At 36.6% G+C, this 57,671-nt stretch carries 59 protein-coding genes, 10 tRNA genes and 3 rRNA genes (2 of these 72 running past the window's edge); 61 read left to right on the top strand and 11 right to left on the bottom strand.

What is annotated here, in order from left to right:
- Nucleotides 1-808 carry the 5' portion of a mechanosensitive ion channel family protein gene (locus PECL_RS03500; protein WP_014215219.1) on the bottom strand. The gene continues 38 nt to the left of window position 1, outside the view, so the window shows 808 of its 846 coding nt (coding positions 1-808); its start codon is at nt 806-808; its stop codon lies off the left edge, out of view.
- Between the two features lie 115 nt (nt 809-923).
- Here PECL_RS03500 and PECL_RS03505 point away from each other — a divergent pair, with 115 nt between their 5' ends.
- From PECL_RS03505 to spxB, 3 genes are all read left to right on the top strand, one after another.
- Nucleotides 924-1,346 (top strand): DUF948 domain-containing protein, encoded by a 423-nt coding sequence (locus PECL_RS03505; protein ID WP_014215220.1) that lies wholly within the window; start codon nt 924-926, stop codon nt 1,344-1,346.
- 17 nt (nt 1,347-1,363) lie between these two features.
- The gene (locus tag PECL_RS03510; RefSeq protein ID WP_014215221.1) at nt 1,364-1,699 is read left to right on the top strand and encodes a hypothetical protein; all 336 of its coding nucleotides are present in this window, start codon (nt 1,364-1,366) and stop codon (nt 1,697-1,699) included.
- 178 nt (nt 1,700-1,877) lie between these two features.
- A complete protein-coding gene (gene spxB, locus PECL_RS03515; protein ID WP_014215222.1) occupies nt 1,878-3,629 on the top strand; it encodes a pyruvate oxidase in 1,752 nt (583 codons plus the stop codon).
- A 217-nt stretch (nt 3,630-3,846) separates the two neighbouring features.
- Here spxB and PECL_RS03520 read toward each other — a convergent pair whose 3' ends face one another.
- Entirely contained in the window at nt 3,847-4,941 is a 1,095-nt protein-coding gene (locus tag PECL_RS03520; RefSeq protein WP_014215223.1) for a M24 family metallopeptidase, read from the bottom strand.
- A 158-nt stretch (nt 4,942-5,099) separates the two neighbouring features.
- Between PECL_RS03520 and ccpA the strand changes: the two genes are divergently transcribed.
- Nucleotides 5,100-6,101 carry a catabolite control protein A gene (gene ccpA, locus PECL_RS03525; protein WP_014215224.1) on the top strand — a complete coding sequence of 334 codons (1,002 nt, stop codon included), beginning with the start codon at nt 5,100-5,102 and terminating at the stop codon, nt 6,099-6,101.
- 42 nt (nt 6,102-6,143) lie between these two features.
- On the opposite strand, the gene PECL_RS03530 is transcribed toward ccpA, so the two are convergent.
- Entirely contained in the window at nt 6,144-6,875 is a 732-nt protein-coding gene (locus tag PECL_RS03530; RefSeq protein ID WP_014215225.1) for an MIP/aquaporin family protein, read from the bottom strand.
- A gap of 266 nt (nt 6,876-7,141) precedes the next feature.
- Here PECL_RS03530 and PECL_RS03535 point away from each other — a divergent pair, with 266 nt between their 5' ends.
- The 3 genes from PECL_RS03535 to PECL_RS03545 all read left to right on the top strand — a co-directional run bounded on the left by PECL_RS03535 (nt 7,142) and on the right by PECL_RS03545 (nt 9,300).
- The gene (locus PECL_RS03535) at nt 7,142-7,837 is read left to right on the top strand and encodes a hypothetical protein (protein WP_014215226.1); all 696 of its coding nucleotides are present in this window, start codon (nt 7,142-7,144) and stop codon (nt 7,835-7,837) included.
- A 64-nt stretch (nt 7,838-7,901) separates the two neighbouring features.
- Nucleotides 7,902-8,420: a hypothetical protein gene (locus PECL_RS09715; protein WP_050899565.1), complete on the top strand. Its 519-nt coding sequence runs from the start codon at nt 7,902-7,904 to the stop codon at nt 8,418-8,420.
- A 1-nt stretch (nt 8,421) separates the two neighbouring features.
- A complete protein-coding gene (locus PECL_RS03545) occupies nt 8,422-9,300 on the top strand; it encodes an SPFH domain-containing protein (RefSeq protein WP_014215228.1) in 879 nt (292 codons plus the stop codon).
- Between the two features lie 64 nt (nt 9,301-9,364).
- Here PECL_RS03545 and trhA read toward each other — a convergent pair whose 3' ends face one another.
- A complete protein-coding gene (gene trhA / locus PECL_RS03550) occupies nt 9,365-10,024 on the bottom strand; it encodes a PAQR family membrane homeostasis protein TrhA (RefSeq protein ID WP_041534586.1) in 660 nt (219 codons plus the stop codon).
- A gap of 241 nt (nt 10,025-10,265) precedes the next feature.
- Between trhA and efp the strand changes: the two genes are divergently transcribed.
- From efp to PECL_RS03635, 17 genes are all read left to right on the top strand, one after another.
- Nucleotides 10,266-10,823: an elongation factor P gene (gene efp / locus PECL_RS03555; RefSeq protein ID WP_014215230.1), complete on the top strand. Its 558-nt coding sequence runs from the start codon at nt 10,266-10,268 to the stop codon at nt 10,821-10,823.
- A 108-nt stretch (nt 10,824-10,931) separates the two neighbouring features.
- Entirely contained in the window at nt 10,932-12,053 is a 1,122-nt protein-coding gene (locus PECL_RS10135) for a VanZ family protein (protein WP_014215231.1), read from the top strand.
- A 304-nt stretch (nt 12,054-12,357) separates the two neighbouring features.
- Nucleotides 12,358-13,095 carry a YebC/PmpR family DNA-binding transcriptional regulator gene (locus tag PECL_RS03565; RefSeq protein ID WP_014215232.1) on the top strand — a complete coding sequence of 246 codons (738 nt, stop codon included), beginning with the start codon at nt 12,358-12,360 and terminating at the stop codon, nt 13,093-13,095.
- An 81-nt stretch (nt 13,096-13,176) separates the two neighbouring features.
- Complete coding sequence (rbsK, locus tag PECL_RS03570) at nt 13,177-14,088, top strand: ribokinase (RefSeq protein WP_014215233.1); 912 nt, start codon at nt 13,177-13,179, stop codon at nt 14,086-14,088.
- A 115-nt stretch (nt 14,089-14,203) separates the two neighbouring features.
- Nucleotides 14,204-15,160, top strand: a complete 957-nt coding sequence (gene comGA / locus PECL_RS03575) for a competence type IV pilus ATPase ComGA (protein ID WP_014215234.1) — start codon at nt 14,204-14,206, stop codon at nt 15,158-15,160.
- On the top strand, nt 15,117-16,151 hold the full coding sequence (gene comGB, locus PECL_RS03580; protein WP_014215235.1) for a competence type IV pilus assembly protein ComGB: 1,035 nt from the start codon (nt 15,117-15,119) through the stop codon (nt 16,149-16,151). Before comGA ends, comGB begins: the two co-directional genes overlap by 44 nt.
- The gene (gene comGC, locus PECL_RS03585) at nt 16,148-16,447 is read left to right on the top strand and encodes a competence type IV pilus major pilin ComGC (protein ID WP_014215236.1); all 300 of its coding nucleotides are present in this window, start codon (nt 16,148-16,150) and stop codon (nt 16,445-16,447) included. Before comGB ends, comGC begins: the two co-directional genes overlap by 4 nt.
- 1 nt (nt 16,448) lies before the next feature.
- Nucleotides 16,449-16,880, top strand: a complete 432-nt coding sequence (gene comGD, locus PECL_RS03590; RefSeq protein ID WP_014215237.1) for a competence type IV pilus minor pilin ComGD — start codon at nt 16,449-16,451, stop codon at nt 16,878-16,880.
- Entirely contained in the window at nt 16,864-17,052 is a 189-nt protein-coding gene (locus PECL_RS03595) for a hypothetical protein (RefSeq protein WP_014215238.1), read from the top strand. Before comGD ends, PECL_RS03595 begins: the two co-directional genes overlap by 17 nt.
- Nucleotides 17,053-17,107: 55 nt before the next feature.
- Entirely contained in the window at nt 17,108-17,464 is a 357-nt protein-coding gene (locus PECL_RS03600; protein WP_014215239.1) for a ComGF family competence protein, read from the top strand.
- A complete protein-coding gene (locus tag PECL_RS03605; protein ID WP_041534588.1) occupies nt 17,439-17,768 on the top strand; it encodes a hypothetical protein in 330 nt (109 codons plus the stop codon). Before PECL_RS03600 ends, PECL_RS03605 begins: the two co-directional genes overlap by 26 nt.
- Nucleotides 17,769-17,780: 12 nt before the next feature.
- Nucleotides 17,781-18,782, top strand: coding sequence for a class I SAM-dependent methyltransferase (locus PECL_RS03610; protein WP_014215241.1), 1,002 nt, complete (start codon nt 17,781-17,783; stop codon nt 18,780-18,782).
- Between the two features lie 86 nt (nt 18,783-18,868).
- Complete coding sequence (locus tag PECL_RS03615) at nt 18,869-20,239, top strand: amino acid permease (protein WP_014215242.1); 1,371 nt, start codon at nt 18,869-18,871, stop codon at nt 20,237-20,239.
- Nucleotides 20,236-20,844 (top strand): metallophosphoesterase, encoded by a 609-nt coding sequence (locus PECL_RS03620; RefSeq protein WP_014215243.1) that lies wholly within the window; start codon nt 20,236-20,238, stop codon nt 20,842-20,844. The genes PECL_RS03615 and PECL_RS03620 overlap by 4 nt, the downstream gene beginning before the upstream one ends.
- Before the next feature lie 58 nt (nt 20,845-20,902).
- Nucleotides 20,903-21,427 carry a YutD family protein gene (locus tag PECL_RS03625; RefSeq protein ID WP_014215244.1) on the top strand — a complete coding sequence of 175 codons (525 nt, stop codon included), beginning with the start codon at nt 20,903-20,905 and terminating at the stop codon, nt 21,425-21,427.
- Nucleotides 21,427-22,200: a TIGR01457 family HAD-type hydrolase gene (locus PECL_RS03630; protein ID WP_014215245.1), complete on the top strand. Its 774-nt coding sequence runs from the start codon at nt 21,427-21,429 to the stop codon at nt 22,198-22,200. The genes PECL_RS03625 and PECL_RS03630 overlap by 1 nt, the downstream gene beginning before the upstream one ends.
- A gap of 3 nt (nt 22,201-22,203) precedes the next feature.
- Nucleotides 22,204-22,836, top strand: coding sequence for a TIGR01906 family membrane protein (locus PECL_RS03635; RefSeq protein ID WP_014215246.1), 633 nt, complete (start codon nt 22,204-22,206; stop codon nt 22,834-22,836).
- Here the strand turns inward: PECL_RS03635 and PECL_RS03640 are convergent.
- A complete protein-coding gene (locus PECL_RS03640; RefSeq protein WP_014215247.1) occupies nt 22,833-23,474 on the bottom strand; it encodes a VTT domain-containing protein in 642 nt (213 codons plus the stop codon). The two genes, PECL_RS03635 and PECL_RS03640, sit on opposite strands and share 4 nt — an antisense overlap.
- A 158-nt stretch (nt 23,475-23,632) precedes the next feature.
- On the opposite strand from PECL_RS03640, the gene PECL_RS03645 reads away from it, so the two are divergent.
- The 15 genes from PECL_RS03645 to PECL_RS03715 all read left to right on the top strand — a co-directional run bounded on the left by PECL_RS03645 (nt 23,633) and on the right by PECL_RS03715 (nt 30,854).
- A complete protein-coding gene (locus tag PECL_RS03645; RefSeq protein ID WP_014215248.1) occupies nt 23,633-24,016 on the top strand; it encodes a S1 RNA-binding domain-containing protein in 384 nt (127 codons plus the stop codon).
- A gap of 242 nt (nt 24,017-24,258) precedes the next feature.
- Nucleotides 24,259-25,837 (top strand): 16S ribosomal RNA (locus tag PECL_RS03650).
- Between the two features lie 230 nt (nt 25,838-26,067).
- Nucleotides 26,068-28,990: ribosomal RNA gene (locus PECL_RS03655) — 23S ribosomal RNA — on the top strand.
- A gap of 92 nt (nt 28,991-29,082) precedes the next feature.
- Nucleotides 29,083-29,199: ribosomal RNA gene (rrf, locus tag PECL_RS03660) — 5S ribosomal RNA — on the top strand.
- Together the 16S, 23S and 5S rRNA genes with 10 tRNA genes alongside form the textbook arrangement of a ribosomal RNA operon.
- Before the next feature lie 7 nt (nt 29,200-29,206).
- A tRNA-Asn gene (locus PECL_RS03665) sits at nt 29,207-29,279 on the top strand.
- Between the two features lie 10 nt (nt 29,280-29,289).
- Nucleotides 29,290-29,381, top strand: a tRNA-Ser gene (locus PECL_RS03670).
- Nucleotides 29,382-29,394: 13 nt separating this feature from the next.
- Nucleotides 29,395-29,466: transfer RNA gene (locus tag PECL_RS03675), tRNA-Glu, on the top strand.
- Between the two features lie 5 nt (nt 29,467-29,471).
- Nucleotides 29,472-29,544 (top strand) — tRNA-Val (locus PECL_RS03680).
- A 19-nt stretch (nt 29,545-29,563) separates the two neighbouring features.
- Nucleotides 29,564-29,638: transfer RNA gene (locus tag PECL_RS03685), tRNA-Asp, on the top strand.
- A 12-nt stretch (nt 29,639-29,650) separates the two neighbouring features.
- Nucleotides 29,651-29,723, top strand: a tRNA-Phe gene (locus tag PECL_RS03690).
- A gap of 38 nt (nt 29,724-29,761) precedes the next feature.
- Nucleotides 29,762-29,835 (top strand) — tRNA-Trp (locus tag PECL_RS03695).
- Between the two features lie 6 nt (nt 29,836-29,841).
- Nucleotides 29,842-29,914: transfer RNA gene (locus PECL_RS03700), tRNA-His, on the top strand.
- Between the two features lie 54 nt (nt 29,915-29,968).
- Nucleotides 29,969-30,052 (top strand) — tRNA-Leu (locus PECL_RS03705).
- 91 nt (nt 30,053-30,143) lie between these two features.
- Nucleotides 30,144-30,214 (top strand) — tRNA-Cys (locus tag PECL_RS03710).
- 79 nt (nt 30,215-30,293) lie between these two features.
- Complete coding sequence (locus tag PECL_RS03715; protein ID WP_014215249.1) at nt 30,294-30,854, top strand: YoaK family protein; 561 nt, start codon at nt 30,294-30,296, stop codon at nt 30,852-30,854.
- 504 nt (nt 30,855-31,358) lie between these two features.
- Here the strand turns inward: PECL_RS03715 and PECL_RS03720 are convergent.
- Nucleotides 31,359-31,853, bottom strand: coding sequence for a hypothetical protein (locus PECL_RS03720; protein WP_014215251.1), 495 nt, complete (start codon nt 31,851-31,853; stop codon nt 31,359-31,361).
- A gap of 115 nt (nt 31,854-31,968) precedes the next feature.
- Here PECL_RS03720 and PECL_RS03725 point away from each other — a divergent pair, with 115 nt between their 5' ends.
- The 5 genes from PECL_RS03725 to PECL_RS03745 all read left to right on the top strand — a co-directional run bounded on the left by PECL_RS03725 (nt 31,969) and on the right by PECL_RS03745 (nt 35,297).
- The gene (locus PECL_RS03725; protein ID WP_014215252.1) at nt 31,969-32,709 is read left to right on the top strand and encodes an MBL fold metallo-hydrolase; all 741 of its coding nucleotides are present in this window, start codon (nt 31,969-31,971) and stop codon (nt 32,707-32,709) included.
- Between the two features lie 239 nt (nt 32,710-32,948).
- Entirely contained in the window at nt 32,949-33,347 is a 399-nt protein-coding gene (gene spxA / locus PECL_RS03730; RefSeq protein WP_014215253.1) for a transcriptional regulator SpxA, read from the top strand.
- 89 nt (nt 33,348-33,436) lie between these two features.
- Nucleotides 33,437-34,144: an adaptor protein MecA gene (locus tag PECL_RS03735; RefSeq protein WP_014215254.1), complete on the top strand. Its 708-nt coding sequence runs from the start codon at nt 33,437-33,439 to the stop codon at nt 34,142-34,144.
- A 242-nt stretch (nt 34,145-34,386) separates the two neighbouring features.
- Complete coding sequence (locus tag PECL_RS03740; protein WP_081478602.1) at nt 34,387-35,013, top strand: competence protein CoiA family protein; 627 nt, start codon at nt 34,387-34,389, stop codon at nt 35,011-35,013.
- Nucleotides 35,010-35,297 carry a hypothetical protein gene (locus PECL_RS03745; protein WP_014215256.1) on the top strand — a complete coding sequence of 96 codons (288 nt, stop codon included), beginning with the start codon at nt 35,010-35,012 and terminating at the stop codon, nt 35,295-35,297. The genes PECL_RS03740 and PECL_RS03745 overlap by 4 nt, the downstream gene beginning before the upstream one ends.
- A 222-nt stretch (nt 35,298-35,519) precedes the next feature.
- Here the strand turns inward: PECL_RS03745 and PECL_RS03750 are convergent, their stop codons facing one another.
- A complete protein-coding gene (locus PECL_RS03750) occupies nt 35,520-36,128 on the bottom strand; it encodes a DsbA family protein (RefSeq protein ID WP_014215257.1) in 609 nt (202 codons plus the stop codon).
- A 154-nt stretch (nt 36,129-36,282) separates the two neighbouring features.
- Between PECL_RS03750 and PECL_RS03755 the strand changes: the two genes are divergently transcribed.
- The 4 genes from PECL_RS03755 to mgtE are packed head-to-tail and all read left to right on the top strand — an operon-like array spanning nt 36,283 to nt 39,949.
- Nucleotides 36,283-36,885: a GTP pyrophosphokinase gene (locus PECL_RS03755; protein WP_041534590.1), complete on the top strand. Its 603-nt coding sequence runs from the start codon at nt 36,283-36,285 to the stop codon at nt 36,883-36,885.
- A gap of 14 nt (nt 36,886-36,899) precedes the next feature.
- Nucleotides 36,900-37,706, top strand: a complete 807-nt coding sequence (locus PECL_RS03760) for an NAD kinase (protein ID WP_014215259.1) — start codon at nt 36,900-36,902, stop codon at nt 37,704-37,706.
- Nucleotides 37,696-38,595, top strand: a complete 900-nt coding sequence (locus tag PECL_RS03765; protein WP_041534591.1) for an RluA family pseudouridine synthase — start codon at nt 37,696-37,698, stop codon at nt 38,593-38,595. Before PECL_RS03760 ends, PECL_RS03765 begins: the two co-directional genes overlap by 11 nt.
- Before the next feature lies 1 nt (nt 38,596).
- On the top strand, nt 38,597-39,949 hold the full coding sequence (gene mgtE, locus PECL_RS03770) for a magnesium transporter (protein WP_014215261.1): 1,353 nt from the start codon (nt 38,597-38,599) through the stop codon (nt 39,947-39,949).
- A 108-nt stretch (nt 39,950-40,057) separates the two neighbouring features.
- Here mgtE and PECL_RS03775 read toward each other — a convergent pair whose 3' ends face one another.
- Entirely contained in the window at nt 40,058-41,350 is a 1,293-nt protein-coding gene (locus PECL_RS03775) for an adenylosuccinate synthase (RefSeq protein ID WP_041534592.1), read from the bottom strand.
- A 162-nt stretch (nt 41,351-41,512) separates the two neighbouring features.
- On the opposite strand from PECL_RS03775, the gene purB reads away from it, so the two are divergent.
- Entirely contained in the window at nt 41,513-42,817 is a 1,305-nt protein-coding gene (gene purB, locus PECL_RS03780) for an adenylosuccinate lyase (RefSeq protein ID WP_014215263.1), read from the top strand.
- 168 nt (nt 42,818-42,985) lie between these two features.
- Here the strand turns inward: purB and PECL_RS03785 are convergent, their stop codons facing one another.
- Together PECL_RS03785 and PECL_RS03790 are read right to left on the bottom strand one after the other, a co-directional pair.
- Entirely contained in the window at nt 42,986-43,621 is a 636-nt protein-coding gene (locus PECL_RS03785) for a copper homeostasis protein CutC (RefSeq protein WP_014215264.1), read from the bottom strand.
- 14 nt (nt 43,622-43,635) lie between these two features.
- Nucleotides 43,636-44,649, bottom strand: a complete 1,014-nt coding sequence (locus tag PECL_RS03790) for a lactonase family protein (RefSeq protein ID WP_014215265.1) — start codon at nt 44,647-44,649, stop codon at nt 43,636-43,638.
- 114 nt (nt 44,650-44,763) lie between these two features.
- Here PECL_RS03790 and PECL_RS03795 point away from each other — a divergent pair, with 114 nt between their 5' ends.
- The 4 genes from PECL_RS03795 (at nt 44,764) to PECL_RS03810 (ending at nt 49,219) form a co-directional block, all read left to right on the top strand.
- Entirely contained in the window at nt 44,764-45,114 is a 351-nt protein-coding gene (locus PECL_RS03795; protein ID WP_014215266.1) for a PTS glucitol/sorbitol transporter subunit IIA, read from the top strand.
- 14 nt (nt 45,115-45,128) lie between these two features.
- A complete protein-coding gene (locus tag PECL_RS03800) occupies nt 45,129-46,268 on the top strand; it encodes an AI-2E family transporter (RefSeq protein ID WP_014215267.1) in 1,140 nt (379 codons plus the stop codon).
- A gap of 147 nt (nt 46,269-46,415) precedes the next feature.
- The gene (locus PECL_RS03805) at nt 46,416-46,925 is read left to right on the top strand and encodes a tRNA (cytidine(34)-2'-O)-methyltransferase (RefSeq protein WP_014215268.1); all 510 of its coding nucleotides are present in this window, start codon (nt 46,416-46,418) and stop codon (nt 46,923-46,925) included.
- Between the two features lie 8 nt (nt 46,926-46,933).
- A complete protein-coding gene (locus PECL_RS03810; protein ID WP_014215269.1) occupies nt 46,934-49,219 on the top strand; it encodes a DNA translocase FtsK in 2,286 nt (761 codons plus the stop codon).
- Between the two features lie 79 nt (nt 49,220-49,298).
- Here the strand turns inward: PECL_RS03810 and PECL_RS09850 are convergent, their stop codons facing one another.
- Nucleotides 49,299-49,427 (bottom strand): DUF4044 domain-containing protein, encoded by a 129-nt coding sequence (locus PECL_RS09850; protein ID WP_081478603.1) that lies wholly within the window; start codon nt 49,425-49,427, stop codon nt 49,299-49,301.
- Nucleotides 49,428-49,663: 236 nt separating this feature from the next.
- Between PECL_RS09850 and mraZ the strand changes: the two genes are divergently transcribed.
- The 8 genes in view from mraZ to PECL_RS03850 are tightly spaced (at most 16 nt apart) and all read left to right on the top strand, a layout consistent with a single transcriptional unit that may run on beyond the window.
- On the top strand, nt 49,664-50,095 hold the full coding sequence (gene mraZ, locus PECL_RS03815; RefSeq protein ID WP_041534593.1) for a division/cell wall cluster transcriptional repressor MraZ: 432 nt from the start codon (nt 49,664-49,666) through the stop codon (nt 50,093-50,095).
- Nucleotides 50,096-50,100: 5 nt separating this feature from the next.
- Nucleotides 50,101-51,048, top strand: coding sequence for a 16S rRNA (cytosine(1402)-N(4))-methyltransferase RsmH (gene rsmH / locus PECL_RS03820; protein WP_014215271.1), 948 nt, complete (start codon nt 50,101-50,103; stop codon nt 51,046-51,048).
- A gap of 16 nt (nt 51,049-51,064) precedes the next feature.
- The gene (gene ftsL / locus PECL_RS03825) at nt 51,065-51,451 is read left to right on the top strand and encodes a cell division protein FtsL (protein WP_014215272.1); all 387 of its coding nucleotides are present in this window, start codon (nt 51,065-51,067) and stop codon (nt 51,449-51,451) included.
- Entirely contained in the window at nt 51,448-53,619 is a 2,172-nt protein-coding gene (locus PECL_RS03830) for a penicillin-binding transpeptidase domain-containing protein (RefSeq protein ID WP_014215273.1), read from the top strand. Before ftsL ends, PECL_RS03830 begins: the two co-directional genes overlap by 4 nt.
- A 12-nt stretch (nt 53,620-53,631) precedes the next feature.
- Nucleotides 53,632-54,588 carry a phospho-N-acetylmuramoyl-pentapeptide-transferase gene (gene mraY, locus PECL_RS03835; protein WP_014215274.1) on the top strand — a complete coding sequence of 319 codons (957 nt, stop codon included), beginning with the start codon at nt 53,632-53,634 and terminating at the stop codon, nt 54,586-54,588.
- 16 nt (nt 54,589-54,604) lie between these two features.
- On the top strand, nt 54,605-55,975 hold the full coding sequence (gene murD / locus PECL_RS03840) for a UDP-N-acetylmuramoyl-L-alanine--D-glutamate ligase (RefSeq protein ID WP_014215275.1): 1,371 nt from the start codon (nt 54,605-54,607) through the stop codon (nt 55,973-55,975).
- A 2-nt stretch (nt 55,976-55,977) separates the two neighbouring features.
- A complete protein-coding gene (murG, locus tag PECL_RS03845) occupies nt 55,978-57,075 on the top strand; it encodes an undecaprenyldiphospho-muramoylpentapeptide beta-N-acetylglucosaminyltransferase (protein WP_014215276.1) in 1,098 nt (365 codons plus the stop codon).
- Nucleotides 57,076-57,077: 2 nt separating this feature from the next.
- On the top strand, nt 57,078-57,671 hold the 5' portion of the coding sequence (locus PECL_RS03850; protein WP_014215277.1) for a cell division protein FtsQ/DivIB. The gene runs 423 nt beyond the window's last position; only the first 594 of its 1,017 coding nucleotides appear in the window; its start codon is at nt 57,078-57,080; the stop codon falls past the right edge of the window.

A 57,671-nucleotide genomic window follows, 5' to 3' on the forward strand; every position in this document is an offset into this window, starting at 1 on the left:
CTTGTAATATTTTATCGAGAACCATTGTTTGCATAGCTGCCTGATAGCCGCGGGAAACCTTGAAGCTAACTTTAATACCAATTGAATGTGAATCATCATCATAAAATGGAGCCAATATAACAGGTTTAGATTTTATTTTTTCTTCTGTCTGATGTAGATGGCCAAGTGATTCACGTAAGGCAGTTTTGGCTATTTCTATGCTATCCAAATTTTCAATTAAGAAAAATACGGAAGTGCTTTGTGGACCTCTTGAGTGGTTGGAAATAGTAGTGATAGATCTATTCGGAATATAATGCACGGTTCCATCTGCATCCAAAAGTTGGATTGAGCGCAGCCCAATTGCAGTTACAGTTCCTTCAATAGTCATCATAGTGACATTATCGCCGACCCGCAACTGTCCCTCTAACAGAATGCTAACACCATTTATTAGATCAGAAACAAGCCCTTGTGCACCAAGCCCAATAGCGATACTGACAATACCGGCACCAGCAATCAGTGTACTAACTGGTACGCCAATATTTGATAGAATAAGATAAACATAGAAAAAAATAATGGAATATTTAAACACATTCATTGCCACGGTGAAAATAGTATCTCCACGAGCGTTACCACCGTTAATGGTACGATACTGCGCAAGTAATTTGTTTAAAATCGATTTTCCAATACGATTTAAGGCTAAAAAAATTATAGTAATTATTATTATTTGAAAAAGATGGGTGAGCAATAAGTCTCCAATATTTTTCCAATTTATTTTATTTAATTGATTTTGGATAGGTCCAAATTTTGCTAATAGATTTAAATTAAACATACTTTTCTCCTTTGAGCTTACTTTAATTTTATCACATAGTTTCCGTTGGTTTTCATTGCACTAAAACGTATTGAATGATATTCTTTAGACATATTAAATTAGAGGAGGGTCTGAAATGACTGGAGGCGGAATTGCAGCCATTATTGCTGCTGTCGCTCTACTAGTGTTAGTTCTATTCATTGGACTGGTACTGGTCAATGCGTCAAAAACTTTAGGTGAAATCAATAAAAGTTTGTCGGTTGTTACTCGGGATGTGGACTTGATTTCACACGAAGCGGAAGACATTATGGCGAACGCTAATGATTTACTAAAAGATGTGAATGGAAAGGTGGCAACAATTGATCCACTGTTTCAGGCAATTGCAGATCTAAGTGAATCAACATCTGATTTGAATAATGCTACCCGTAATCTTGCTGGTAAGGTTACGTCAACTGGAAAAAGTAAAAATACAGGTAAGGTAGCAACAGCGGTGAGCGTTGGTAAGAGTGCGGTAGACATGTATCGTAATCGTAAGGAAAAGAAAACTCAATCTAAATAAATTTGGAGGTATGTGTTATGGCTAAAGCAAGCTTTTTACTTGGTGCGATTGTTGGTGGAGCTGCAGCAGTTGCAGCAACCTTAAAACTAACGGGTGTTGAACCTGAAGAATTGAAGGGTGCAGTCGCCAATAAAATATCTGAATTTAAGGAACAATCGGATTTTGATCCAGAAAATTTAAAATCGCGTGCAGGATCCTCAGTTGAAGAATTACGTCAAAGAGGGATTGATCTAGCAAATCGAGCAAATCAGAAGTTTAACGGGGATATCGCTGAAGAAGAAAACATTGTGGTTGATAACACGAAACAATACGATCAACCAACTGAAGTATTTATGCCTCATAAGGAAAAATAAAACTCAAAAATAAATTAAGAAGGAACTATTACTAGTTTACATATCCTGGAATGGTTCTTTTTTTTGTTGAATAAATTTTTAAGATTTAAAAGCGTATGGTTTGAACTTGAAATAAAAAAGAGGCATAATGAAAATGCTTATGAAAGCGTTTACTTAATTGCTAGGAGGTAGGTTTTTTATGACAACTAAAATCGAAGCAAGTGTTGCAATGCTTAAGGTAATTGAATCATGGGGAGTAAACCATATTTATGGTTATCCAGGTGGATCAATTAATTCCACAATGAAAGCATTAGAGGAAGAGCAAGAAAATCTTCAATATATTCAAGTTCGACATGAACAAGTTGGCGCATTAGCAGCGGCAGCAGATGCTAAGCTAACAGGAAAAATTGGAGTTTGTTTTGGTTCAGCGGGCCCTGGGGCTGTTAATTTGTTAAATGGATTGTATGATGCTAGAGAAGATAAAGCTCCAGTATTAGCAATTGTTGGACAAGTTCCACATACTAGAATGAATTATGACTTTTTCCAAGAATTTAATGAAGCACCTATTTTTGATGATGTTTCTGTTTATAATCGAACTATCATGACTCCAGAAAGTCTACCATACATTATTGATAAAGCTATTCGAATGGCTTATAAAGAAAACGGAGTCGCAGTTGTTGTGATTCCTAACGATTTTGGTTATGTAGAAATTCCAGATTCAAAATATTCGACAGAAAAAACAAGAAACCAAGCACCAATTTTGCCATCTCCTGATCCTGAACTTGTTTCAGAAGCTTGGGATATGTTAAAAAATGCAAAGTATCCTGTTATTCACTTGGGACAGGGTGCTCGTGGTGCTACTGAGGTTTATGAAGAAATTTCTGAAAAACTACAAATCCCGATTGTTATTACTGGATTGGCAAAGGGTGTTATTCCCGACGATTTTGAGGGAAACATGGGTCCGTTCTACAGAGCTTCCTCCAAGGTTTCTGATGAATTAATAAAAAAGGCCGATGTACTTCTCTCGATTGGAGCTGATTTTCCTTTTGCTGGCGCAGTATTTAGCGATCGTCCGTTGAAGTATATTCAAGTTGATATTGATCAGGCTAAATTTGGACGCCATCATTCACTAGACTTAGGAATTTGGTCTGATGCAAAATTATTTGGACAAAAGCTATTGGAAGTCAGTGATTTAGTGGAGGCTCGTCCATTTTATAAAGCTGCTTTGGAAGCACAAAAAGATTGGAGAGCTTACTTGCAGAAAATGATGGATCGTACGGAAGAGCCGTTAGAATATGAGCAAGTATACAAAGAAATCAATCGAATTGCTGATGATGATGCTGTATTCTCGCTTGATGTAGGTGATAATACAATTAATAGTTTTAGATTCCTAGACATGAATCCTAAACAAAAAATTCTTACATCTGCATTATTTGCAACAAGGGGATGTGGTATTCCAGGTGCAATGGCTGCATCACTGAGTTATCCAGGGCGACAAGCCTTTAATATAGCTGGTGATGGTGCGTTTTCAATGGTTATGCAGGATATTATTACAGAAAAACGTTACAATTTGCCGATTATCAATATCGTTACTTCAAATCGCCATCTTAGTTTCATTAGATCTGAACAGGATGACGTGCCTCAAAATGAGTTTGGTGTTGATTTAACTGATGCTGATTATGCTAAAATTGCCGAAGGAATGGGAATCAAAGGAATTAAGGTTGATAAATTTAGTGATTTGCATAAGGCGTTTGATGAAGCTGTTACGGAGTACAAAGCAGGACGTCCTGTATTAATTGATTGCAACATTACCGATAAACGCGGGATCCCAGTGGAACTTGATTTGAATACTGATGGTTCAATTTATGAAGATCCTAAGTTCCTTGCAACTTATGATGCGAGTGAATTAAAACCTTTTGATGAGTATTTAGCAGAATATTCTGCAGATTAAAAATATGTAAAATTAAAAAGCGGAACAGATGTCAAAAGCATGAAATTGTTAGAAGTATTGATGATTTTCGATATTATCGTCATTACTAATACAATGTGCAAGACGCAAGTTCCGTTTTTTAACTACTTTACATTCTAAAAAAGTGAATAAAAAAACTGCAACCAAGCATAAGCTTATTGCAGTGTCAGTTAGCATTGTGTTAATGCTAACTGATGTTTTACATATATTGAAGTTCTTTTGAAGTGTGTGTGAACGGTTTGCAACCATCTTTTGTGATATGCACACAATCTTCAATTCGGACCCCGGCAACTTCAGGAATATAGATACCTGGTTCAATAGAGAAGCACATGCCTTCTTGAAGAACCATGTTATTACCTTCCATGATTGATGGAAATTCATGCTCGCCCATTCCCATACCATGACCTAAACGGTGAATAAAGTATTCACCATAGCCAGCTTTGGTAATAATATCACGAGCAATCTTATCAAGTGAGGCAGCCGTAATACCTGGTTTGGCAGCTGCTTGTGCGGTTAACTGTGCTTCTAGACAAACTTTATAGATATCTGCTTGTTTATCATTTAAAGCACCTAATGCTACAGTCCTAGATGCGTCACTGATGTATCCTTCATGAACAGTACCAAGATCAAATAAAATTAATTCGTTGTTTTGAATTTTGGTTGCTCCTGTTGCCCCATGTGGTTCGGCAGCGTGCGCGCCAGCCTGTATAAGGGTATCGAAACTCATGTTCATAACACCGCGCTTTTTGAGAGCATATTCAAGTTCAGCAGCAACATCGGCTTCAGATTTACCCGCTTGAATGGCCTTGAAACCAACTTCAAACGCATAGTCTGCTTCTCTGCCTGCTGCATCTAATTTAGCAATTTCATCATTGGTTTTAATCAAACGTAGTTGTTGAATTAATGGGGTAAGATCACTAGTAAATGTAGCGTCAGGAAACTGCCCTCTGATTAATTCAAATCTATCAACAGTGAGGTTGTCTTTTTCGATTCCCCACTTCACGGGGTTAGGATTAATTTGTTTTATATGTTCTGCAATTAAAGTAAATGGTTTTTCGTGATCTAAATAACCATAAACAGGGTGATTCCACCCAGTGTCCTTTATTGCTTCAACTTCAAGAGCTGGGGCAAAAAGAAATGGTTCGTGATCTGGAAAAACAAATAAGGCAAGAACACGTTCGATTGGATCACTGCCGAATCCTGTTAAATAGTGGATACTTTCAAAATCACTGATGTATGCAAGGTCAAGATGTTGCTCCGAGACCCATTTTTGAACTTCGTCAAGTTTAGACATTAAATCGCTTCCCTTTCAGTTTAGTGTCTAAATTATAGCACACAAGTTTGCTAATTTTTTGGAAGGGGTTGCAACATATTCTAAAATTTGTTAACGTATTCATTAGTCTGAAAACTTTATGAAAACAAATAATATCAATTATAAAGAGGTATTTTAAAATGGAAAAACAAACTATAACAATATACGATGTAGCGCGTGAAGCTGGTGTTTCAATGGCTACAGTTTCTCGAGTTGTCAATGGAAATCCAAACGTTAAACCTGATACAAGACAAAAAGTAAATGAAGTGATTGAGCGTTTAGATTATCATCCAAACGCTGTAGCTCGGGGGCTTGCTAGTAAAAAATCAACAACAATTGGTGTAATTCTACCCGATATTACAAATCCTTTTTTTGCGTCACTAGCTCGAGGAATTGATGATATTGCTGAAATGTACAAATATAATATAATTTTGGAAAATTCCGATGAAAATGTTAATCGGAAACTTGAAGTTTTTGAAAATCTCCTTACCAAACAAGTAGATGGGGTTATCTACATGGGAAATGTCATTGACGATCGCTTGCGGGAAGCATTTAAAAATTCAAGAACGCCAGTTGTTTTTGCGGGTTCAATTGATGATAAGCAGGCTTTGCCATCCGTAAGTATTGATTATAAGATGGCAACAGAAGAATCAGTTGATAAGTTAATTAAGGATGGAAATAAGCACATTGCATTTGTTTCGGGTTCAATTGAAGAGCCCGTTAACGGTAAATACCGTTTAGAAGGATATAAAAAAGCACTTAAAAAGGGTGACATTACTTACAATAAAAAGTTGGTTTTTGAGACAGATTATAATTATGATTCTGGAGTAATGTTGGCTAGTGATATTGCGGCTAGTGATGCAACCGCTGCATTTGTTGGAAATGATTCTTTGGCTGCTGGTTTATTAAACGGCCTTCAAGACTTGGATGTTAAGGTCCCAGAAGAATTTGAAATTATTTCTAGCAATAATACAGAAATCACTAAAATGATGAGGCCACAATTAAGTTCTGTTGGGCAACCAATGTACGATACTGGTGCAGTTGCAATGCGATTACTAACAAAATTAATGAATAATGAAGAGATTGAAGAACGTAATATTGTTCTTCCATTCGACATGGTATTTCGTCAGTCAACAAAATAAACAAAAAGGATTTGGAATCTTTAATTTCCAAATCCTTTTTGTTTATTTGAATACTGATGTGTAAAGAACTAAGGCACAAATACTAGCTAAAATTGGTGCTACAACAGGAACTAAAGCATAATGCCAATGTGAGTCTTCCTTGTGTTTAATTGGAAGTAACGCATGAATAATACGTGGCCCTAAATCACGTGCTGGATTCAATGCGGGGCCAGTTGGACCACCGAGAGAAGCAACTAACGTCATAACCAAGAGCCCAAGGGCAATAAAAACTGTTGCAGGACTATTTTTAAAGTATGGGGCACTGGTAAATGCAATTGCTCCGAAGAAAAGAATGAACGAACCAACAAATTCGTTTATAAAACCATTGAGATGACTTTTTGAAGCATCAATTGTACTGAACGTTCCTAAGATAGCTTCAGGATTTGTTGTCTGATCATAATGAGGTTTGTATGCCCAGTAAACGACTAATTGCCCAACCATTGCGCCAGACAACTGTGCAAGAATAAAAGGTAACACCTGCGACCAAGGAAACTTTCCGACAACGGCTAACCCGATTGTAAATGCTGGATTAATTTGAGAGCCTGAAATAGTTCCAAACATGAGAGATGGAACCATTACACCACACCCATAGCCAAGAGCAATTAACAGCCAGTCACTACCATTTCCTTTTGTTCCTTTAAGCTCAACGTTGGCAACAGAACCGTTACCTAAAATAACTAAAATTGCGGTACCAATAAATTCAGCCACTAATTTGGCTTGAAAACTATAGTCCATGAAAAAAGCTCCTTAAATTATGTATTATTACTTTGAACGCAACATTATTGAGTATACCCTACTAGCCATTAATCTTTCCACTTTTTTATTAAAAAAAGATTCGTGATAGAATTGGTGTATACAATATATAATGCGAAGGAGATAAAAAAATCGAAAATTCTAGAGTCGAGACGCGAAATGAAAAAAATAAAGAAATAACCAATAAACCTAAGTTAAAGAACTATTTTTGGTTAAAGTTTTTTGTTGCAATTAGTGGGGTAATTTTGATGATCACGATGATACTTAATTTAACAGTCTTTAATGAAAATTATATGACGAAACAAATTCAACATTCAGACGTGGCAAGCCAAATAAATCAAAATATAGACCAACAAACCTCAAAGCTAGGTTTACAAAATACTAATTTAGTTGGAAGTGATTTGATTAATCAGGTATTAAAAAACATGGTTCATCAATTTTATCAGGGAGAGACAGTTCAAGTTGATAATAACTTGGTAACTAATCAGGTTGAACAAAGTTTAGGTAGCAATACTGGAATCCTTCAGCAAGGAATAACAGGGATGGTTGTTTCAGGCGTAGTTCAGGCGATTAATACTCAGATTAATTCCGAAAAAATTTCAAGCTATTCTAAAACTATGAGTGATACTAGGAGGATTAATAGCTTTACGGAAACGGCCGCTTTTATCTTGTTAGCCGTCTGTATGATCTTAGCTTTAATAAAGAAGGCCTTGTTTCGTATTAGTGGAGTGGGAGCAATTTTTTCTGGATTGCTAGGAGCAATTTTATTTGGGTTTGCATATGTTGGCGATATTCCGGCAAAGCTGATAACTAATAATTCAGTAGCAGTTCAGATTGGAAACCAAGTTGTTAAAGATATAACATCAACCGGATTCTTGGTAGCAGTAATTACTGCAGTTACAGGAATTTTATTGTACGGTATTGGTAGATTTATTAAGATCTAAATTGATTTATTTAACGATAAAAGCTATAATATTAACGTAGTCGTTAATGGGAAGGAGCGTTATATTGGATAGTCAAAAAGATTATTTGCGTAAAAATCCGTTAAAGATTGATTTACGGGACTTGCCACTGTTTTCTGCCAGAGAAGCATCTCTTAAGTTAGGGAAAAGTCCTTCCTATATAAGACAGCTCTATAATAATTATCCCGAAAAATTATTACAGGGTACAGTTGCAAAGATTGGGAATGTTCTTGTTATTACGCAGGAAGGGGTGGACTATCTTGCGGAGAATGGTGTTAAAGAGGCTGTTCCGGACGAAGTTAACGGGTACTTAACGGAAGAACTTATAGGGGCTTATTTTGCGATTAAGAATCGTAAAATGCAGGGTGACTTACGATTAATGGGAATACCTTATTCGTATACTGTTGTTGCAAATGAAGCTATGCCATTGGAGGATGACGATTTTATGTATGTACAAATCAGAAAGATAAATGGCAGTGAATTACTTGTGGCAATTGTTAATCACTCAGAAGTATCGGAGGAACAATTGGTTAGGCCACGGTTTATAGAAAAGGATGGTGAGTAAGATGGGGATAACATTAACTATAATTTTAGTTGTACTGCTGATTTTGATAATTTATATTCTTTTTCGATCTTTTGTAATTGTTCATTCTGGTGAAGTTAAGCTATTAGAGCGCTTTGGAAATTTCGTGCAAACATTGCAACCGGGACTTCATTTGGTAATACCAATTATCTATGGTGTTAGAGAAACGGTTTCGTTACGTCAGACTCCACTTCAAATACCGCCATTTCAAGTTATTACTAAAGAAAACGCAACGGTGGAAATTGATGTTTCTTTGAAATATCATGTTACTGATGTCGAAAAGTATGTCTACAAAAATGAGAACTCTGAGCGGAGTGTTGTGCTAGATTGTCAATCCAATCTGCGTGGGATCATTGGAAATAAAGAGTTAAATGAAGTTTTAAATGGGACCGAAACTATTAATACTGATCTGTTTAATAGCATCAAGGATATTACAAATGGTTATGGGGTTGCCGTTGATCGTATCAATATTGGACAGTTGAAAGCCAACTCTGAAGTGCAAGCAGCAATGGATAAACTATTGACTGCAAATAGAAATAAGGAAGCAATGATTACTTCTGCTGAAGGTGATAAGGAATCTATGAAATTAAAGGCCGAAGGAGAAGCAAGTCAGGTAGAAATTGCTGCACGTGCTGAAGCCAATCGAATTGCCAAGATTGCTCAAGCAAATGCTGACAGGATTAAATTAGTTAATGGGGCGGTTAAAGAAAGTGGATTGAATGCGGAAATGATGCAGTATATCGGACTTCAAACGTTTGGACAATTAGCTAATGGAGTCAATAACACTGTAGTTGTACCAAGTAATATGACAGAACTTGGAAATATTCCGGCAGCTAAAAAATTATGGGACACTGAAAAATAAAAAATAAGAGATTATTGCAATGTTATGCAATAATCTCTTATTTTTTATGGAATTGGCTTTGTATTTAGACAAAGAATAAAATAGAGAAATACATCAAAGCAACACCTATCATTACGATGATATGCCAAATGACGTGGAGGTAGGGAATTCGACGGATACTATAAATAAGGGCACCGATTGTAAACACTACTCCGCCTGCAACTAGCAACCAGAAGCCAGTGCTAGTGAGGTTAGAATATAGTGGCTTAAATGCAACGATACATATCCACCCTAAAACAACGTATAAAAATGTTGCAAAATTACGATATTTGTCCAGCCAGATTGCCTTGTATATAATACCTAGAAGGGCTAATCCCCAAATAATTCCAAAGAGGGTCCAACCAAAAACGCCTCCGATCGTAACTAGACAATAGGGTGTGTACGTACCTGCAATTAAAAGATAAATACTGGCATGGTCGAAGATTTGAAAGACTCGTTTGGCTTTTGTAAAATATAGGCTGTGAAAGAGAGTTGATGAAATAAAGAAAAGCATCATAGACACACCGTATACAGAGTCTGAAACGATTCGAATAGGATTCCCGGTATTAACTGCGTGTATCACTATAAGCACGAGGGCAGCGATAGACAGACCAAAACCAATGCCATGTGTTATAGCACTTAATATTTCATTTAAGAGCCGGTGTTTAAATGAAGTTTCTTTATTTTCAGTAAAAAGATTGCCCATTCTTAGAACCTCCAAATATTTATAATAATCATATTATATGCTTTATTTAAAATTCAGTGAACAAGTGATTCTTATGTTATCATTGAACACAGAAGTACATTTAAAATTATGAATTTAATTAAAGGTGAACAAATGATGGCTTTTCTTATTCAGTTTATTTATAGCGTGTTGACCGTGCCTCCCAGTTTATCTGATAAATTGTGACGCATAGCAAAAAATACATTTAAGGAGTAATTTAAAAATGGTTGAAGCAATTAATTTAAAAGCAGGGATGACTTTTTTAAAGGATGGGAAGCTAATTCGAGTTATTGAAACTAATCATCATAAACCTGGTAAAGGTAACACAGTTATGCAGATGAAACTCTATGATGTGCGTTCAGGTTCGAATGTCCAGACTACGATGCGTCCAACGGAAAAAGTTGAACAAGCAATTATTGATACTAAGGATGCTCAATTTTTATATCGTCAAGAAGATACAGCTGTTTTCATGGATATGGAAACCTATGAACAATATGAGATTCCAGTTGCTGCTATTGAGGCTGACTTGAAGTATTTATTAGAAAATACGGAAGTACAGATAGAATTTTATGGAGATGAAGTTATTGGTGTTCGTTTACCAACTACAGTTGTACTTAAGGTAACTGAAACTTCCCCATCTATTAAGGGAGCAACTGTTACAGGCTCAGGAAAACCGGCCACAATGGAAACAGGTTTAGTAGTTAATGTTCCTGATTTCATTGAAGAGGGAGAAGCATTAGTTATTAATACTCAAAATGGAAGTTATTCTAAGCGCGCATAGTTTAAAATGAATTTTATAGATGTGTAAAAGAGGCACGAAAATTATTTCGGGCTTCTTTTTGTTAAAAGAAGTGAATGATAAAATTAAAAATGAATTTGGGAGTTTAAAATGGGTATTTATATTTCTGACGTTCAAATGGCAGGACTGTTCTTTCCTTTTGTAGCATTGTTAATTACTTTTCCAATTTTATTATGGAATTATAACCGTAACGGAGCCATATCTAAATGGTCTATGGCAGTAACTTATAGTTTAGTTTTTTACCTAATTTGCGCGTACTTTTTAATCATTTTACCGTTACCATCTAGAACGGTGGTATCACATTTAACGACGATTAAGTACAATTTACATCCATTTGTCTTTATCCTAGAGTTCATTAAGTATAATCCACTGAAAATAACGAATGTACACACGTGGGTACCAGCCTTAAAAAATCCAACAACAATTCAACCGCTTTTCAATATTTTTCTTACAATACCATTTGGTGTCTATTTGAGAATTTACTTTAAAAGAAGTTTAAAACAGACAATTTTGTTTACCTTTTTACTATCGTTATTTTTTGAACTAACTCAACTTTCTGGATTGTACGGATTTTATTCGAGACCATATAGACTTTTTGACGTTGATGATTTAATGCTAAATACATTTGGTGGATGGTTGGGATTCATGAGTGGAAAAATGTTTAGTGGATTAATACCAACCGATTTACAAGTCAGAAAAACTATTTTAATGAGGAGACAAAAAGTAACAATTTTTAGACATATTACAGCTGCACTTTTAGATTTAGCATTGGTGATTTTGGCTGGAATAGTAATTCTTGAATTACAAAGGCCACTGAATTTTAGACTTGGTAATTATGGGTCAATGGTTTGGTCCCTTGGATTTTTAGTTGTGGTATTAGTGCCAGAATTATTCTTTCACAAAACGCCTGGAATGAGGGCTGTAAATGTTGAACTAGTAGATTCGCAAGGAAATCAGACAAATAAGTTACAGATTGTTAAGCGAAATGCTTTTGGAGTAGGATGGTTTTTCTTGCTAACAATTCTTGAATTATCAATTGATAATGATTGGGTTAATGGTGGCATAAAAAATATAATTGCTGCCGTAATGTTGATTCTTTTATTGGTTGTATTTTTGAGTTTTATTATCGATGCAATGCTGGATTTATTTAGACCTGAACATGATATGTTATTTGAAAAATTAAGTGGTACTAGGCTCAAATCCAGTTTATAACGTGTAAAAAGCATAACTCTAAATTTTACTTGGCGGAATACATGCTAACAGAATTATGTAGTAGTATTTTAGGAATTGAAAAGCTTACATGATTGAATATTAGTATGAAAATTAAGACTAAGGCGGAAATATTTCATAAAAATTTCTTTAATTGATGAACTTTATACACTAAGTTAGTTTCAGTTAAATGAACTGAATTGGGTAGGTTTCAGTTCATAATTGTTTGACAACCGTTTATACGACTAGTAGTATAATTAACGTTGATAAACAGACATAAATAAAAAATGAAAGAAGGAGTTCGGATATGTCAGGACATTCAAAGTGGCATAATATTCAAGGTCGAAAGAATGCACAAGATGCCAAACGGGGTAAAATTTTCCAACGTATTTCTCGTGAAATTTACGTTGCAGTTAAAGCTGGGGGTCCGGACCCTTCTGCTAATCCACAACTTCGTTTAATGATGGATAAAGCACGCGCTGCTAATATGCCTAAGGACAATGTTAAGCGTGCTGTTGATAAGGGTAGTGGCTCCGATGGTGCTAGCTACGAAGAGATTACTTATGAAGGTTATGGACCAGCCGGAACGGCAATCATTGTCGAAACACTTACAGATAACAAAAATCGGACAGCAGCGGCAATCCGCTCAGCATTTACACATCATGGTGGCTCATTAGGAGCCGCTGGTTCTGTTTCATACATGTTTGATCGTAAGGGATACATTGTAATTACTCGTGAGGACTTGGATAAAGACGAGGATGCTATGATGGAAGATGCTATTAATGCCGGAGCAGATGACGTCCAAACATCAGATGAAGTTTTTGAAATTTACACAGATCCTAAGAGCTTTGCTGAAGTTCGAGATGCTCTTGAGGCTGATGGTTACGAATTGGCAACTGCTGAACTTACAATGATTCCAGAAAATGAAACCGAAGTTCCAGAGGATAAGGTTAAACAATACACAGGTTTAATTGATGAGCTTGAAGATAATGACGATGTTTCGGAAGTATACGAGGCAGCACAGCTACCTGAAACTGTTGAATAGACCTAATAAGAAAGAACTGGAATACTTTTCCAGTTCTTTTTTGTTATAATTTTTATAACAAATAAATATCAGGAGTTTACTATGACAAATAGAATAGTTGTAATTGGAAGTTTAAATGTTGATACAATTCTTCAGGCATCACATTTTCCCTCTGCTGGAGAGACGTTAGCATTACATGATGAAAAGATTGCTGGTGGGGGAAAGGGTGCCAATCAGGCGATTTCTGCTAGTCGTTCGGGAGCGAAAACTTCTTTTATCGGTAAGGTTGGCGACGATTCTAACGGCAAATATATGTTGGAACAATTGTCTAGGAGTGGTATTGATTTAAGCTATATATCTATTTCCAAAGACACTAAAACAGGTCAAGCGTTTGTTATTTTAGAAGATTCGGGTGAAAACCGTATTTTAATATATGCAGGAGCAAACGGCACCTTAAATGAATCCGATGCTAAAATGGCCCGTGATAAGATTCGGGAAGCAGATTTTGTTATTGCACAGTTGGAGACGCCCATTGCTGCTACAATTGAAGCGTTTAAAATTGCTCGAGATTTTGGAGTGAAGACAATTCTTAATCCAGCTCCAGCTATTAAAGAGCTACCAAATGAGTTATTAGAACTCACCGATATTATCACACCTAATGAGACGGAGGCTGAAATTTTAACGGGGATAAAGATTATTGATAAACGATCCGAAGAATTAGCTAGTGCAATATTACATAATATTGGTATAGAGACCGTTTTAATTACATTAGGAAGTGAAGGAGTATATTACAGCTCAAAAAAGGGTTCAGGGAATGTTGCAGCAATTAAGGTAAATGCAGTAGACACCACTGCTGCTGGTGACACTTTTCTTGGGGCACTGGCTGCAGAATTGAAGCCAAATCTTAAAAACTTAGAAGAGGCTATCAAGTATGGAAACAAGGCATCCTCAATAGCAGTACAAAAAATAGGTGCCCAACCATCAATTCCAAGCCGCAAAGAAATTAGAAAGTAAGTATTTTTTTTATGTTAAGTCCTAAAAATGGTCAGAAATGATTATTTTTGGGATTTTTTTATTCAAAAAATTTTTGGAAAGATTTTGACGAAATTATAAATTAAGGGGGGAGAAAATGGAATTAGAACAAAGAATGAATGGAATTATTGAGAATGCTATTAGTAGTAAAGTCAGTGATTTATTTTTAATGCCTAAGTTAGATCATTATCAAGTTTTATACAGGTGCTCTGACAAGTACGTGGATTATGAGGAATTATCACGAGAGGATTCAGTTAAATTAATAAGTTTAATTAAGTATCGTGCAAACATGCTTATTAGTGAACATCGAAGGCCTCAAAATGGATCAATGGTATGGGAGGGCGAGAAAGGAAAAATAAATTTAAGGGTTGCAAGTGTTGGAGACTTTCTTGATCGTGAAGCAGTTGTAATTAGGTTTATTTATGAAGCCGATACAATAAGTGTGATTAGAAATAATTCTGAATGGGAAAAAATTAAAGGATGCTTGTACAGGCGAGGGATGATTGCCTTTGCTGGACCGATGGGTTCGGGGAAGACAACATCAATTTATAAACTGGCGAAGTCACTTATTCCAGAGTGGCGAGTATTAAGTATCGAAGACCCTGTGGAAATTGACGATGATGATTTTTTGCAACTGCAGGTAAATGAAGAAGCAGGAATGGATTACAGTAATTTGCTAAAAAGTAGTCTCAGACATAGACCGGATGTTTTTATAATTGGTGAGATTCGAGATGCGAAAACTGCAGAAATAGCTGTTCAAGCTGCTTTAAGTGGGCATTTAGTTCTAACAACAGTACATGCTCAAAGTGCTGAAGGTGTAAAAAATAGACTGAGAGAATTGGGAATTGGTGACTCTTTTTTGGAACAGGCGTTGACAGCTTCCGTATACCAAAGATTGGTACCAACAATTACTGGGAAACCGCGGTTAATACTCGATGTAGAAATAAATAAAAAAACCAATTTAAATCAAAATAAATGGTCTAAAAAAATTCAGGAGTTGTTTGAGAACGGTGAAATTACTAAAGAAGTATTCGAAGAATTTAAGTTCGGCTAATAGACTAACAATTCAACAACAATCATTTTTATTTACAACGCTATCTGATCTATTAGATATGGGGTTTTCAATAAAAAAAAGTTTGGAATTTATTCAAATCATGCAAAAACAGAATCAAGAAATTATTAACAAAATAATTGCAAGATTAAATAAAGGCTGCGATTTTGCAAACGCAATAAGACCTTTTATTAGTAAAGATGTTTTCTATCAAGTTCATATTGCGAGTAAACACGGAGAAGTGATATCTACGGTCAGGACATTAGGCAGTGTTTTTTCCGAACGGCAAGCAAACCGAAAGAAAATAATGACGTTACTTCATTATCCAATTATGTTATTAGTGTTTTTAATAGTTATGCTTATTGGGATGAAAATTTTGCTTTTTCCAGAACTAAATAGTATGGGACAAACGGAGACAGTATTACAGGAAAAGCTTCTTCGTGCAATGTTAGCGGTATTGGTAATATTGATTTGTTCGCTCATCATTCTCAAAATTAAAAAATTTCGTGGTAAGTCAATTGAATACCGTATCAATATCCTTTGTAAGTTACCAATTGTTGGGAAAATTATTCAGACTTATTGTCATTATTATATTTCTTTTAATCTAGCATTTTTAGTTGCAGGAGGATTAACGATGACAAAGATTGTCGATTATTTTGAACACTTTGATAAAGATTCATTACTGCATCAAGTTGGAAAAAATATTCATATGGCCCTGTCAAAAGGTGGAAAAATTGAGGACGTTATTGAAAAAACATCGTATCTTCCTACAGAATTAAATTTAATTTTTAATAAGGGAGGAACAATAAAAACAATCTCTGATGAGTTAAAAACATTTTCAAAGATTAAGTATCAGAACTTAACCAAGCAATTAGAACATTTAATAACTTTGATACAGCCAATTATGTTCGGAGTTTTGGGATTGATTATTGTTCTAATGTATTTAAGTATATTAATGCCCATGTATGGATCGATGAAAGGAATTATGAAATGAAAAAGAAAAAAGGTTTTACATTAATCGAAATGGTTGTCGTGCTCTTTATAGTGTCTCTTCTGATACTAATTATTTTACCAAATGTATCCAGTCAGCGAAAAAATGCCAAAGTAGTTCAGAGAGATGCAATGACAGAGGTAGTTCAAACGCAGGTTGATTTGTACGAAAACGAATATCATGAGTTACCAGCAGGGTTATCTGATTTGAAGGGAAAAGGATATTTATCTGATAAACAATTTGATCAAGCAACAAAGGATGGTATAAAAATTGAAAAAGAACGAGTAGTCAAAGAATAGGATGATTAAAAAAGCTTTCACTCTAATTGAAAGTGTTACCGTACTTATGATTGTTTCAATGATTCTTTTGATTGGGCTTTCTGGTTTTAAAAAATATTCTGTGCAATATAAGGAAGAATTTTTTTGGAAGCAATTTGAAGCAGAATGGGATAAAGCTAAGCAAGAGGCAATATATTCACATAAACATACAGATATTCATTTTGATAAAGAAAATAAGCGTGTTTTTTTTACAACAGGAACGTATTTTAATCACTATACCTATGTGATAAAACTTCCGAATAACCTGAACTTTAGATTATCAAGAGTTACAACTCTTGAAGCAAATGGTCACTTACCACCACAAACGATCAACTTTTTTGAAAATAATAAAATAAAATATAAGCTAAAATTTCAATTGGGATGGGGAGTATATCAACTTGAAAAAAATAGTTAAACGACAAAATGGATTTGTTTTGTTAGAAGCAGTTGTTGCATTAACAATTATCTGTGGTTGCTTGGGATGGTCGCTTAACACTTGGAAGACTTGGTCAATGGAGAAAAAACAAAATATACAGATATTAGAAAAAGAGCGAGCAAGATTAAATGATTGGCGAAAAAAGATTTAAGAAGGTTGCGTTTACACTGATAGAAACGATAGTTGTATTTTTTATAGTGTGCTCAATGTTTTTGATAATACATCCGTTAGTTAACAGTACTCATAGATATTTAGAAAGGGATGATTCCATTGATTTAGTTGTTTTAATTAATGAATTAGAGTCAGAACGACACAGCTTTACTTTAAAAAATTGTAAACGTGATTCACTTGTTCTATTTTCAGGTAAGGAAAACAAGGATTATATATTAAGCTCATATAAAAAAATGTTGCGATTCACGCCAGGGCATATGCCGTTATTATTAGGAGTTAATAGCTGCTGGTTTGAAAAGGAGGGAAAGTTTATCAAAATTCATTTAAATCACAATGGGCATAATTATAACGGAAAGGTTTATTTGAATGATTATGATAAAAAAAGCAAGTAGCTTACTTTCGGCAATAATTGTGTTAGTGTTATTGTCTGGGGCGAATATATTAATTTGCAAATATCATCACCGTGAGATGATGATAATAAAAAATTCAATTAGTCGTACACGAAGTCAAATGCTTGCTGATAAATTTATTTTCATCAAGAAGACAAAACCGCATTTATTAACATATTCTGATTTACCCAAGGATCACAAGTATGGAGAACCATTTGATTTTGTTGAACTAAAAGGGAATCAGTTAAAAACACGGTTAAAAAATGGTCACGAGGAAGTATTTGCCCTTCGAAAGTTAGCGTATTAAGTAGGTGGAAAAATGGATACAGAAAAAATTGAAAAGTTATTTAACGTATTTGAGAAATCAATCTCAATTTTACAAAAGGAATTAGATATTGAATATCTTGATGCTTTGGTGGAGACTGGGGATAATTTATATACGGGTGAAGTACAAGTTATCGATAATCAACCTAATGCTGAAGCGGTTAGAGCTTTAGATAAACTCTATTCAAAGGTTAAACTTTCAGAATATAAGAGTGCTGAAATTAGAGAAACCATTCAACTAGTTTTGATTAGAGCAACTCAAGAAGAAAAGATTCAAGCTAATCACCAATTTACACCGGATGCAATTGGAATGATCTTTAATGCACTTATAGATGGTCTAGATTTGGATTTACAGGATGCAAAATTAGCTGATTTGTCTGTCGGAACGGGGAATTTGATAGAGACAATATTAGATCACTTGGCAAGCAAGAAGGTTTCAGGCATTGGTGTCGATAATGATGATACTATGTTGTCGGTAGCAAGTATGTCTGCATCACTAGAAGGAGTTGAGCTTGACTTAATTCATCAGGATGCAATTGAAGAGATTGAAATTGGGAAAGTTCCACTAATTGTGAGTGATCTTCCCGTTGGTTATTATCCAATTGACGATAAGGCAAAGCAGTTTGCCACTCACGATAAAAAAGAACACTCTTTCGTGCATCATTTACTGATTGAACAATCTATGAATGTTTTAGAAGATTCTGGGATAGGGATTTTTTTAGTTCCATCTAATCTTTTTCAAACTAATCAGGGTCAACATTTATTAGCTTATTTCCATGACTCGGTCTATTTGCAAGCAATGTTAAATTTACCGTTAAAAATATTTAAAGAACAATCTGCCCGAAAATCGATTTTAATTTTACAAAAAGTTGGTGGAAGTGCAAAGCAGGCTAATCCTGTATTGCTAGGAGACCTTCCGGAATTTAATCAAAGAAAAGAAATGCAAAAATTCCTTCGTGATTATGAAATCTGGGCGCATCAAAATATTTATAGGTGATTTTACTATTTCCTAAAATTTCGTTATTATTAAGCATGAAAGTCTAATGCCTTTTTAATAATGCAAGACTCTAGTGGGGGAATAGTATGAAAAATGATGAAGAACATTTATCAAGAGGTTTAAAAAGCAGGCATGTACAATTAATCGCCATAGGTGGAACAATTGGAACGGGACTTTTTTTAGGAGCTGGTAGTTCAATACATTTAGCTGGTCCGTCAATTCTATTGGCATATATTATTACTGGTATAATTTGTTTTTGGTTAATGCGTGCGCTTGGTGAACTATTACTATCGGACCTGAAGTCTACATCCTTTGTTGATTTTGTTACCAAGTACTTAGGAAAACGGATGGGATTTATAACTGGTTGGACTTATTGGATGTGTTGGGTAACAATTGCAATGGCTGAAATAACAGCGGCAGGATTGTATGTTCGTTACTGGATTCCAAGTGTACCGCAATGGATTCCTGGATTTATTATTTTGTTTTCATTGGTATTGTTAAATCTAATAACGGTGGAACTTTTTGGAGAAACTGAATTTTGGTTCGCTATTATTAAGATAGTTGCCATTGTTGCATTAATTATTATTGGTGTTGTGATGGTAGTTTTTCACTCAAAAACGGATGCTGGTGTTGCTCAATTAAGTAATTTATGGCATTTTGGTGGATTCTTTCCTACTGGGATCAAGGGATTTGTACTCTCTTTTCAGATGGTAGTTTTTGCGTTTGTTGGTATTGAGATGGTCGGAATGACAGCTGCTGAAACGGCAAATCCTAAAGAGGTACTTCCTAAAGCAATTAATGAAATACCACTTAGAATTGGTATCTTTTATATCGGGGCGCTATTCTTTTTGATGGCAATTTATCCCTGGAAAGATATAAGTCCAGATAGTAGCCCATTTGTTCAAGTTTTCAAAAATATTGGAATACCTGCAGCAGGCGGAATTATTAACTTCGTTGTATTAACTGCTGCTGCCTCAGCTTGTAATAGCTCAATCTTTTCTACGGGTAGAATGCTTTTTTCTCTTACGTATGGAAGCAAGGGGGGATTTGGAAAAAAGGTTGGGAAGTTATCTAACCGCCAAGTTCCTAAAAATGCTATTTTGTTTTCATCTGTTATTATTGCAATAGCAGTTATTTTAAATATATTAATGCCAGATGGTGTTTTTACTTTAATTTCAAGTATTGCTACTACTTGTTTCTTATTTATTTGGGGTACAATTATCGTAGCGCATTACAAATTTAAAAAAGAACAGTTAAAGAACGATCAAAAATTAGAGATAAATAGTTTTAAAATGCCACTGTTTCCTTTTAGTGATTTGCTGATTCTTGTTTTTTTGGCATTTGTCGGAGTGGTCCTCTTCTTTCAAAAAGAGACGGTGGTTGCATTATTTGGTTCAGTAATCTGGTTTGTGCTGCTTTTGATTATTGATGTTCTGAAGAAGGGTGACGAATCTTGAAATTTTTTACAGCAGATACACATTTTTTTCATAGTGAACTACTAGGAGATTATGATTTTGCACCACGTGATTTTAAAAATATAACTGAAATGAATGAAACAATTATTAAAAATTGGAACGAGCGGGTTGGAGAAAGTGATACAGTATACCATTTGGGCGATATAGCTTTGCACTTTGTCCGTCCAGAGAAGCAATCAAACCAAGATGTGTTTGATTTATTAAATCGTTTAAATGGTCATTTAGTATTGGTTAAGGGAAATCATGATTCGCGTCGGCTTTTCAAGTTTTTAGATGGAAATAATTATAGATGGGATGGTAGCCCTAAATTTGAATTTCACGATGTTGGGACAATTATTAAATTAAATCATCGACAGCTTATTTTGTCACATTATCCGATATCATTGGGAATCGTGAATCAAATAGTTAATCTGCATGGGCACATCCATCATTATAGTGTTAATGCTAAAGAGAACATTAATGTAGGTGTTGATACGCCAGAAAAGGATTATTTGGATTATAAAATTCCCTTTGGCACGCCATTTTCTGAAAATGATTTAGAACAAATGATTGAAGGCAAACGGGTTGACTATTTAAAACGGAGATAGGTATTTGACCTTTCTTCGTTTTTTTTTTAGGATTAATAAATAAGGAATGGAGACAATAATGACACATAAAACACCTGAAGAGTTAGAAGAAATGCGGAGACCAAGCGTTAACACAATTGATCGAATTAGTGAGAATGAAATCATAATTAACGGACATTTATATGAAATTTTACAAAATTATCGTGAAGCATTTGACGTAGAACAGTTAGCAGACAGATTTGTTAACCTTTTTTCTAGATATGATTATATTGTTGGGGATGTTGAATCTAATCAATTAAGGCTGAAAGGATTTTATAAAGATCAGCTTGAAGTTCGAAATGAACTTAAGATTTCATCTTTCCAAGATTATTTATATGAAGTTTGTGGATTTGGCAGTCCTTATTTTGTTTTGCAAAATAAGGATATCAATGAAAGAGCGCGTAGCAGATGGTTGAAGGAACAAGAGAAAAATAAACAAGAAAAAAAGGGGAGTGAAGTGCGCCACAAAGAATCAGTTAATAAGCGTAAAAATGAATTTGTGAAATCAGTTAACAAGGGTAAACGTAGAACATTTAAAATTCGTGAAAAGAGAGGGCAGAAATAATGATTAGCAGTTATGGTGGTTACTTAATTGATTTAGATGGAACAATTTACAGAGGAAGGGAACGTATTACTGCTGCGAAAAAGTTTATTGAGAGACTTCAGTACAATAATATTCCTTTTTTATTTTTAACAAATAATACAACAAAGACTCCAGAAGATGTGGCAAAGAATTTAAGGGATAACCATGATATTCAGGTTGAGGCGGATACTGTGTATACAGCTGCCCTAGCAACTGCTGACTATTTGGAAAGTATTGCTGATGAAGATCATCGTAAAGTGTATATTATCGGGGAGCTTGGATTAAAACGAGCCATTCTTGGCAAGGGTTTTGTTTTTGAAGAAGACCATCCTGACTATGTCGTTGTGGGACTAGATTATGACGTTACCTACCACAAATTTGAAGTTGCAACTCTTGGAATTAAAAAGGGAGCTAAATTTATCGGTACTAACGCGGATACTAATTTACCAAATGAACGTGGGTTGGTCCCAGGTGCTGGATCACTGATTGCTTTAGTTGAGCGTGCAACACAACAAAGAGCTACCTATGTTGGCAAACCCGAGACAATCATTATGGAAAATGCCCTAGAAGTGATTGGATTAAAAAAGAATCAAGTGGTCATGGTGGGAGATAATTATATGACAGATATTTCTGCCGGAATTAATTTTGGAATAGACACTTTATTGGTTTATACGGGAGTATCAACGAAGGATTTGGTTTCAAGGCAGGAAATTAAACCAACTCATGAAATCGACTCTTTTGATGAGTGGCAATGATAAATGGTTGGATTTGAGAAGTTAAAATACATTTGGACAGTGGGAATTCTATACCTCTTTGGACTTGCTTCATCTATTTTTTTAACGATTAATTCTTTTTTTCTGTTTGATTGGTCAATAAAGTTTGATCAATTGTCAGAAACAGTTGGTATGAGTGGGAAGTTGATTAAGCATAATTACTTACAGTTGCTCAGTTATTTAGAATTACCATGGATTAATAAATTAAAGATGCAGTCCTTTAATAGCTCGCCACACGGTTTGGAGCATATGCGAGAAGTGAAGCAACTGTTCTTGCTGAATAGTGTGATATTACTTATATTGATAGTTTTACTTTTTTTGACGTGGCGCTCTTTGAACAAAAGCCAAGAGTGGTGGAAGTATTATGGAGTAATGAAGTGGTCATATTTAGTTCCATTGGTTGCAAGCGGACTGATATTAATTAATTTTGATCAATTTTTTATTATGTTTCATAGAATTCTGTTTAGGAATAATTATTGGATATTTGATCCCTCACTGGATCCGGTTATTAATATATTAACAGATAATTTTTTTATGGCATGTTTTTTAATGGGGTTAATATATTTTGAGTTGTTTATTGGTTTGATAAATTGGAAAATTAAAAGAACGCTTGATTAAGCGTTCTTTTTTTTCGGTCTGATGAATGAAATCAAAGCAGGAATTAAAGAAATAGCAACAATTCCTATGACTACCAAAGAAAAGTGATCTTTAACGAGCGGAATGTTTCCAAAAAAGTATCCTCCACTGCAACATAATAGGACCCAAGCAATGTCACCAATTAAATTATATTTAAGAAAAATACGATATTTCATTTTTGAAGTGGCTGCTACAAATGGTGCGAAAGTTCTAATTATTGGGATAAAACGTGCAAGCGTAATTGAAATGTTCCCGTGTTTTTCAAAGAATTGTTCAGCTTCTGTCATTTTCTCTTCACTAATTAGTTTAGAGAAAAAAGGGTGATTTCTTAAAGCTTTTCCAACGGTACTACCTATGAAGAAATTAAGTGAGTCACCAAGAAAAGCGGCTAAAAAGAATAATATTATGAATAGCCAAATGCTTAAATGGTATTCAGGCTTCGCGGCAAGTGCGGTCGCTGCAAAAAGTAATGAGTCACCAGGCAAGAAAGGTAAGATAACTGCACCAGTTTCAATAAATATGATCCCAAACAAGATAAAATAAGTCCATCCACCAAAGTTAGTAACTATACCAACTAGATGGCTGTCGATGTGTAATATAAAATCAATTAATGTTTGCATATAAGTAAGAGTCTCCAATTGTTTATTTGTCATTTCCAGTTTAACTATCGATAAGTTCTGTTGTCAAAAACGGTTTTGAATATTAATAGATTATTAAGTATTGAAATTATGTTTATTAATTAGTATAGTTCTATATTGGGTTGGAGGTGGTGTCTCTTATGATGCGATATAGAATTGGAGATATTAATAGGGTTACTGTAACTGGAATCCAGCCATTTGGTGTTTTCGTAATTAATACTGATAGAGTTTCTGGATTAATTCATATCTCTGAATGTAGCACTGATTTTATTGACGATATAAATAGAGAATTTAAAATTGGAGATTCTTTTGATGCGGTTTTGATGACTGTTAAGGAAGGTAAGATCAATTATTCAATTAGGGCATTAATGGAACGAACAGGTTCTTTATCTAAAATTCCAGTACCAGTAAATATTCGTGTTGAGCGAAAGAGGCATTGGACAAACTATAAGGATGAAATTGGATTTGCTGCAATAGCAAACAAATTACCAGATTGGAAACAGAGAAAAGAATATTTGCAGTGATTCAAAAAAAAATAAAATATGTTATTGACTTTTATTTTTTCAGATGATATTCTAAGATAGTTGCGTTAAGGCGAAGCGAGTTAAAGCCTTGATAGCAAAGCTGTAGACCTTTGAAAACTGAACAAATTTTTGACAATCAAATGCTGTAGGGATTGAGTAACGAAAGTTATTTGATAAAACATTACGCGAACGAAGTCAATTCGCAAAACAAACAATTAATGAGCTTATATAGACTCATCATATAATATGAGAGTTTGATCTTGGCTCAGGATGAACGCTGGCGGCGTGCCTAATACATGCAAGTCGAACGCATTTCCGTTAAAAGAATTAGAAGTGCTTGCACGGAAGATGATTTTAACAATGAAATGAGTGGCGAACGGGTGAGTAACACGTGGGTAACCTGCCCAGAAGAGGGGGATAACACTTGGAAACAGGTGCTAATACCGCATAATAAAGAAAACCGCATGGTTTTCCTTTAAAAGATGGTTTCGGCTATCACTTCTGGATGGACCCGCGGCGTATTAGCTAGTTGGTAAGGTAAAGGCTTACCAAGGCAGTGATACGTAGCCGACCTGAGAGGGTAATCGGCCACATTGGGACTGAGACACGGCCCAGACTCCTACGGGAGGCAGCAGTAGGGAATCTTCCACAATGGACGAAAGTCTGATGGAGCAACGCCGCGTGAGTGAAGAAGGGTTTCGGCTCGTAAAACTCTGTTGTTAAAGAAGAACGTGGGTGAGAGTAACTGTTCACCCAGTGACGGTATTTAACCAGAAAGCCACGGCTAACTACGTGCCAGCAGCCGCGGTAATACGTAGGTGGCAAGCGTTATCCGGATTTATTGGGCGTAAAGCGAGCGCAGGCGGTCTTTTAAGTCTAATGTGAAAGCCTTCGGCTCAACCGAAGAAGTGCATTGGAAACTGGGAGACTTGAGTGCAGAAGAGGACAGTGGAACTCCATGTGTAGCGGTGAAATGCGTAGATATGTGGAAGAACACCAGTGGCGAAGGCGGCTGTCTGGTCTGTAACTGACGCTGAGGCTCGAAAGCATGGGTAGCGAACAGGATTAGATACCCTGGTAGTCCATGCCGTAAACGATGAATACTAAGTGTTGGAGGGTTTCCGCCCTTCAGTGCTGCAGCTAACGCATTAAGTATTCCGCCTGGGGAGTACGACCGCAAGGTTGAAACTCAAAAGAATTGACGGGGGCCCGCACAAGCGGTGGAGCATGTGGTTTAATTCGAAGCTACGCGAAGAACCTTACCAGGTCTTGACATCTTCTGACATTCTAAGAGATTAGAAGTTCCCTTCGGGGACAGAATGACAGGTGGTGCATGGTTGTCGTCAGCTCGTGTCGTGAGATGTTGGGTTAAGTCCCGCAACGAGCGCAACCCTTATTACTAGTTGCCAGCATTAAGTTGGGCACTCTAGTGAGACTGCCGGTGACAAACCGGAGGAAGGTGGGGACGACGTCAAATCATCATGCCCCTTATGACCTGGGCTACACACGTGCTACAATGGATGGTACAACGAGTCGCGAAACCGCGAGGTTTAGCTAATCTCTTAAAGCCATTCTCAGTTCGGACTGTAGGCTGCAACTCGCCTACACGAAGTCGGAATCGCTAGTAATCGCGGATCAGCATGCCGCGGTGAATACGTTCCCGGGCCTTGTACACACCGCCCGTCACACCATGAGAGTTTGTAACACCCAAAGCCGGTGGGGTAACCTTTTAGGAGCTAGCCGTCTAAGGTGGGACAGATGATTAGGGTGAAGTCGTAACAAGGTAGCCGTAGGAGAACCTGCGGCTGGATCACCTCCTTTCTAAGGAATAATACGGAAACTACACCATGTCAAAGTTTTGTTTAGTTTTGAGAGGTCTACTCTCAATTTGTTCTTTGAAAACTGAATAATATCTAAATTTTCTAATATTAATTATGTAAATAATTAAACCGAGAAAACCACCGCGTAATTTAAAGAGTTATATTAACAAGATTAGTTCAATTAATCGCTAGAATTAAACTCATAAACCACTTTGCCGTCGGCAAAGTATAGGTTAAGTTAGGAAGGGCGCATGGTGAATGCCTTGGCACTAGGAGCCGATGAAGGACGGGACTAACACCGATATGCCTCGGGGAGCTGTACGTAAGCTTTGATCCGGGGATTTCCGAATGGGGCAACCCAGCAAGCTTTACCGCTTGTTATCCACATCTGAATACATAGGATGTGTGAAGGTAGACGTGGGGAACTGAAACATCTCAGTACCCGCAGGAAGAGAAAGAAAAATCGATTCCCTGAGTAGCGGCGAGCGAAACGGGAAAAGCCCAAACCAGAAAGCTTGCTTTCTGGGGTTGTAGGACTGAACATTTGAGTTACCAAAGAGTTTGATAGTTGAGGAGTCTGGGAAGGCTCGCCAAAGAGGGTGATAGCCCCGTAAACTAAATCAAGCTCCCTCAGTTCAGGATCCTGAGTACGGCGGAGCACGTGAAATTCCGTCGGAATCCGGGAGGACCATCTCCCAAGGCTAAATACTCCCTAGTGACCGATAGTGAACCAGTACCGTGAGGGAAAGGTGAAAAGCACCCCGGAAGGGGAGTGAAACAGTTCTTGAAACCATGTGCCTACAATAAGTCAGAGCCCGTTAATGGGTGATGGCGTGCCTTTTGTAGAATGAACCGGCGAGTTACGTTCGTATGCCAGGTTAAGTTGAAGAGACGGAGCCACAGCGAAAGCGAGTCTGAAGAGGGCGAATAAGTATGCGGATGTAGACCCGAAACCAAGTGACCTACCCATGTCCAGGTTGAAGGTGCGGTAAAACGCACTGGAGGACCGAACTCGTGTACGTTGAAAAGTGCTGAGATGAGGTGTGGGTAGCGGTGAAATTCCAAACGAACTTGGAGATAGCTGGTTCTCTCCGAAATAGCTTTAGGGCTAGCCTCGGAATTAGGATCATGGAGGTAGAGCCACTGTTTGGACTAGGGGCCCGTCACGGGTTACCGAATTCAGATAAACTCCGAATGCCATTGATTTATGTCCGGGAGTCAGACGGTGAGAGATAAGTTCCATCGTCGAAAGGGGAACAGCCCAGACCGCCAGTTAAGGTCCCTAAATATATGTTAAGTGGAAAAGGATGTGGAGTTGCATAGACAACTAGGATGTTGGCTCAGAAGCAGCCACCATTTAAAGAGTGCGTAATAGCTCACTAGTCGAGTGATTCTGCGCCGAAAATGTACCGGGGCTTAAACATATTACCGAGACTGCGGATGTCACCAATAGGTGACGTGATAGGAGAGCGTTCTAAGGGCAATGAAGGCAGACCGTGAGGACTGTTGGAGCGCTTAGAAGTGAGAATGCCGGTATGAGTAGCGAAAGATAGGTGAGAATCCTATCCACCGAATGACTAAGGTTTCCTGGGGAAGGCTCGTCCACCCAGGGTTAGTCGGGACCTAAGTCGAGGCCGAGAGGCGTAGACGATGGATAACAGGTTGATATTCCTGTACTAGTTAAACTTGTTTGAACAATGGAGGGACGCAGTAGGCTATGGAAAGCATCCAGTTGGAAACGGATGTCCAAGCAGCAAGTCTGAAGAAGAGTCAAATGCTTTTTTTCTTAAGGACAAGCTGTGATGGGGAGCGAAATTATAGTAGCGAAGTTCCAGACGTCACACTGCCGAGAAAAGCTTCTAGTTAGAGTTTAATTACCCGTACCGCAAACCGACACAGGTAGTCGAGGAGAGTATCCTAAGGTGAGCGAGAGAACTCTCGTTAAGGAACTCGGCAAAATGACCCCGTAACTTCGGGAGAAGGGGTGCTGACCGCAAGGTCAGCCGCAGTGAAGAGGCCCAAACGACTGTTTATCAAAAACACAGGTTTCTGCAAAATCGTAAGATGACGTATAGGGGCTGACGCCTGCCCGGTGCTGGAAGGTTAAGGGAATGAGTTAGCGTAAGCGAAGCTTTGAACTGAAGCCCCAGTAAACGGCGGCCGTAACTATAACGGTCCTAAGGTAGCGAAATTCCTTGTCGGGTAAGTTCCGACCCGCACGAAAGGCGTAACGATTTGGGCACTGTCTCAACGAGAGACTCGGTGAAATTATAATACCCGTGAAGATGCGGGTTACCCGCGACAGGACGGAAAGACCCCATGGAGCTTTACTGTAACTTGATATTGAGTGTTTGTACAGCTTGTACAGGATAGGTAGGAGCCGTTGAAGTCGGAACGCTAGTTTCGATGGAGGCATTGGTGGGATACTACCCTCGTTGTATGAACCCTCTAACCCGCGCCACTAATCGTGGCGGGAGACAGTGTCTGGTAGGCAGTTTGACTGGGGCGGTCGCCTCCTAAAGAGTAACGGAGGCGCCCAAAGGTTCCCTCAGAATGGTTGGAAATCATTCGTAGAGTGTAAAGGCAGAAGGGAGCTTGACTGCGAGACAGACAGGTCGAGCAGGGACGAAAGTCGGGCTTAGTGATCCGGTGGTACCGTATGGAAGGGCCATCGCTCAACGGATAAAAGCTACCCTGGGGATAACAGGCTTATCTCCCCCAAGAGTTCACATCGACGGGGAGGTTTGGCACCTCGATGTCGGCTCATCGCATCCTGGGGCTGTAGTCGGTCCCAAGGGTTGGGCTGTTCGCCCATTAAAGCGGTACGCGAGCTGGGTTCAGAACGTCGTGAGACAGTTCGGTCCCTATCCGTCGCGGGCGTAGGAAATTTGAGAGGAGCTGTCCTTAGTACGAGAGGACCGGGATGGACATACCGCTGGTGTACCAGTTGTTCTGCCAAGAGCATCGCTGGGTAGCTACGTATGGATGAGATAAACGCTGAAAGCATCTAAGTGTGAAACTCGCCTCAAGATGAGATTTCCCATTGCCTTCGGGCAAGTAAGACCCCTGAAAGATGATCAGGTAGATAGGTTAGGAGTGGAAGTGCAGCGATGCATGAAGCGGACTAATACTAATCGGTCGAGGACTTAACCAAGTAAGTGGTGGTTTTCGAAGGAAAATTTAAGATATTATTCAGTTTTGAGAGAACAAAGATTTTCTCAAGCGATAACGTAAGTTAGCGTTGAGTGTGGTGACGATGGCAAGAAGGATACACCTGTACCCATGTCGAACACAGAAGTTAAGCTTCTTAGCGCCGAGAGTAGTTGGAGGATCGCCTCCTGCGAGGGTAGGACGTTGCCATGCATTTTATTCCGGCATAGCTCAGTTGGTAGAGCACCTGACTGTTAATCAGGTTGTCGACGGTTCGAGCCCGCCTGCCGGAGTTTATTATTTGGAGAGTTGTCCGAGTTGGCCGAAGGAGCATCATTGGAAATGATGTAAACGGGTTAAAGCCTGTTTCAAGGGTTCGAATCCCTTACTCTCCGTAATAATGGTTATGACCCGTTGGTCAAGTGGTTAAGACACTGCCCTTTCACGGCAGTAACATGGGTTCGAATCCCGTACGGGTCACTTTTGGAGGATTAGCTCAGTTGGGAGAGCATCTGCCTTACAAGCAGGGGGTCACAGGTTCGAACCCTGTATCCTCCATACACCACTATGTGTGTATGGTCCTATGGTCTAGTTGGTTTAGGACGCCTGCCTGTCACGCAGGAGATCACGAGTTCGAGTCTCGTTAGGACCGTTTATTGTTTTTGGCTCGGTAGCTCAGTCGGTAGAGCAATGGATTGAAGCTCCATGTGTCGGCAGTTCGATTCTGTCCCGCGCCATAGTGATTTTATATCACGATTATTATTTTTTTATTTATAGGGATATAGTTTAATGGTAGAACTACGGTCTCCAAAACCGTCAGTGTGGGTTCAACTCCTACTATCCCTGCCATTGATGGCGGTACTGGCGAAGTGGTTAACGCACCGGATTGTGGCTCCGGCACGCGTGGGTTCGATTCCCACGTACCGCCCTTGGGAAAATTTCCCGGATTGTTTTACTAGGTTTTATATGTAGTGGTAGTATTGCCGCTGTGGCGGAATTGGCAGACGCGCTGGACTCAAAATCCAGTTCCTTCACGGGAGTGTGGGTTCGACCCCCACCGGCGGCATGGGCAAGTATCTAAGTAAAAGCGCATTCTTCGACTTGTTTTGATTGGGTTGATGGCTTGCGCTTTTATTAGTTGGATATCCTTGAATATTGGCGGTATAGCCAAGTGGTAAGGCAGAGGTCTGCAAAACCTTCATCGTCGGTTCAAATCCGTCTACCGCCTTTGTTTTTAAAGCATGATTATATAGCGAATGGATAATTTAATTATTCCATTACGCTTTTTTTGTTAGGAGAGTATTTCAATGAAGAAATTTAAATTTTATGAGAGATTAATGAGTGGTGCACTTTTAGCGCTGACTGCCGGAAGTATTGATGCCTACACTTATTTAGTTCATGGGGGAGTTTTTGCGGGATTACAAACTGGTAATGTTATTCTACTGGGTATTCACATTGGAGAAGGAAAATTCGCTCAGGCAGTACCTTATCTGTTTTCTATTCTTATGTTTATGCTTGGTACAATTTTAATTCGGATAGTACAACATGTCTATGAAGAAAAGGATCCTGAAGTGCATCAACATTTAGTGATTTATTATGAAATAATTCTTCTTATAGTAGTTATGTTGACTTCTAGTACGTTACCTAATATGTTAGTGACAGGAATGCTTTCAATGGTTGCTGCTGCGCAATTACAGGCATTCAGGCAATTAAAAAATGGACCATTTACTTCATTAATGATGACTGGAAACATTAGAACAGTGGCGGATAGTCTTTATACAGCTTTAGTTAAAAATGATCAAGTAGCTCTTAGAAAAGCAAAAGATATAAGTGTAATTATTCTGTCTTTTTTAGGTGGTGCATTATAACTGGGAGTATTGGTCCAATTTCTTGGAGGAATGACAATCGCTGTGGCGATCACGGCATTATTATTGATTTTGGGATTAAGGTTATTGGATAGTAAAAATAAGTAAATACTTATCGATTAATATTATTATAGAATGAGAAATTTATTTTCATACTAGTTACGAACGGTGTATAAAAATAAAAGGCATGTATTTCAGAAGGTTAACTGAAATACATGCCTTTTGACATTATTTATTACCGCGAAGTTTTCTTAAAACATTAGCGCTATAAACGATATCAGTGAAGTCGTAAGCCGCCAATGCAATTAGCAAAAATCGTATAGTTTCTGACAAACCTGGAGTAATCATCAAGTAGTAAGTGAAAAAAATTCCTACTATTAAATCGAAAATAATATTAGTGATAAGTATATTTGGTTTTTTAGGATAGAAAATAACAATCAGTCTCCTTTTAGCTATTTCAATAAGTATACATGACTTTGTTGAAAATCAAAAGTATGAGTGAGGTTACTAGTTTAAATCATAAGCAGTATAGTTGGTATCCCTGAATTGATATGTCCCATTGGTGTAAGTTTTGAAAGGGGTATAGGAAGCAGAACGTTTCCATAATGAGTAATCTGAATCCAGTTGCCAAATGGTCAGAAGAACACGTTCGTTTTTATGTTTTTTCGGTTCAAGGACTAATAGCCTTTGTAATCCAACGGGGGCTTCAGGTGCGGACATTAAATGATTTACCTTTGAGTCAAAAACGCGAAGCTCTTCATCCGGAAGATTAAAAAAGGCAAAACGGAAAAAACCACGCCAACTTGATTCACCGTATTGATTAATAACACTATAATCAATTGGGGTTTGAAAAACACTATCTTTGCCTGAAACATCCACTAATTGTAAGTCGGTTTGAGAAGACGTGCCAGAGAGAACGACCATTTCTCTACTTGGATTGTTTTTTTTGATTTGATTTAAAATGTTCCAGCTACCAAAAGTTGTAGAAAGTTGTGTAATCATGAAAATTCCTCCTGTGTAGTAATTCATATCTACATTATAGGATTAAAATGGTCATAATGAAAAGGTTTTCGCATTGATGTTAAAATAGGTATAAATTAGTTGGAGGTATTCTATTATGAAAATTACAATTCTTGGTTACTATGGTGGTTATCCTGAAAATGGAGTGGGGACAACCGGTTATTTAGTTCAAAGTGACGACTTTAATTTACTTCTTGATGCTGGATCGGGTGTTTTATTGGAATTAGAGAGACATATAGACCCCCTAGAGTTAGATGCAGTTTTGTTGACGCATTATCATCATGACCACACGGCAGATATTGGAGTTTTACAGTACTTGTGGCAGTTAAAACGGGGGAGCAGAAAACATCCTGTTTTGCCCATATATGGTCACTTTAAAGATCCTTTGAATTTTGCATCACTTACGTGGCCTGATGCAACAAAAGGAATTGCATATGATGTGAACGGAATTGATTTAGGCCCTTTTAAAATTGAATTTCTAGAAACTGTTCATCCTGTTCCTGCTTTTGCAACTCGAATTACGGAAACTAAATCTGGTAAAGTTTTTTGTTTTACCTCTGATACAACAATTTTTGATGGGTTAAGTAGTTTTGTTAAAAATAGTGACTTATTAATAACTGATACAAATTTTTTTGCTGATCAAGCAGGCGTGAGATGGCATCTGACAACTAAAGAAACGGCAGAAGTATTTGATGAGTCAAATTCTAAGAAATTAATAATTAGCCATCTACCAACTCAGCGTGATTTAAAAAGGATGCTTAGTGAAACTAAGGATTACTCTAAGAATCCGAATGATATTTTTCTGCCCGTATTGGGTAAAAAAATCAATCTGAATTAATAAGTAATTTATATTAAAGATTATAATAAAAAAATTAAGAAAAATTTGTGAAGAAAAGTACTAATTATTTAAAAATGATTTACTACGTTAAAATAATACACAATTATTGCGTTTTAGTATAATATTAGCTTACATTTCATAAGAAAAAACATTCAAAAAACTATGGACATATTTTAAAAATCGGTTTACAATGTAAACATAGGTTAAGGATTATACAAATGAACTAGGAGGTCACTTATATGGTCACTTTATATACATCCCCAAGTTGTACATCTTGCCGAAAAGCACGAGCATGGTTAGAGGAACATGATATTCCATATCAGGAAAGAAATATTTTCTCAGAACCACTTAATGAAGATGAGATTAAACAAATTTTACGAATGACTGAAGATGGAACAGAAGAGATTGTTTCTAAGCGTTCGAAAGTATTTCAAAAGTTACACGTAAATTTAGAAGATTTGCCTTTAAAACAATTAATTGATTTGATTCAGGAGAATCCTGGATTGTTGCGTCGACCAATTATGATTGACGACAAGCGACTTCAAGTAGGATATAACGAAGATGAAATTCGTCGTTTCTTACCAAGAAGTGTTCGCCAACTTGAATTAGCAGAAGCTCGTCAATTAGCTAACCTTTAGGAGTGTTTTATTGCAAAATAATAAATCTATGGGATAATATCTCTTAGATTTATTTTTTTATTTACCCGTAGAGTAGGGGGCGCAGATTTATGGAAATGGAAAGAATTAATGACGATACAATTAGGGTTACAATCGGACCTGATGATTTAACAGAACGTGGCATTACTTTTTTAGACCTGTTAGGGAACCATAAAGAAATAGAGGACTTCTTTTACAGTATTCTTGAAGAAGTTGATAAGGATCACCAATTTACGAATAATGAAGCCGTTACTTTCCAAGTTTTACCAAACAATAATGGTATGGAACTTTATATTAGCAAGAATCCAGCTGAAAGTATTGATGCGATTATTAAGGCGGATAATAAGAAGGAAACATCTAATGTAGAATTGGATAAGGTGTCAGATTTCTTAAAACATAAATTGGCAGAACCGGATGCACAGGGGGAAGTCGATAATATGGGTGATGATCCCGCTGATCTGGACAGTTACACAGAAGATAAACAGATTGAAAGTTTCATTCTGAAGTTGCCTGACTTCGAGAGTTTACCAAAGATAGCGGCAGTATTTTCAAATAACGGAATTGAGTCCATTCTTTATAAATACAATGGCGTCTATTATTTAGAGATTACATTTTATATGCATAATGAAGGATTATCTAATGATGCAGTGCAAAATGAAATGGCGTTAGCGTATGAATATGCGGATCCAGCCAATGTTTCTAAGGACTTTCTCCTTGAGCATGGAAAGGTAATAATTGAGGCAGCTGCATTTGAAACTGCTCGACATTTCTTTAATTAAATTTAGAGTACTTTTGAAGAAAAAGTACTCTTTTTTTGTATTCTAAATCTGGGGTGGATAATGAAAACTGCTGTTGATTTAGATGGAAATTTTATCTTGGCCGAAAATGCACTTAACAAAAATAAGTATATTTGTCCACGGTGTTCAAGAAAACTTTTAATATGTAGAGGAGAATCATGTATTCCATATTTTCGTCATGCCAACACGTGTGAAAAAAGAACGAAGGAAAGAATGAATCTTCCCTGCATAAAGATGTAAAACGACAAATTATTGCAATGTTTAAAAGAGAAGGTATGGAGGCATTTGCTGAATATGTGCAAAAAGATATAGGCAGGAGAATAGACGTTTTTGTGAAAGACAACTTGATAAGACTAGCTGTCGAAATACAATGCAGTCCAATTACTTTAGAGGAGATAATCCGACGGAAAGAGGACTACAAATCAATTGGAATTCGATCTTGGTGGATTGCTGGCCCAAATCATTTAGCACCGCGATCATTAAAAAGTACAGCTATGAAATTTGGGAAGACTACACAATTTGGTAGATCATTTTTTGGTGTAGATAAGTATGGAAAATATTGGCTATATTCTAATTTTAGAGTAACGACAATGGGGAGAAACATATATAGAAGAAGTCAGGTAGAACTAGATTGGAATAATATTGTTGAGTGGCAACAAATTGAGAGGGAAAATGCTAAATTTTTTCAAACTAGCAATTTAATTGATGATGTAAATTGGATAAAAAATGTTTGTTTGGAAAGCACTGGAATATTAAGTTTGTTAGTCTTCAAAAGGAGCTGTATGAAAGTCATAAAACGCTTGAAGGAAGCCCGTGGATCTCACATTTTCCGAGAGAAGTATCAGCAATGAATAAAAATGATATTCCTTTTTTAAAAAGAATCAGTTTTATTCAAATGTTAGAAAATATTGCCCCAAACAACCGTATAGCCACGTTTCATGACGATAGGGATTTATTCAAATCTATTTTAATGCGAACCGGATATATTAAAATGATTAATGGTTATATATATCGAACCGAGAAAAATTTTAAATGGTATCACGACTCAATGGAAAAAATTAAAGATGTTCAAGAAATATCCCTTTTAATGAAATACGATAATGAGTTGAAACTAGTAAGAGAGAATCATGTGTAAAAATGATATAAAACTAAAGCATAATCTCTATTTACTCCAGGTAGCAAAATAAGGAAAACCAGTCGAGCAATTCAACTTAAAAACGAGACCTAAACGATGTAAAAAGTCGATTGAGGTACTTCCACACAGAGGCTTTACCCACGAAAATGGATAATGTATGAAATAAATTTTTTGGTAACAAAACCCGTCCACTATTTATGAATAGTGGACGGGCCCGTTCTCTTAAATGATATGTGGATTGAAATTGGAGATGGGATGAGGGTGTACTATATCTAATTGACAAACAGCCTCAAGAGTTGATCGATCGTACTGTTCTAGTAAAATACCACAATCCTCACCAGGAGCATTGAAAACGACTGCAGATGGCTCAACAGTCACTCCCATTTCTTGTGCGAGTTCTTGGTCTTTTTTAAATTCACGTTTGGCCATATTAGAATCACGGTCTAATTCAAACATTTCTAAATCCAAACCAACCATTGATGCAACTTCAGTTCCTAAAGTTTTTGTATAAAAATCCTTGCGTTTAATCATTGCTGTCTGTAGCGCATAGAGGAATTTTTTCCCTCGCTGTTTTCCCTGATAACATGCAGCCTTGTAGTCAAGGGTAGTATGATACATCTGAGAAAAAAGTAAATTATAATCACCTTCACTGCGTGATCGTCCAGGCTGGTTATGGGTTTCAATATATTCACGGACAATTTTAATGTTTAAAACAGGAATGATTTTAAAATCAACCTTTTCTTGAGTGTGCTGAAAATAATCTAAAGTTTCTTTTTCGCAATTAAAACAATGTTCACCCCACGGAGTGACGTAAAGATATGCTTCTAACATGAAAATCCTCCAAAGTACTTGCTCTGTTATTGACCTAATCTACTTTAACAAATTTATGATTAAATGCAATTAATTTGTTTGAAGGGGATGAGTTAAAAAAAAGATGGTGAATGTGATAAAATTAAATCTTGAGGAACTATGGGAGGGATACAGAATGGTTGAGGATTGGAATAATTTTCTTGTGCCATATCAACAAGCCGTTGATGAACTAAAGGTTAAACTACGTGGTATGCGGACACAATTTATGCGTACCAGTGGAGTTAGTCCAATTGAGTTTGTTACAGGACGGGTGAAACCGGTTGATAGTATAACTGAAAAAATGGTACGACGTCAGGTTGATGAGAGTCGTATTGAGCAGGACATGCAGGATATAGCGGGTGTTCGAGTTATGTGTCAATTTGTGGAGGATATCTATACGGTGGTTGATCTTTTACGTAAACGTACTGATATGACAATTATCGAAGAACGCGATTATGTTGAAAATGAAAAGCCAAGTGGTTATAGATCATACCATATCGTTGTTGAGTATCCCGTACAAATGATGAATGGTCAAAAGAAAATTCTTGCTGAAATTCAAGTTCGAACATTAGAAATGAATTTTTGGGCAACCATTGAACATGCATTAAATTATAAATTTGATGGTGAATTTCCTGAAGATTTAAGGAAACGTCTAAAGATCGCATCTGTAAAGTCATATGAACTTGATAAAGAAATGTCCGATATAAAAAAAGAAATAATGAAATCACAAACAAAATAACGAGGCAAATAACAATGAAAGTTGCTTTATATCATTCAGATCGTGATACATCAGTAATGGTTTCTGAAAAATTAGTCGAACTATTGAGAGAGAGCAAGATTGAAATCGATGATAAGAATCCCGATGTTGTAATTACAATTGGCGGTGATGGGACTTTATTATCTGCGGTCCAAGAATATTTACCACGACTTGATAGGGTTCGTTTTGTTGGTGTACATACAGGACACCTTGGATTTTATACAGATTGGCGCGATTATGAATTGACCGGATTGGTTGAGGCGCTGGTTAGAGACCAGGGTGAAGAAGTCGGCTATCCAATGCTAGATATTAATGTTAAGTATGCGGATGGAAGCATCTCTAAATTCTATGCTGTCAACGAGTCTACAATTAAAAAGTTATCGGGAACTTTAGTTGCAGACGTATACATCGGTGATGAATTATTTGAACGGTTTAGAGGTGACGGCCTATGTCTTTCAACTCCAACTGGTTCAACAGCGTATAATCGTTCAGTAGGCGGCGCTATTGTTCATCCTAGACTGGAAGTTTTACAGATGGCCGAGATTGCTTCAATTAATAACAGAGTTTTTAAAACTGTTGGTGCCTCATTAATTATGGCTCCTAATGAAACCGTGACAATTCGACCAGTTACGGCTGGAGGAACATTTAATTTCACCGCTGATAGAATTGATGTAGTCGGAGAAGCAGTTCTTTCTGTTGATTACCGTATTTCAACTCGAAAGGTAAAATTCATTAAATATCGTCACACTGGTTTTTGGAATCGCGTTAGAAACGCTTTTATTGGAAATATCGATGATATTTAAGTGGCAAGTAAACAACGAAAGTCCGCAGCATTTGCGGACTTTCTTAATGAGCATGGGAATATCAAGATCTTTATTGAAAAGTATCAAGTTTAATGGTGGAAATATAAAAGTTAATGGTGTTGATCGGCATACTAATTATATGGTTAGACAAAAAGACATCGTTGAGGTAAGGCTACCTGCTGAACCTAGCAATCCGCATGTGACGTTTTCCAAAAAAAGTATCGAAATAGTTTATGAAGATGATAATTTTTTAGTGGTTAATAAACCTCCATATTTAGCCACAGTACAGTCAAGTTCTAATCAGGTTGATACACTGGTTAATCGTGTGAAATATTACTTATACGAAAGCAAAAATGAAAGTCAGATTGTTCACGTAGTTACGAGACTGGATCAAGATACCTCAGGATTAGTTTTGTTTGCCAAGCATCGATTTGCGCATACTGTTTTGGATCGTCAATTAAAAAAGCATAGTATCAAAAAAATGTATAAAGCAATTGTTGTTGGATATTTTCCGAAAAAATATGGTGTAATCGATTCGTTCATAAAACGTGATCCAAGTTCTTTTATAAAACGAATGGTCGGCGAAGATGGTAAGAAGTCTTTAACTGAGTATTGGGTTAGAAAAGAAATGAAAGGATACTCGTTAGTTGAAATACGACTGCATACTGGACGAACACATCAAATTAGAGTACATATGGCATCAATTGGTCATGCGTTATTGGGTGATCCTTTATATAATCAAAATGATAGGGGAGTCATTTTGAAAAGACAGGCCCTTTGTTGCTATAGTTTGCAGTTTTATAGTCCATTTGATCAAAAAGATATTAAGTGTCAAATTCCAATTAGTGAAGATATGATAAATGCTTGGAAACAATTAAAGGAAGAATAAAGTGGAGAATTATCAAAAGAATTTCGAAAAATTAAAACTATATTTAAAAGAAAACGATCGCGAACAATTTAGAACCGCATTTTTTGAACTTCACAAATTCGATCAGGGACGTTTTTTTAGTGGCTTAACTGAAAGCGAAAGAAAAGCGGTATATATTTATTTGAATCCAGAAGAAATTGCGGATACATTTGATGAATTAGATGAAGATCCAGGAGAAATTGCGGGGTATTTGGATGAAATGCCAGCACGATATGCTGCGCAAATGTTGTCAGAGATGTTTTCAGATAATGAAGCAGATATTTTGGGAGTGGTTAGACAAGATAAGCTATCAAGATTGCTTAACTACATGGATCCTTCAGATTCTGCAAGGATTAAACAACTTTTAGATTATAAGGATCAAACTGCAGGTGCTCTGATGACAACAGAGTTCGTTTCGATTCCAACTGGTTTTACAATTGGGGAAGCCATGCATCAAGTCAGACAAGAAGCTGAATATGCAGAGACCATTTCGTATATTTATGTTGTGAATGAAGTTGATCACTTGGTTGGAGTCTTATCAGTGCGAGATCTGATTGTAAATTCAGATGATGCATTTATAGATCAAATAATGACGACTAATGTACTATCCGTTGATGTGAATGAAGTGCAGAGTAATATTGCGACACAAATTCGGGATTATAATTTTGTTGCAACACCTGTAGTGGATGATAAAAATAAGTTGTTAGGCATTATTACAGTCGATGATATCATCGATGTTATTGACGAGGAGTCAGCTGATGATTATACAAAATTAGCTGGAATTAGTTCCGAAGAAAGAGCGACTTCGACTTTATGGGCTTCACTTAAAAGCCGGCTTCCTACTTTGATATTGTTGCTTTTGCTAGGCTTATTAAGTTCAAAGTTAATTAGCTACTATGGAAACTTACTACGCGAAAAGAGTGTTCTGGCAATGTTCATGACGTTAGTAATGGGAACCGCAGGTAACGCTGGAACGCAAAGTTTAGCGGTGTTTACTAGTAAAATTTCCAATGGACTTGAAGGAAAACATCAAGGAAGGCTATTTTTTAATGAAATTTTGACAGCTTTTTTTTCTGGAGTTGTGGTTGGAGTATTAGGTTATTTGATTGTTGGAATTTGGCAGCAAGATTTTACAGAAGGATTATCGATTGGACTATCAATTGCAACTGCAACCTTTTTGTCCGACATTTTTGGAAGCTTAATTCCACTCTTTTTGAATAAGTTTAAGTTTAATCCCTCTTTAGCAAATGGACCTTTTATTTCAACATTAAGTGATTTAACATCACTTTTTGTTTATTTCAACTTTGCTATGATTTTTTTTGGATTAATGCGGTAATTCGTATTCCTGAAGGTGCTTGTTTCGGTTAGTATGAAACAAATAAAAATGACTTAACTTTGAATGTTCACTCAAAGTTAAGTCATTTTTATTTAAATATTCAAGTTGTTACCACAGGTCATTAATTTTTATGGTTTTAGAACGATCTGCACCTACAGAGAATGCGCTGATTTGTACCTTTGTGATTTTTTCAATGCTTTTCAAGAAATTTTGTGCGTTTTGTGGCAATGCATCGAAGGATGTAATATTTGTAATATCCTCTGACCAACCAGGTAAAGACAAATATTGCGGCGTCATAGCTTGGAGCAATTTGTCGGAAGCAGGATAATAATCAATGATTTTTCCATCAGCGGTTTTATAGCCGGTACAAATTTTAATTGTTTTAATTCCAGAAAGGATATCAAGGCAATTAATTACTAAGTCAGTAAAGCCATTCACTTCAGAAACGTATTTCATCATTACTCCGTCAAACCATCCAATCCTACGAGGACGATTAGTTACAGTTCCATATTCGTGAGCTTTTTCCCTAATTTTATTACCAATCGAATTTAACTGTTCAGTTGGAAATGGTCCTTCTCCAACGCGAGAAACGTATGCTTTTGCAACACCAATGACTTTATTTATATTAGTTGGACCTATTCCACTTCCGATTGAGGAGCCACCAGCGGTTGGGTTAGAAGAGGTCACGAAGGGATATGTACCATGATCAATGTCTAACATAGCTCCCTGAGCTCCTTCTAAAAGGATTTTTTCACCATTCTGAATACCTGTATTTAAAAGATCAGTGGTATCTGTTATCAAGGGAGCAAGAAGAACGCCCATATGCGAATACTCCTTAATAATCTGTTCTAAAGTGGGCATCTCATTCCATAAATCCTCATCAATCAAACGCTTTTTCTGCTCAAAGTTAAATTTAAGCTTTTCTTCAAGGATAGAATAATCAATAAGATCGGTAACCCTAATTCCAATTCGTTGCATTTTATCCATGTAAGCTGGGCCAATTCCTTTGTTTGTGGTACCTATTGGCTTTCCCAATTTGCTGAGCTCACGTTCTTGCTGCTGATCTTGCAAAATATGATAGGGCAATATAACATGCGCACGATCTGAAATTCTTAGATGTTCAGTTTTAATGCCCAAATCATTTAACTGAGTTATTTCGTCTAATAATGTCTTAGGATTAATCACAACCCCATTTCCTAACACACATGTAGCGTCTTGATTAAGAATTCCGGAAGGGACAAGGCTGAGAGCTAAATGCTGATTTCCAACCACTAAAGAATGTCCAGCGTTATCTCCGCCTGAATATCGAACAGTAAAGTTTGCAGACTGTCCTAACAGATCAATTATTTTACCTTTTCCTTCATCGCCCCATTGACTTCCAATTACAACTGAAACTGACATAAAATCCTCCTTTAAAGTTCGTAAAACATTTAATATATTCATGTTATCATTTTTTGTGAGCTTAATTCAAGACAAAATACGAACTTAATCAAAAATATATCTTTAAATAGTTCGTTTAAATGTGATAAAATGAAAATAAATAAGTTTAAGAGGAGAGATTTAATGATCGATAGATATACAAATAAGAAAACAAGTGAGATTTGGTCTGAACAAAACAAATTCAAAAGTTGGTTGAAAGTCGAAATTGCCGTAGTAAAAGCATGGAATCAATTTGGAAAAATTTCAGATAAAGATACAAAACTGATTGAACAAAATGCTAAATTCAATATTGATAGAATTTATCAGATAGAACAGGAGACACATCACGATGTTATTGCCTTTACACGCGCCGTCTCAGAAAGTTTAGGGCCTGAAAAAAAGTGGATACACTACGGATTGACGAGTACAGACGTGGTAGATACTGGACAAGCTATTCGTTTGAAGCAGATAAATTTAATTATCGAGGATGATTTAAGTCAGATTTTGCAGACGCTTGCCAGATATTCCCGAAAATATAAAAATATAATTTCAGTTGGAAGGACACATGGTATTCATGCGGAACCAACTAGCATTGGCTTGAAATTTTTGCGCTGGTATTCTGAAATGGAACGAAATCAGGAGCGCTTTGAAAGTATTAGAAAAAGAATAGAAGTTGGTAAAATTAGTGGGGCAGTTGGGACATTTGCCAACGTACCAATGGAAATTGAAGAATATGTTTGTTCGGAATTAGGATTGAGTTTCCAAGAAATTTCGACTCAAATATTACCACGCGATTTGCATGCTGAATATTTGAGTGTATTGAGTCTAATATGTTCAACAATTGAGGAAATAGCTACCGAAATAAGACATTTATCGCGAACTGAGGTTGGGGAATTTAGAGAAGGGTTTGCAAAGGGACAGAAAGGTTCTTCAGCTATGCCACATAAACGTAATCCAATTGGCTCTGAAAATGTTAGTGGGCTTGCAAGAGTTGTTAGAGGACAAATGATTACTGCGTTTGAAGATATCAATTTATGGCATGAAAGGGATATTTCACATTCATCCGCCGAAAGAGTTATTTTACCAGACTCAACAGAAATAACAGATTATATTTTGACAAGAATGGATCATATTTTAAACAATTTGGTGATTGATGAAGACAGAATACGTCAAAACCTAGAAATGACGCATGGATTAGTGTTCTCGCAACAAGTATTGCTAAGTCTGATTGATGCAGGGTGGTCCAGAGAAGAAGCGTATGATACAGTGCAGCCTATAACAATGGAAATTTGGCAATCTGGGAATGATTTTGTAGATGCGTTATTAGAAAACAAAGAAATTGTTAAGTCTCTTGGGCTAAGGAAGATACAAAGTTTATTCGACTACAAGAGACAACTAAGAAATGTTGATAAGATTTTTGCAAGGGTGCTAGGAAATGATTATGAATAATTCAATGAAACTAAAAGCTTATCTACAGTTTTTAAATTGAAAGCATAAATTCAATTAAAAAAGACCAAATGGCAGTTCTGAATTGTCGTTTGGTCTTTTATTGATGGCTACTTATTTGGAAATAACATGTCAGGTTAAGGGTTAAAAATATTAAATGAGATTGCTGATCTACAATTGGATAATTTTTGTTCCGTGGAGTTCGTTAACTTTTAATTTTTTGGCAATTGATTCAGCATTTGAAAAGTTGATGCCACCACCTGGTAAAACGATTATGCGACCATGAGCTTGGCTTATGGTTGTTTTTATATTATCAAGAGTTGATTCAATCGGTTGTGATAAGTCACCACCGTGAGTCAGTATTCGATCAACGTTGTTTGCAATCAACCACTCAAGAGCCGCTGATTGTTTTTTTATTGGAATTGCATCAAATGCCATATGGAAGGTGATACGCATACCGCCAGCCGCTGCAATTAATTGTTCCATAGCTTCTTCATCAATTGATCCTGATGGAGTCAATGCACCAATCACGATACCATCTATACCGAGTTCTTGAGCCGAAAAGATATCATTTTCCATGATTTTTAGTTCGGTATCGTTGTATACGAAGTTACCCGAGCGAGGACGAATCATTGCCATGACGGGAATTCCGTGTTCGGAAGCATATTTTTGAGTTTCAGCCATAACGCCACGACTAACGGTTGTACCACCAACGGTGAGGTTATCACACAACTCAATTCTGTTAGCTCCTTTATTGATTGCATTTGGTATCTCCGTGAAATTTTCAACAGCGATTTCTTTTAACATAAAAAATTACTCCTTTATCCAACATACACACAAACTGCTTCTGGCACTTCAATGTTCTTTTGAACAGCGGTTAATTTGCCATCATCAGCGTTACGGGTATACAAAGTCACATTATCTGTTTCTTGATTAGCGCAAATTACAAACGATTGGTCCGAATTAAAATTAAAATCTCGAGGGAAATCGCCTTCTGTGGTAATATTTTGGATTTCGTTTAAAGTGTGATCCGAGTTAATACTAAACACTGCAATAGTATTAAAACCGCGATTTGATACATATAAGAATCTCCCGTCTGCCGAAATGCGGATTGCTGCTGCACCATTATGTTCAGTATAAGTTTCAGGGATGGTTTTTACGATTTGAATATGTTTGAGTTGACCGGCAGAATATGATAGTACTTCAACTTGACTGGATAATTCTCCCACTAAATATGCAGTATTAGAGTTTGGAGCAAAAACGATATGACGAGGTCCAAATCCGGATTCGGTCTGGTACGTAGATGCTACACTGAATAGTCCATCATTGAAATCAAGAACGAATACTTGGTCGGTACCAAGATCGCAAGCCACAAGTTTGCCATCAGGTGTCTCATCAACAAAATGAAGATGAGATCCGTCTTGTTCAGGACGAGGTCCTTTTCCAGTATTCGAAAAAGTATCTACTGGCTCTAAAATACCGCTCTTTTTAATTGCATAAGAGTGTAATGTTCCTTCATGATAGTTTGCGTCGAGGACATATTTTTGATCGCTAGTTACTGTCACATAAGCTGGTGGAGTACCAGGTTGAACGACATGCTGAACGACTTGTGCGGGTGTTGCATTTGTATCAATAACTGCAACACCACCGTCGTTGTTATACTTATCGACTGCATAAATAAAATTTTGTTTACTTTTTGTAATATAGGTTGGATTACTTATTTTGGCAACCAACGCCCGATGATTCAATGTTTTAGTCTCCGTATTTAATTTCATTTTATAAATACCTTGGCTATTTTTTTTTGTATAGGTTCCGAAAAGAATTTCTTCTATCATGGTAAAGCCTCCTCGAATTTTATAGGATTAAGTATATCATAATCAGCTATGAATGCGTTTACGAACAAGTTTTTATGATACAATTACACTATTATTAATTCAGGAGTGATATTTATGATAAAAGCAGAGGTTAAGGGTATTGGTAAGAACGCAATTTCAAAAGAGGATGGGTTAGTTATTTTCTTTGATGAGACAGCGACTTCGGATTTGAAAGATGTTGCGATTGAACAGAAAATTTTAACGGATGCTGCTTTTGATCTCAAAATCGGTGGAAGTATCAAGATTAATTCAAGTGTTTATAAAATTAATTATGTTGGAAGCTTGGTTAACAAGAACCTTTCAACAATTGGACATGTCACCCTTGTTTTTAAAGAAGTTCCCGATAAACCCATGGAAAGTGCAATTTATCTTGATCCCTCAACTTTTCCGACCTTTAAAGTCGGAGATACTATTGAATATAATTAGTTGGAGATAATTGTATGAAAAATAGACCGCAAACTAATGGATTTCGAACTTGGTTTAGTAGATTGATTTTAAATAACAGGATTGTTAATGGGCTAATAATAACCATTCTGGTATTAATAGTGTTGTTACTTCTTTCAAAAGTGACGTGGATTTTTACGCCATTTGAGCAGTTCTTTAAAATTGTTGGGCTTCCAATTGTTTTGGCAGGTGTGTTTTATTATTTGCTTAATCCGCTGGTAGATTTGCTTGAAAAAAGATACCAATGGAATAGAATTTGGTCGATTACAGGCATTTTTATCCTGATTACTATTTTGATCATTTGGGGAATTGTTGCATTGATTCCGGTTATTCGAAGTCAAACGATTTCTTTAATTAACAATTGGCCTGACTATTGGAATCATGCGGCCTCTGAAGTTAATAACTTTTTGAAAGATCCCCGATTGGATGGGGTACAAAAACAGATCCAACATGTTAACAAAGATACTGTTGCTTCTATGACGGCCCGTTTGAGTGATTTTGCTAATCATACTGTTACGTCGCTTGGAAGTGTGCTAAGCACCTTGACGAAGGTAATTATCGGAATTATTACGATGCCATTTATTTTGTTTTATCTATTGAAAGATGGTCATAATCTACCAAGTTACATTGCTCATTTTTTCCCTAAAGATCGACGTGCAGGTTTTAAACAGATTTTAGACGAAGTTAATACGCAAGTAAGCCAATATATCCGTGGACAATTGATTGTCGCTTTTTTTGTAAGTGTACTTTTTTACATTGGGTATACAATAATTGGGTTGAAGTTTGCGTTAATAATCGGAATTGCAGCCGGATTTTTGAATTTAATTCCGTATCTAGGTTCTTTTCTAGCCATGGTTCCTTCAATTGTGGTTGGAGCCTTCATGTCACCGATGATGCTATTAGAAGTATTGATTGTTTTTGCTATTGAACAAACAATTGAGGGTCGTTTAATTTCGCCGTTGATTCTTGGAAGTAATTTAGCAATTCATCCAGTCACTATTTTGATTGTATTACTTGCTTCAGGACAGATGTTTGGAATATTGGGTGTGATTTTTGGAATTCCAATTTATGCTGTTTTAAAGGTATTGATCACTCATGCATTTGAGGTGTTTAAAAGTGAGATTGGTGGATATTAGGCTTTAGGTTTTATTGCTCTGATTTAAAATTAGTGCTAGACTTTTTAAAGTTAGAAACGTTGTTAGACAGCAGTTAAATATGTCGTAGTAGTTCGTGGCAATGTTACGGGCTGCTACTTTTTTTATCTTAAAGGAGACTATAATTAAATGACAAATCATATTGTCCTATTTGAACCATTGATGCCAGCCAATACTGGAAATATTGCAAGAACATGTGCTGGAACTAATTCAGTATTACATTTGATCAAGCCATTGGGATTTGAAATTAATGATAAAACTGTTCAACGTGCTGGATTAGATTATTGGGATAAAGTTGAAATTAGATACCACGAAAATCTACCAGAATTTTTAAAAACTGTACCGAATATCCAAAGGTTATTTGTTGTTTCTAAGTTTGCAAGTAAAGCATACAGTGAAGAAAATTACGTGAGCGAAGAAGATAATTATTTCTTGTTTGGAAAGGAAACAACCGGGTTACCTGAACCATTTATGCGACAGTATGCCGAAAACGCAATTCGTATTCCCCAAAACGACCAGAATATTCGCGCGCTAAATTTATCAAATACGGTTGCCCTAATTGTTTATGAAGCACTGAGGCAACAAGATTTTCCTGGATTAGATAAAAGTCATTTATATGAAAATGATAAGCTGAAATAGGAGCGGGAATGGCAAAGAAAAGGAAAAAGAAACGACAAACAGTTCCAGCTAAAAATATTTGGGGATTAGTTTTTGTTCTAGTTGGGTTATTAGGTTTTTTCGATGCTGGATTTATTGGAATAGTGATCGCAAATATGGTTCGGTTTTTTGTTGGGAATACGAGTCAGGTTGTGTTTGCCATACTAACGATTTATGGTGGCTATTTGCTATTTACTGGAAAAGAGTTCTCTTTTAAGAAAAGATTGCATTATGTTTGGGGATTAAGTTTAATATACATGGCCTATATTTTGTTTGAGGAAATTAATTTTGTGTCATCAAAACAAATTGGCTCTAACTTTCTTAATGTAACCATTAATGCTGTGAATGAAGGCTTTATTCAGCAAACTGCCAATAATCCGGTTGGTGGGGGCGTAATTGGTGCAAGTATTTTTGAGTTAACTCATTTTGCATTTACCTTGATTGGCGTGTGGGTAGTTTGTACATTACTTTTCGTATTTGGAATTGTTGTTTTATTTAATATTCCGATTGATGAGGTCCTTGAAAACATTGCAATTATGTTTGGTTGGTTAGTTGAACGTTTAGTGGGACTGTTTAATATTTTAAAAGAAAAGCTGCTGACTGTTGTAAACCAAATGGTTAAAAAGCAAACTAAAACTTCAAATAAAATTCCTAAACGTAATAGGAAAGATTCATTTCCAAAAGAGGTAGAGCCAAAACAACCAATTGCAGACCACAATGAACCAATTATTGTGGATGGAACTAGTGGTGTTGAACATAAAACCGCAGAACCAACAATTGAAGTAGCTTCCGACAAAATGAAGAATAATAATGTGAAGAAAACTGATAGTGATAGTGGTTTTGGTATGGATAACCAGGTCAATCCAGATTATAAATTGCCTTCAACTAATTTACTGACTAAAACTGAAGCAACTGATCAGAGTGGTGAATATGATGCTATCAAGAAAAACACAAAAATATTACAAGAAACGCTAAATAGTTTTGGCGTTGATGCGACGGTTGAAAGTGTAAAGCTCGGGCCATCGGTTACGGAATATGAGTTACATCCTGCTATTGGAGTAAAGGTTAGCAAAGTTGTGGGATTAGCGGATGATATTGCTCTGGCGTTGGCGGCAAAAGATATTCGTATTGAAGCGCCTATACCAGGAAAGTCCTTAATTGGAATTGAGGTTCCCAATCAGCATATTTCACCAGTAGGTTTTCGAGATGTGATTGAAGCGCAAGCACCACATTCAGATGCACCTTTACAGGTGCCTATTGGGCGAGATGTTTCTGGAAATTTGGTTCTGAGTGACTTAGTTAAAATGCAACATTTACTTATTGCGGGAGCGACTGGTTCTGGGAAATCGGTAATGATTAACGTAATTATTACCGGATTGCTGATGAATGCGCGGCCCGACGAAGTAAAATTTATTTTGATTGATCCGAAGAAAGTTGAGCTAGGTGTTTATAATGACATACCTCATTTACTAACACCAGTGGTTACGGACTCAAAAAAAGCAGCGCGGGCATTGCATAAGGTTGTGGCAGAGATGCAGCGGCGATATGATTTGTTTGCTGAGGCTAATGTTAGAAACATAAAAGGGTATAATGATTTAGTGGATGATTTAAATCAAGATGGAAAACAACGTCCTCACTTACCTTATATAGTAGTAATTGTAGATGAGCTTTCAGATCTTATGATGGTTGCTTCCAATGAAGTAGAAGATGCAATTATTCGTTTAGCTCAGCTTGCAAGAGCTGCTGGAATCCACATGATCATTGCGACTCAACGCCCCTCGGTTGATGTTGTAACTGGATTGATTAAGGCTAACGTGCCATCACGAATCGCATTTGCAGTTGCCAGTGGTACGGATTCGCGAACTATCATAGATCAAAATGGTGCCGAAAAACTCTTAGGGCGAGGTGACATGTTGTATTTTCCAATGGGGCAGAACAAGCCGGAACGCGTCCAAGGCGCATTTATATCGGATGATGACGTTAAAAGAGTAATTGCTTTTGTTAAAAATCAACAGGATGCAGACTACGACGATGATTTAGTAGTGACCGATGAAGAAACAAATCAAAGTGAAGCTGACTCTGAAATTGATGAATATTATGAGGATGCAGTTGAACTAGTTGTTGATATGCAAAAGGCAAGTACTTCGATGCTTCAAAGAAAATTTAGAATTGGATACAATCGAGCTGCCAGATTAATTGATGAGTTAGAAGAACGTGGAATAATTGGACCTCAAGAGGGAAGCAAGCCTCGAAAAGTTTATCGCCAAAAAGAGTAGCGGATGCCAGTATAACTGCAAATATATTATAAATAAAAAAGTGATTCACGGAAAAATCTTCCGCGAATCACTTTTTTATTTAGTACCCAGGAATGAGGGCCTGAACAACTGTAAAAACAGCGGTTCCGATGGTTAAGATAAGCATTAGCCATATAAAGGTTCTGAGAACGATTTGAAAAGTGCTTGTTTTTTTCTTTTTATTATTCATTAAAAAATATCTCTCTTTCAGATTCTTTCATGAACATTCTACAGTAACTTAATTGCATTATCAAATTAGTAAAATCTATAAAATTCTCCCACTTTTACAAAAGCCACTAATTCAACGTTTAAATCGGGCGTTTATTGCTTTTTACAATGTAATATTTAATTTTATTAAATGAAGTGGTAGAAAGTGGAGGGAAGTGGTAATATTAATTTATACGTAATGAAAGGGGCGATTCTGTAGTGTTTATGGGCGAATATAAGCATTCTATTGACACTAAGGGTCGCTTAATAGTTCCGTCAAAGTTTCGAGATGATTTGGGTGATGATTTTATCATTACCAGAGGATTAGACGGGTGCATTTTTGGATACCCACTTTCAGAATGGAAGTTAGTTGAAGAAAAACTACGTCAATTGCCAACTAATAAGCGTAACAATCGTGCATTTGTACGTTTCTTATTTGCAGATGCTGCTCAATGTAGTTTTGATAAGCAAGGTAGGATAAACATACCTAAGCAACTGAGAGAGCACGCAGGGCTGAGTAAAAGTTGCGTATTAGTTGGTGTTTCTAACCGTTTCGAAATTTGGGATGAAGATAGATGGAGTGAATCTATAGCAGAAACCGAAGAAAACTTTGATGACATTGCTGAAAATTTAATTGATTTTGGATTGTGATATTTATGAATGAATTTAACCATGTAACAGTATTATTAGAAAAAACAGTTGAAGAATTAAATGTAAAGCCAGATGGTATTTATGTTGATTGCACACTTGGTGGAGGTGGACATACCGGGTTGATTTTATCTCAATTGGGTAAGGAAGGACGATTATATTCCTTTGATCAAGATCAAACGGCAATTGACTTTAATGCAACGCAATTTAAGGAAGAAATCAAATCTGGGAAACTAACTTTAATTAAAAGTAATTTTAGAAATATTAAGGAAGAATTATTAATACAGGACGTTCAATCTGTGGACGGTATTATTTATGACTTAGGCGTTTCATCCCCACAATTTGACGAGGCAGATCGTGGCTTTAGTTATCGTTTTGATGCACCCTTGGATATGAGAATGGATCAAAATGCACGCCTTGATGCGAAAGAAATTGTTAATGCTTGGAGTTATCAGGATTTAATTCGAATTTTCTTTCGTTATGGAGAAGAAAAGTATGCCAAATCAATCGCTAGAAGAATTGAAAGCGAACGACAAAAGAAGGCAATTGAAACAACTGAGGAACTAGTTGAAATCATTAAAGAGGGTATACCGGCCGCTGCTCGTAGAAAGGGTGGACACCCGGCGAAAAGAACTTTTCAGGCAATTAGAATTGCGGTTAATGATGAGTTAGGAGCACTTGAGGAGTCATTAGAACAGTCTTTACAATTAATTAATGTTAATGGAAGGATAGCGGTTATTACATTTCAATCACTTGAGGATAGACTTGTAAAAACCATGTTCAAAGAGAAAACCGAGGTCGGAGATTTGCCTGCAGGCTTACCTGTTATTCCAGAAGAAATGAAACCTAACTTCAAATTAGTATCACGTAAACCATTCCTACCGTCTAATGACGAGATTAACCAAAATAGACGTTCACATAGTGCAAAGTTAAGAGTAATTGAAAAAATAAAATAAAATGGAGAGAATACATATGGCACAAAATGAGTATGTAGGAAGTGCGATACAAAAAAGGAATCAAAAAACAAAGAATAGTGCGGTTGCCGGCGATTTTGACCAAGTTCATACTGTAGTTAAGGCACGGCAGCTGCCACTCTCAAAATTTGAAAACTTTCTTTTAACATTTTTCGGAATTGTACTTGCGGGGTTAATGATTGTTGTTGTTTCTGGTAAGATAACATTATCTAATGCTCAACATAGCATGGAAGCAACGCAAGAGAAAGTTACCCAAACGGTAAACCAAAACACCGTTTTGAAACAAGAAGTAAGCCAGCTATCTGATCAAGGAAGGCTTGATCAAGTTGCAAAACAAGGTGACCTCTCTCTTAATTCAGGGAGTATAAGGAATGTTAACAAATGAAAGATTTAAATAAGCGAACAACTGATACAAAAAAGACTCAACGCAATCAGAAGATGTTTGGCCGATGGCTGTTCTTGATTGCAGCCGTCATATTTTTGACAATCATTGGTCGCTTTTCTTATATTGCGGTTAGTGGCAAGGTTCAAAGCGTTAATTTAAGTAGTCAAGCTAAAAAACTTTACACCGATAACAAAACAATTCGTGCTCAACGCGGTTCAATTTTAGATTCTGATGGGCAACCGATTGCTGAAGATACTAGTACTTATGACTTATATGCAGTGTTAAGTAAAAAGCAGGTAGGACCAAATAATAAGCCACTTTACGTAACTAACAAAGATAAAACGGCCAAGATTTTAAGCAAATACTTGCCTATTTCTTATAATAAAGCTTTTAAAGCATTAAATCCGGAAGATAGCAAAGCCTTCCAGGTTGAATTTGGCTCGGCTGGGAAGAACATTTCAGTTGCAACTAAGGAAAAGATTGAATCGTATAAATTAACTGGAATTAATTTTGTGTCATCTGAGGCACGTCTTTATCCAAATGGAACATTTGCTTCAAATTTAATTGGACTTGCAATTCAAAAAAATGACTCGGGAACTGACTCAACTCAATTATCAGGAATTATGGGACTAGAAAAAGTTCTGAATAAAAAGCTCATAGGAGCTGATGGTGAGCGGTCGATTCAAAAGGATAAATTTGGGTATCAACTTCCAGGATCGCAGGTGGAAAGACCTGCTGTGAACGGTGACACGGTATATACAACCATCAATAGTAATCTTCAAAATATTATGGAAACCCAAATGTCTAAAGTTCAGTCAATTGTGCATGCTAATTTGATGAGCGCTACTATTATGGATGCTAAAACAGGAGCAATTCTTGCAACAACACAACGTCCAACGTTTAATGCGTCAACTAAAAAAGGGTTAAGTAAATCATGGAATAATGCGTTGGTCCAGACTGCGTACGAACCTGGATCCACAATGAAGATGTTTACAGTTGCCGCGGCCGCAGACAGTGGTAATTTTAATCCAAACGCTACATATCAATCAGGAACCTATACAATTGATGGTAAAGTAATTCCGGATTGGCAGCGAACCGGATGGGGAATAATCACATATGAGAAGGGATTTGCCCTATCAAGTAACGTTGCAATGGCGCATTTGGAACAAAAAATGGGCGGTAAAACATGGGAGAAATACATCAAAAGATTTAAATTGTTGGAGTCAACAGATTCCGGATTACCGGGTGAGCTACCTGGAAGTATTCAATTCGACTACCCTATAGAAAGGGCTGATACAGCGTTTGGACAAGGTATCAATGTCACACAAATGCAAATGCTACAAGGATTTACGGCGATTGCAAATAACGGTAAGATGGTAAAACCTCAATTTATTAAAAAAATCGTTAACCCCAATACAGGGAAGACTACGTTTAATATGAAAACTGAACATCTTGGTCAACCAATTAAAGCTTCTTCTGCTAAGGAAGTTCGAAGCCTAATGCAAGATGTTGTTTATAAATCTTATGGTATTGGACAAGATTTTAAAATCAAAGGATATAGAATTGCAGCAAAAACCGGTACTGCACAGGTAGCTAATCCTAATGGAAGTGGATATTTAAACGGTGATGATAGTTACTTATATTCTGTTGCAGGAATGGCTCCAGCTAAAAACCCCCGTTATATTATGTATATAACAATGAAGCAACCGCAGTTACCAGGAACTCAAACGGCAACGCAGTTAATGGACCAGATATTTGGTCCAGTAATGAAACAAGCTTTAGAGTCAAATGAGGAAACACAGAATCAAGTTCTGACTTCTTCGGTTAACATGCCCAATTTAGTTGGAACAAGTTACGCTACGGCAAAAAAAGAATTAAGTAAAGATAATGTGGCAGTTGTTAAGCTTGGCACAAATAACACTATTACAAGTCAGTCAATTAATCCTGGAACTAAGGTATTAGTTGGACAGAGAGTGCTATTGGGCACAAGTGGATCTGTGATTGTTCCGGATCTGACAGGTTGGTCTAAAAACGATGTAATAAAATTTGCTCAGATGAGTAAGATTTCGGTTAAGTTTAATGGACATGGGTTTGTAGACAAACAATCATTAAATGTTGGTCAAAGGATTATTAACGGACAGACTTCATTAGTTGTTACTTTAAAATAGGGAGAATTTAATATGATTATTGGGACATCAATTGTTCTAGGTGCAATTTTAACCATAGTTGGATTGCCAGGATTTATAAATTATTTTAGAAAACGTGATGAAGGTCAAATGATCAGGGATGAAGGTCCTTCATGGCACCAAAAAAAATCTGGGACCCCAACAATGGGGGGGTTAGTTTTTATTGTAGCAGTGGCTGTTACGGCACTTTTTGCTAGTTTTTTAAATGGCGGTGTATCGAAGAGTATTTTAATCTTAATTTTTGTTTTAATTGAGTTTGGATTGATTGGTTGCTGGGATGATAGTATTAAACTGTTAAAAAGGCAGAATGAAGGATTCAAAGCTTGGCAAAAAATGCTAGGTCTCACAATTGGGGCAGTGATTTTTTTTGTTGTAATTGCTGATATGCATGCAAAAATGGGAATTGATTTGCCAGGAATTGGTTTTTGGAATATGGGTGTTTGGTACGTATTGTTCGTGATTTTTTGGCTTACTGGTTTTTCCAATGCGGTTAATTTATCAGATGGTTTGGATGGATTAGTGGCAGGTTTATCAATCATTGCCTTTGGAGCATACGGAATCATTGCAGTACATGCCAATAACCAACCCGTAATGATTTTTTGTTTCACAATAGTTGGAGCTATGTTAGGATTTTTAGTTTTTAATCATAAACCAGCGAAAATTTTTATGGGTGACATGGGATCACTATCTCTAGGTGGTGCATTGGCAGCTGTCTCAATTTTGTTACATCAGGAAATTTCACTTCTTTTAATTGGAATTGTCTTTGTTTTAGAAACCTTAAGCGTGATACTACAGGTAGCATCGTTTAGATTGACAGGCAAGAGAATTTTTAAAATGAGTCCTATTCACCATCATTTTGAAATGATTGGTTGGAGTGAATGGAAAGTTGACATCGTTTTTTGGACTGTTGGATTTGTCGGAGCCATTATCAGTTTGATTGCTATTTTATAGAATTGGAAGTTTAAAAATGAAAACTATTAGTACCTATGATGATAAAAATATTTTAGTATTTGGATTAGCGAAGAGCGGTTTTAGTGCCGCTCTTTTGTTGCAAAAACTGGGAGCAAATGTGTTTGTAACGGATGGTAATAAGGAACAGGATCCAGAAATGTTAAAGGAACTTGATGATTTAAACATTAAATATTTACTAGGAAATCAAGACAAGTCAATGTTACAAACGTACAAAATCGATGCGATCGTGAAGAACCCAGGTGTTCCTTACTCGAATCCGGTTTTGGTGGCTGCTTTAGAGGACAATATTTTGGTCATTTCAGAGCCAGAGTTAGCTTATCAAATTATGGATGCTGAATTGATCGGAATTACTGGTAGTAATGGAAAAACAACTGTCACAACAATGATTAATTTACTATTAAATGACGGCGGATTTACGTCCCACCTTGCAGGAAACATTGGTATTCCTGCTACCAGAGTTGCTCAACAGGCAGCGAAAGGTGAGATAGTGACGATGGAATTGTCGAGTTTTATGTTGGCCGGGATCGATAAGCTTCATCCACATATTGCAGTTGTCAATAATATCTTTTCGAATCATTTGGATTGGCATGGTACACGTGATAATTACGTGCGAGACAAAATGAGAATTACGGAAAATCAAACGAGTAATGATTTTCTTGTCATGAATTGGGATAATCCTGAGTGGCAAGAACTATCCACAAAGAGTAAGGCAAAAGTTATTCCATTCTCAAGAAAAGGACTATCACATGATGGGTCTTACCTTGAAAATGGGAAAATATTTTTTAAAAATGAATTTGTGATGGATGCCGATAAAATCGGTGTGCCTGGGGATCAAAATGTTGAAAATGCATTGGCCGCTATTGCTGTTGCAAAAATTAAAAACGTTAACAATGAAGTTATTAAAAAGGTGTTATCTAGTTTTACAGGAGTTAACCATCGCATTCAATTTGTATCAAAAGTTAATAATCGAATTTTTTATAATGATTCAAAGGCAACTGATATTGAAGCAACTGAGGTGGCTTTACAAGCGTTCGATTCACCAATTATTTTAATAGCAGGAGGACTTGATCGTGGTGATGATTATTCGCGATTGGCAAGTTCAATGAGAAATGTAAAGGAAATTATTGTGAACGGTCAGACAAGTGATAAAATGGCGAAGATGGCAACTGATGCAGGAATAAAAGAAGTAAAATTCTCTGATAAAGTTGCTGACTCAGTCCTAACTGCTTTTAAGGATAGTACAGATGGCGATATTATCCTATTGTCTCCGGCAGCGGCGAGCTGGGATCAATATAAAAATTTTGAAGTTCGCGGTGATGAATTTATTGAAGTAGTTAATAATTTAAAAGATAAGGTAGTTGATTAATTATGCGGTTAATGGTTTCTGGCGGTGGGACAGGTGGTCATATTTACCCTGCTCTTGCGGTGATAGAAGAAGTGAAAAAAGCTGAACCGGATTCAGAAATTATGTATGTTGGAACTCACAAGGGATTGGAAAGTAAAATAGTACCTAAGCAGGGAATTCCGTTCGAAACAATTAAGATTCAAGGGTTTAAACGTTCAATGTCCATTGAAAATTTCAAAACAATCGGTTTATTCATTCTGAGTGTTTTCAAGGCAAGAAAGATGATTAAGGAGTTTAAGCCTGATGTAGTGCTTGGAACGGGTGGATATGTTAGTGGAGCAGTTTTATTTGCAGCTAGTCAGATGGGGATTCCAACTTTAATTCATGAACAAAATAGTGTAGTTGGTGTAACCAACAAATTTCTAAGTCGCTTTGTCACTAAAATTGGAATTTCATTTGATGATGCCAAAAAAGATTTTCCTGAAAAAAAAGTGGTCAGCACTGGTAATCCGCGAGCAACTCAAGTAACTCAAATTAAGGCAATTGCTTCATGGAAAGAATTTGGTCTTAGTGATGATAAACAAACTGTCTTGATCTTTGGTGGCAGCCGAGGTGCAGAAAAGATTAATCAAACGGTTGTGGAGTCAATTCAAGCTTTGGGTAAACAAGATTACCAAACATTGATCGTCACAGGAAACGTCCATTTTCAAAAGATTATGGATCAAATCAATGCTGAAGATTTAAAGGGAAATGTTGTAATTAAACCATATATTGATAATATGCCAGAAATTTTAGGTAAATTGTCAGTAATTGTTGGCAGAGCTGGAGCTACCAGCCTCGCTGAAATCACGGCCCTAGGGATTCCATCTATTCTAATTCCAAGTCCGTATGTTACTAATGATCATCAAACCAAAAATGCAATGAGTTTAGTAAACAATGGTGCTGCGGAGATCATTCCTGAAAACGAATTGAATTCTGCAGTTTTAATGGATAAATTAAACAATTTAATGGATGATGATGCATATCGAGAAAAAATGGCAAAAAGTGCTTTGAATATGGGAGAACCTGACGCTGCTCAAAAAATTTATCAGATTTTGAACTCAATTAAAAAAGGTAGCTGATCATGGCAAAAAAGAAAAAGCTTGATGATTTAAGCCCGTGGGCAAAATACCAAAAAGAACATAATCGAAATAGTTTTGGTAAGGTAAAAAGATCCGAAATAAAGAAATCTAATAAGAATAAGAAATATTCTACCAGTCAGATTAACGATCATTTACAAAAATGGTTTGCCAATGTGGTTAATTGGTTCAAAAATATTCATTTGTTAGAATTCAATGTTATTTCGGTCTCGTTGATCGTGATGATGTCTCTCGTAGTAATTGGTGGAATTTACCTTGCTACACCGTTTAGTAGGGTTCGAACTGTTTCGGTTGTTGGCAATAAACGCGTTTCTGACAGTGCTATCTTGAAAAAAAGTGGTATAAAGAAAAATCAACTTTTAGTAACGGACTTGTGGAATAGAAGCAAAACCGAGTCAAAAATTAAAAAGGGGTTTTCTGATATTGAAAAAGTATCTTTGATAAATGGAAAAAATAATAGGATACAAATTCGAATTACCGAAAATGCTGTAATGGGTTACGTGGTTAGAAATGGTTTATATTACACTGTTAAGCAAGACGGAACAATGGTGGGAAAACACCAAACACAGCCATCTGGG

It is taken from the genome of Pediococcus claussenii ATCC BAA-344, assembly GCF_000237995.1.
Lineage (GTDB): Bacteria > Bacillota > Bacilli > Lactobacillales > Lactobacillaceae > Pediococcus > Pediococcus claussenii.

Excerpts from the sequence above, each read along its gene's own strand:
- PECL_RS03505 (WP_014215220.1), top strand. The coding sequence starts at position 924 with ATGACTGGAGGCGGAATTGCAGCCATTATTGCTGCTGTCGCTCTACTA.
- PECL_RS03510 (WP_014215221.1), top strand. The coding sequence starts at position 1,364 with ATGGCTAAAGCAAGCTTTTTACTTGGTGCGATTGTTGGTGGAGCTGCA.
- spxB (WP_014215222.1), top strand. The coding sequence starts at position 1,878 with ATGACAACTAAAATCGAAGCAAGTGTTGCAATGCTTAAGGTAATTGAA.
- PECL_RS03520 (WP_014215223.1), bottom strand. The coding sequence starts at position 4,941 with ATGTCTAAACTTGACGAAGTTCAAAAATGGGTCTCGGAGCAACATCTT.
- ccpA (WP_014215224.1), top strand. The coding sequence starts at position 5,100 with ATGGAAAAACAAACTATAACAATATACGATGTAGCGCGTGAAGCTGGT.
- PECL_RS03530 (WP_014215225.1), bottom strand. The coding sequence starts at position 6,875 with ATGGACTATAGTTTTCAAGCCAAATTAGTGGCTGAATTTATTGGTACC.
- PECL_RS03535 (WP_014215226.1), top strand. The coding sequence starts at position 7,142 with ATGATCACGATGATACTTAATTTAACAGTCTTTAATGAAAATTATATG.
- PECL_RS03545 (WP_014215228.1), top strand. The coding sequence starts at position 8,422 with ATGGGGATAACATTAACTATAATTTTAGTTGTACTGCTGATTTTGATA.
- trhA (WP_041534586.1), bottom strand. The coding sequence starts at position 10,024 with ATGGGCAATCTTTTTACTGAAAATAAAGAAACTTCATTTAAACACCGG.
- efp (WP_014215230.1), top strand. The coding sequence starts at position 10,266 with ATGGTTGAAGCAATTAATTTAAAAGCAGGGATGACTTTTTTAAAGGAT.
- PECL_RS10135 (WP_014215231.1), top strand. The coding sequence starts at position 10,932 with ATGGGTATTTATATTTCTGACGTTCAAATGGCAGGACTGTTCTTTCCT.
- PECL_RS03565 (WP_014215232.1), top strand. The coding sequence starts at position 12,358 with ATGTCAGGACATTCAAAGTGGCATAATATTCAAGGTCGAAAGAATGCA.
- rbsK (WP_014215233.1), top strand. The coding sequence starts at position 13,177 with ATGACAAATAGAATAGTTGTAATTGGAAGTTTAAATGTTGATACAATT.
- comGA (WP_014215234.1), top strand. The coding sequence starts at position 14,204 with ATGGAATTAGAACAAAGAATGAATGGAATTATTGAGAATGCTATTAGT.
- comGC (WP_014215236.1), top strand. The coding sequence starts at position 16,148 with ATGAAAAAGAAAAAAGGTTTTACATTAATCGAAATGGTTGTCGTGCTC.
- comGD (WP_014215237.1), top strand. The coding sequence starts at position 16,449 with ATGATTAAAAAAGCTTTCACTCTAATTGAAAGTGTTACCGTACTTATG.
- PECL_RS03600 (WP_014215239.1), top strand. The coding sequence starts at position 17,108 with ATGTTTTTGATAATACATCCGTTAGTTAACAGTACTCATAGATATTTA.
- PECL_RS03605 (WP_041534588.1), top strand. The coding sequence starts at position 17,439 with ATGATTATGATAAAAAAAGCAAGTAGCTTACTTTCGGCAATAATTGTG.
- PECL_RS03610 (WP_014215241.1), top strand. The coding sequence starts at position 17,781 with ATGGATACAGAAAAAATTGAAAAGTTATTTAACGTATTTGAGAAATCA.
- PECL_RS03615 (WP_014215242.1), top strand. The coding sequence starts at position 18,869 with ATGAAAAATGATGAAGAACATTTATCAAGAGGTTTAAAAAGCAGGCAT.
- PECL_RS03625 (WP_014215244.1), top strand. The coding sequence starts at position 20,903 with ATGACACATAAAACACCTGAAGAGTTAGAAGAAATGCGGAGACCAAGC.
- PECL_RS03630 (WP_014215245.1), top strand. The coding sequence starts at position 21,427 with ATGATTAGCAGTTATGGTGGTTACTTAATTGATTTAGATGGAACAATT.
- PECL_RS03635 (WP_014215246.1), top strand. The coding sequence starts at position 22,204 with ATGGTTGGATTTGAGAAGTTAAAATACATTTGGACAGTGGGAATTCTA.
- PECL_RS03640 (WP_014215247.1), bottom strand. The coding sequence starts at position 23,474 with ATGCAAACATTAATTGATTTTATATTACACATCGACAGCCATCTAGTT.
- PECL_RS03645 (WP_014215248.1), top strand. The coding sequence starts at position 23,633 with ATGATGCGATATAGAATTGGAGATATTAATAGGGTTACTGTAACTGGA.
- PECL_RS03715 (WP_014215249.1), top strand. The coding sequence starts at position 30,294 with ATGAAGAAATTTAAATTTTATGAGAGATTAATGAGTGGTGCACTTTTA.
- PECL_RS03720 (WP_014215251.1), bottom strand. The coding sequence starts at position 31,853 with ATGATTACACAACTTTCTACAACTTTTGGTAGCTGGAACATTTTAAAT.
- PECL_RS03725 (WP_014215252.1), top strand. The coding sequence starts at position 31,969 with ATGAAAATTACAATTCTTGGTTACTATGGTGGTTATCCTGAAAATGGA.
- spxA (WP_014215253.1), top strand. The coding sequence starts at position 32,949 with ATGGTCACTTTATATACATCCCCAAGTTGTACATCTTGCCGAAAAGCA.
- PECL_RS03735 (WP_014215254.1), top strand. The coding sequence starts at position 33,437 with ATGGAAATGGAAAGAATTAATGACGATACAATTAGGGTTACAATCGGA.
- PECL_RS03745 (WP_014215256.1), top strand. The coding sequence starts at position 35,010 with ATGAATAAAAATGATATTCCTTTTTTAAAAAGAATCAGTTTTATTCAA.
- PECL_RS03750 (WP_014215257.1), bottom strand. The coding sequence starts at position 36,128 with ATGTTAGAAGCATATCTTTACGTCACTCCGTGGGGTGAACATTGTTTT.
- PECL_RS03755 (WP_041534590.1), top strand. The coding sequence starts at position 36,283 with ATGGTTGAGGATTGGAATAATTTTCTTGTGCCATATCAACAAGCCGTT.
- PECL_RS03760 (WP_014215259.1), top strand. The coding sequence starts at position 36,900 with ATGAAAGTTGCTTTATATCATTCAGATCGTGATACATCAGTAATGGTT.
- PECL_RS03765 (WP_041534591.1), top strand. The coding sequence starts at position 37,696 with ATGATATTTAAGTGGCAAGTAAACAACGAAAGTCCGCAGCATTTGCGG.
- PECL_RS03775 (WP_041534592.1), bottom strand. The coding sequence starts at position 41,350 with ATGTCAGTTTCAGTTGTAATTGGAAGTCAATGGGGCGATGAAGGAAAA.
- purB (WP_014215263.1), top strand. The coding sequence starts at position 41,513 with ATGATCGATAGATATACAAATAAGAAAACAAGTGAGATTTGGTCTGAA.
- PECL_RS03785 (WP_014215264.1), bottom strand. The coding sequence starts at position 43,621 with ATGTTAAAAGAAATCGCTGTTGAAAATTTCACGGAGATACCAAATGCA.
- PECL_RS03790 (WP_014215265.1), bottom strand. The coding sequence starts at position 44,649 with ATGATAGAAGAAATTCTTTTCGGAACCTATACAAAAAAAAATAGCCAA.
- PECL_RS03795 (WP_014215266.1), top strand. The coding sequence starts at position 44,764 with ATGATAAAAGCAGAGGTTAAGGGTATTGGTAAGAACGCAATTTCAAAA.
- PECL_RS03800 (WP_014215267.1), top strand. The coding sequence starts at position 45,129 with ATGAAAAATAGACCGCAAACTAATGGATTTCGAACTTGGTTTAGTAGA.
- PECL_RS03805 (WP_014215268.1), top strand. The coding sequence starts at position 46,416 with ATGACAAATCATATTGTCCTATTTGAACCATTGATGCCAGCCAATACT.
- PECL_RS03810 (WP_014215269.1), top strand. The coding sequence starts at position 46,934 with ATGGCAAAGAAAAGGAAAAAGAAACGACAAACAGTTCCAGCTAAAAAT.
- PECL_RS09850 (WP_081478603.1), bottom strand. The coding sequence starts at position 49,427 with ATGAATAATAAAAAGAAAAAAACAAGCACTTTTCAAATCGTTCTCAGA.
- rsmH (WP_014215271.1), top strand. The coding sequence starts at position 50,101 with ATGAATGAATTTAACCATGTAACAGTATTATTAGAAAAAACAGTTGAA.
- ftsL (WP_014215272.1), top strand. The coding sequence starts at position 51,065 with ATGGCACAAAATGAGTATGTAGGAAGTGCGATACAAAAAAGGAATCAA.
- PECL_RS03830 (WP_014215273.1), top strand. The coding sequence starts at position 51,448 with ATGAAAGATTTAAATAAGCGAACAACTGATACAAAAAAGACTCAACGC.
- mraY (WP_014215274.1), top strand. The coding sequence starts at position 53,632 with ATGATTATTGGGACATCAATTGTTCTAGGTGCAATTTTAACCATAGTT.
- murD (WP_014215275.1), top strand. The coding sequence starts at position 54,605 with ATGAAAACTATTAGTACCTATGATGATAAAAATATTTTAGTATTTGGA.
- murG (WP_014215276.1), top strand. The coding sequence starts at position 55,978 with ATGCGGTTAATGGTTTCTGGCGGTGGGACAGGTGGTCATATTTACCCT.